Source organism: Ruegeria marisrubri (genome assembly GCF_001507595.1).
Classification (GTDB): domain Bacteria; phylum Pseudomonadota; class Alphaproteobacteria; order Rhodobacterales; family Rhodobacteraceae; genus Ruegeria; species Ruegeria marisrubri.
On sequence record NZ_LQBQ01000035.1, the window covers coordinates 110,633 to 168,303 of the forward strand.

General features: G+C 65.8%; 44 protein-coding genes (2 of these 44 running past the window's edge). 27 read left to right on the top strand and 17 right to left on the bottom strand.

The window, feature by feature from the left end; genetic code table 11:
- Window positions 1–489, bottom strand: partial view of a DUF1285 domain-containing protein gene (locus AVO45_RS14755; protein ID WP_068348299.1) — the 5' portion only. It extends 93 nt beyond the left edge of the window; the window shows 489 of its 582 coding nt (coding positions 1–489); it begins with the start codon at window positions 487–489; its stop codon lies off the left edge, out of view.
- 64 nt (window positions 490–553) lie between these two features.
- On the opposite strand from AVO45_RS14755, the gene AVO45_RS14760 reads away from it, so the two are divergent.
- Genes AVO45_RS14760 through AVO45_RS14775 form a run of 4 tightly spaced genes read left to right on the top strand, consistent with a single transcriptional unit; the run spans window position 554 to window position 7,231 of the window.
- Window positions 554–1,561: an AAA family ATPase gene (locus AVO45_RS14760; protein WP_068348301.1), complete on the top strand. Its 1,008-nt coding sequence runs from the start codon at window positions 554–556 to the stop codon at window positions 1,559–1,561.
- Window positions 1,558–2,433: a DUF58 domain-containing protein gene (locus tag AVO45_RS14765; protein ID WP_068348302.1), complete on the top strand. Its 876-nt coding sequence runs from the start codon at window positions 1,558–1,560 to the stop codon at window positions 2,431–2,433. Before AVO45_RS14760 ends, AVO45_RS14765 begins: the two co-directional genes overlap by 4 nt.
- Window positions 2,430–5,192, top strand: a complete 2,763-nt coding sequence (locus AVO45_RS14770; protein ID WP_068348304.1) for a DUF4159 domain-containing protein — start codon at window positions 2,430–2,432, stop codon at window positions 5,190–5,192. Before AVO45_RS14765 ends, AVO45_RS14770 begins: the two co-directional genes overlap by 4 nt.
- Complete coding sequence (locus AVO45_RS14775) at window positions 5,189–7,231, top strand: hypothetical protein (RefSeq protein WP_068348306.1); 2,043 nt, start codon at window positions 5,189–5,191, stop codon at window positions 7,229–7,231. Before AVO45_RS14770 ends, AVO45_RS14775 begins: the two co-directional genes overlap by 4 nt.
- Window positions 7,232–7,249: 18 nt before the next feature.
- On the opposite strand, the gene pbpC is transcribed toward AVO45_RS14775, so the two are convergent.
- The 3 genes from pbpC to AVO45_RS14790 are packed head-to-tail and all read right to left on the bottom strand — an operon-like array spanning window position 7,250 to window position 15,265.
- The gene (gene pbpC / locus AVO45_RS14780; protein ID WP_068348308.1) at window positions 7,250–9,286 is read right to left on the bottom strand and encodes a penicillin-binding protein 1C; all 2,037 of its coding nucleotides are present in this window, start codon (window positions 9,284–9,286) and stop codon (window positions 7,250–7,252) included.
- The gene (locus AVO45_RS14785) at window positions 9,279–9,842 is read right to left on the bottom strand and encodes a putative glycolipid-binding domain-containing protein (protein ID WP_068348310.1); all 564 of its coding nucleotides are present in this window, start codon (window positions 9,840–9,842) and stop codon (window positions 9,279–9,281) included. The genes pbpC and AVO45_RS14785 overlap by 8 nt, the downstream gene beginning before the upstream one ends.
- On the bottom strand, window positions 9,839–15,265 hold the full coding sequence (locus AVO45_RS14790) for an alpha-2-macroglobulin family protein (RefSeq protein ID WP_082688819.1): 5,427 nt from the start codon (window positions 15,263–15,265) through the stop codon (window positions 9,839–9,841). The genes AVO45_RS14785 and AVO45_RS14790 overlap by 4 nt, the downstream gene beginning before the upstream one ends.
- A 135-nt stretch (window positions 15,266–15,400) precedes the next feature.
- Between AVO45_RS14790 and AVO45_RS14795 the strand changes: the two genes are divergently transcribed.
- Window positions 15,401–17,683, top strand: coding sequence for a response regulator (locus tag AVO45_RS14795; RefSeq protein WP_082688820.1), 2,283 nt, complete (start codon window positions 15,401–15,403; stop codon window positions 17,681–17,683).
- On the opposite strand, the gene yaaA is transcribed toward AVO45_RS14795, so the two are convergent.
- The 4 genes from yaaA to AVO45_RS14815 form a co-directional block, all read right to left on the bottom strand.
- Entirely contained in the window at window positions 17,674–18,444 is a 771-nt protein-coding gene (yaaA, locus tag AVO45_RS14800; protein WP_068348312.1) for a peroxide stress protein YaaA, read from the bottom strand. The two genes, AVO45_RS14795 and yaaA, sit on opposite strands and share 10 nt — an antisense overlap.
- A 34-nt stretch (window positions 18,445–18,478) precedes the next feature.
- On the bottom strand, window positions 18,479–20,518 hold the full coding sequence (gene recQ, locus AVO45_RS14805; RefSeq protein WP_068348314.1) for a DNA helicase RecQ: 2,040 nt from the start codon (window positions 20,516–20,518) through the stop codon (window positions 18,479–18,481).
- Between the two features lie 76 nt (window positions 20,519–20,594).
- Window positions 20,595–20,882, bottom strand: coding sequence for a YggT family protein (locus AVO45_RS14810; protein WP_068348316.1), 288 nt, complete (start codon window positions 20,880–20,882; stop codon window positions 20,595–20,597).
- Between the two features lie 92 nt (window positions 20,883–20,974).
- Window positions 20,975–22,483 carry a pilus assembly protein TadG-related protein gene (locus AVO45_RS14815; RefSeq protein WP_068348318.1) on the bottom strand — a complete coding sequence of 503 codons (1,509 nt, stop codon included), beginning with the start codon at window positions 22,481–22,483 and terminating at the stop codon, window positions 20,975–20,977.
- A 374-nt stretch (window positions 22,484–22,857) separates the two neighbouring features.
- Here AVO45_RS14815 and AVO45_RS14825 point away from each other — a divergent pair, with 374 nt between their 5' ends.
- From AVO45_RS14825 to smpB, 11 genes are all read left to right on the top strand, one after another.
- A complete protein-coding gene (locus tag AVO45_RS14825; RefSeq protein ID WP_068348322.1) occupies window positions 22,858–24,222 on the top strand; it encodes an MFS transporter in 1,365 nt (454 codons plus the stop codon).
- On the top strand, window positions 24,222–25,085 hold the full coding sequence (gene mepA / locus AVO45_RS14830) for a penicillin-insensitive murein endopeptidase (RefSeq protein ID WP_068348324.1): 864 nt from the start codon (window positions 24,222–24,224) through the stop codon (window positions 25,083–25,085). Before AVO45_RS14825 ends, mepA begins: the two co-directional genes overlap by 1 nt.
- Window positions 25,058–25,942, top strand: coding sequence for an esterase-like activity of phytase family protein (locus AVO45_RS14835; RefSeq protein ID WP_068348327.1), 885 nt, complete (start codon window positions 25,058–25,060; stop codon window positions 25,940–25,942). The genes mepA and AVO45_RS14835 overlap by 28 nt, the downstream gene beginning before the upstream one ends.
- Before the next feature lie 61 nt (window positions 25,943–26,003).
- Window positions 26,004–26,654: a queuosine precursor transporter gene (locus AVO45_RS14840; protein WP_068348329.1), complete on the top strand. Its 651-nt coding sequence runs from the start codon at window positions 26,004–26,006 to the stop codon at window positions 26,652–26,654.
- Window positions 26,655–26,692: 38 nt separating this feature from the next.
- Complete coding sequence (gene arfB / locus AVO45_RS14845) at window positions 26,693–27,112, top strand: alternative ribosome rescue aminoacyl-tRNA hydrolase ArfB (protein ID WP_068348331.1); 420 nt, start codon at window positions 26,693–26,695, stop codon at window positions 27,110–27,112.
- 66 nt (window positions 27,113–27,178) lie between these two features.
- A complete protein-coding gene (locus AVO45_RS14850) occupies window positions 27,179–27,925 on the top strand; it encodes an SDR family oxidoreductase (protein WP_068348333.1) in 747 nt (248 codons plus the stop codon).
- Window positions 27,926–28,009: 84 nt separating this feature from the next.
- Window positions 28,010–29,029 carry a P1 family peptidase gene (locus AVO45_RS14855; RefSeq protein ID WP_068348335.1) on the top strand — a complete coding sequence of 340 codons (1,020 nt, stop codon included), beginning with the start codon at window positions 28,010–28,012 and terminating at the stop codon, window positions 29,027–29,029.
- Between the two features lie 115 nt (window positions 29,030–29,144).
- Window positions 29,145–29,558: a c-type cytochrome gene (locus AVO45_RS14860; protein ID WP_068348337.1), complete on the top strand. Its 414-nt coding sequence runs from the start codon at window positions 29,145–29,147 to the stop codon at window positions 29,556–29,558.
- A 221-nt stretch (window positions 29,559–29,779) separates the two neighbouring features.
- Window positions 29,780–30,322: an isopentenyl-diphosphate Delta-isomerase gene (gene idi, locus AVO45_RS14865; protein WP_068348339.1), complete on the top strand. Its 543-nt coding sequence runs from the start codon at window positions 29,780–29,782 to the stop codon at window positions 30,320–30,322.
- A gap of 58 nt (window positions 30,323–30,380) precedes the next feature.
- Window positions 30,381–31,640 (top strand): flavin-dependent oxidoreductase, encoded by a 1,260-nt coding sequence (locus AVO45_RS14870; RefSeq protein WP_068348341.1) that lies wholly within the window; start codon window positions 30,381–30,383, stop codon window positions 31,638–31,640.
- 57 nt (window positions 31,641–31,697) lie between these two features.
- Complete coding sequence (gene smpB / locus AVO45_RS14875; protein ID WP_068348343.1) at window positions 31,698–32,174, top strand: SsrA-binding protein SmpB; 477 nt, start codon at window positions 31,698–31,700, stop codon at window positions 32,172–32,174.
- 4 nt (window positions 32,175–32,178) lie between these two features.
- On the opposite strand, the gene AVO45_RS14880 is transcribed toward smpB, so the two are convergent.
- The 5 genes from AVO45_RS14880 to panB all read right to left on the bottom strand — a co-directional run bounded on the left by AVO45_RS14880 (window position 32,179) and on the right by panB (window position 38,458).
- A complete protein-coding gene (locus AVO45_RS14880; RefSeq protein ID WP_068348344.1) occupies window positions 32,179–33,843 on the bottom strand; it encodes a sulfatase-like hydrolase/transferase in 1,665 nt (554 codons plus the stop codon).
- A 13-nt stretch (window positions 33,844–33,856) separates the two neighbouring features.
- Entirely contained in the window at window positions 33,857–35,086 is a 1,230-nt protein-coding gene (locus AVO45_RS14885) for a DUF3179 domain-containing (seleno)protein (protein ID WP_068348345.1), read from the bottom strand.
- Window positions 35,087–35,223: 137 nt separating this feature from the next.
- Window positions 35,224–36,702: a glycerol kinase GlpK gene (gene glpK, locus AVO45_RS14890; protein ID WP_068348347.1), complete on the bottom strand. Its 1,479-nt coding sequence runs from the start codon at window positions 36,700–36,702 to the stop codon at window positions 35,224–35,226.
- A gap of 68 nt (window positions 36,703–36,770) precedes the next feature.
- Window positions 36,771–37,622, bottom strand: a complete 852-nt coding sequence (panC, locus tag AVO45_RS14895) for a pantoate--beta-alanine ligase (protein WP_068348349.1) — start codon at window positions 37,620–37,622, stop codon at window positions 36,771–36,773.
- The gene (gene panB / locus AVO45_RS14900) at window positions 37,619–38,458 is read right to left on the bottom strand and encodes a 3-methyl-2-oxobutanoate hydroxymethyltransferase (protein ID WP_068348707.1); all 840 of its coding nucleotides are present in this window, start codon (window positions 38,456–38,458) and stop codon (window positions 37,619–37,621) included. Before panB ends, panC begins: the two co-directional genes overlap by 4 nt.
- Window positions 38,459–38,630: 172 nt before the next feature.
- On the opposite strand from panB, the gene AVO45_RS14905 reads away from it, so the two are divergent.
- The 6 genes from AVO45_RS14905 to AVO45_RS14930 all read left to right on the top strand — a co-directional run bounded on the left by AVO45_RS14905 (window position 38,631) and on the right by AVO45_RS14930 (window position 46,185).
- Entirely contained in the window at window positions 38,631–40,118 is a 1,488-nt protein-coding gene (locus AVO45_RS14905) for an ABC transporter substrate-binding protein (protein WP_068348710.1), read from the top strand.
- A 61-nt stretch (window positions 40,119–40,179) separates the two neighbouring features.
- Window positions 40,180–41,262, top strand: a complete 1,083-nt coding sequence (locus AVO45_RS14910) for a ligand-gated ion channel (RefSeq protein ID WP_068348351.1) — start codon at window positions 40,180–40,182, stop codon at window positions 41,260–41,262.
- Window positions 41,263–41,302: 40 nt separating this feature from the next.
- On the top strand, window positions 41,303–42,250 hold the full coding sequence (locus tag AVO45_RS14915) for an ABC transporter permease (RefSeq protein WP_068348712.1): 948 nt from the start codon (window positions 41,303–41,305) through the stop codon (window positions 42,248–42,250).
- Complete coding sequence (locus tag AVO45_RS14920; protein WP_068348353.1) at window positions 42,247–43,062, top strand: ABC transporter permease; 816 nt, start codon at window positions 42,247–42,249, stop codon at window positions 43,060–43,062. The genes AVO45_RS14915 and AVO45_RS14920 overlap by 4 nt, the downstream gene beginning before the upstream one ends.
- Entirely contained in the window at window positions 43,059–44,657 is a 1,599-nt protein-coding gene (locus tag AVO45_RS14925; RefSeq protein WP_068348355.1) for an ABC transporter ATP-binding protein, read from the top strand. The genes AVO45_RS14920 and AVO45_RS14925 overlap by 4 nt, the downstream gene beginning before the upstream one ends.
- 76 nt (window positions 44,658–44,733) lie before the next feature.
- A complete protein-coding gene (locus tag AVO45_RS14930; RefSeq protein ID WP_068348358.1) occupies window positions 44,734–46,185 on the top strand; it encodes an aldehyde dehydrogenase family protein in 1,452 nt (483 codons plus the stop codon).
- A 35-nt stretch (window positions 46,186–46,220) separates the two neighbouring features.
- On the opposite strand, the gene pncB is transcribed toward AVO45_RS14930, so the two are convergent.
- Window positions 46,221–47,513, bottom strand: coding sequence for a nicotinate phosphoribosyltransferase (pncB, locus tag AVO45_RS14935; protein WP_068348361.1), 1,293 nt, complete (start codon window positions 47,511–47,513; stop codon window positions 46,221–46,223).
- A 237-nt stretch (window positions 47,514–47,750) separates the two neighbouring features.
- On the opposite strand from pncB, the gene AVO45_RS14940 reads away from it, so the two are divergent.
- Window positions 47,751–48,224 carry a hypothetical protein gene (locus AVO45_RS14940; protein WP_205627899.1) on the top strand — a complete coding sequence of 158 codons (474 nt, stop codon included), beginning with the start codon at window positions 47,751–47,753 and terminating at the stop codon, window positions 48,222–48,224.
- Window positions 48,225–48,244: 20 nt separating this feature from the next.
- On the opposite strand, the gene pncA is transcribed toward AVO45_RS14940, so the two are convergent.
- A complete protein-coding gene (gene pncA, locus AVO45_RS14945; protein ID WP_068348365.1) occupies window positions 48,245–48,838 on the bottom strand; it encodes a bifunctional nicotinamidase/pyrazinamidase in 594 nt (197 codons plus the stop codon).
- A 153-nt stretch (window positions 48,839–48,991) separates the two neighbouring features.
- On the opposite strand from pncA, the gene AVO45_RS14950 reads away from it, so the two are divergent.
- The 4 genes from AVO45_RS14950 (at window position 48,992) to AVO45_RS14965 (ending at window position 55,031) form a co-directional block, all read left to right on the top strand.
- On the top strand, window positions 48,992–49,492 hold the full coding sequence (locus tag AVO45_RS14950) for a potassium channel family protein (protein ID WP_068348368.1): 501 nt from the start codon (window positions 48,992–48,994) through the stop codon (window positions 49,490–49,492).
- Window positions 49,493–49,613: 121 nt separating this feature from the next.
- On the top strand, window positions 49,614–51,068 hold the full coding sequence (gene betB, locus AVO45_RS14955; protein WP_068348371.1) for a betaine-aldehyde dehydrogenase: 1,455 nt from the start codon (window positions 49,614–49,616) through the stop codon (window positions 51,066–51,068).
- 154 nt (window positions 51,069–51,222) lie between these two features.
- Window positions 51,223–53,640: a GcvT family protein gene (locus AVO45_RS14960; protein WP_068348373.1), complete on the top strand. Its 2,418-nt coding sequence runs from the start codon at window positions 51,223–51,225 to the stop codon at window positions 53,638–53,640.
- 20 nt (window positions 53,641–53,660) lie between these two features.
- The gene (locus AVO45_RS14965; RefSeq protein WP_068348375.1) at window positions 53,661–55,031 is read left to right on the top strand and encodes an MmgE/PrpD family protein; all 1,371 of its coding nucleotides are present in this window, start codon (window positions 53,661–53,663) and stop codon (window positions 55,029–55,031) included.
- On the opposite strand, the gene thpR is transcribed toward AVO45_RS14965, so the two are convergent.
- The gene (gene thpR / locus AVO45_RS14970; RefSeq protein ID WP_068348378.1) at window positions 54,992–55,528 is read right to left on the bottom strand and encodes an RNA 2',3'-cyclic phosphodiesterase; all 537 of its coding nucleotides are present in this window, start codon (window positions 55,526–55,528) and stop codon (window positions 54,992–54,994) included. The genes AVO45_RS14965 and thpR overlap by 40 nt on opposite strands.
- A 458-nt stretch (window positions 55,529–55,986) precedes the next feature.
- Window positions 55,987–57,671 carry the 3' portion of a hypothetical protein gene (locus AVO45_RS14975; protein ID WP_157770178.1) on the bottom strand. It continues 475 nt past the right edge of the window, so the window shows 1,685 of its 2,160 coding nt (coding positions 476–2,160); the start codon falls outside the window, past its right edge; it ends in the stop codon at window positions 55,987–55,989.

The window sequence follows — 57,671 nt, forward strand, 5'->3', positions numbered from 1 at the left end:
GAACAGCCGGTAAAAGCTTTTGCGGTCGATCAGAGCCTCCAGATTTGCGCGAACCAATACATACGGCGACGGCTCGTCTGTTTCCGGATCGCGAACAATTCGGATGGGGTGATCCGGTCCGGCCACCGCCGTGTCACCGACATGGGTGGTGAAGGTGATCACCTGATCCTTGCCTTCGCCGGACACCTCGAAATCGACGGCCACGAAGGGCGCGTCGTCGACCGTGATGCCGACCTTTTCGACCGGGGTGACGAGGTAATACTTGCCGTCCTCCTTCTTGAGGATCGACGAGAACAGCTTGACCAGTTGGAACCGGTTGATCGGGGTTCCCTGATAGAACCATGTCCCGTCGCGCGCGATGCGCATGTCCAGATCCCCGCAAAAGGGCGGGTTCCACAGGTGGACCGGCGGCAAGCCCTTGGTTTTGGCGGCTTTGACCGATGCTTCCAGCCCTTCGGCCGACGGTGTCACGGCTTTTTGTCCACTCATTGTTTTTGCCATTTCCTCTCAGCGCGATACACTCTGGAAATATACGCCCACGGAAAGGAAAGTCATGTCCGAACCCGCAGACCTCGTCGCCGAGATCGAAGCCCTCGAAGAAAAGCTGCAACGGGCCAAGGCCTCGATCACCCGCAGGTTCATCGGACAGGAGCGGGTCGTCGATCTGACGCTGACCGCGCTCTTGTGCGGGGGGCACGCGTTGCTGATCGGTCTGCCGGGGCTGGGCAAGACGCGGCTGGTGGAAACGCTCTCGACCGTGATGGGCCTGCATGGCAACCGGATCCAGTTCACGCCCGACCTGATGCCGGCCGACATTCTGGGCTCCGAGGTGCTGGACACCGCCGAGGATGGCAGCCGCCATTTCCGTTTCATTCCCGGGCCGGTCTTCTGCCAGCTTCTGATGGCGGACGAGATCAACCGCGCCAGCCCGCGCACCCAGTCGGCGTTGCTGCAGGCGATGCAGGAACGCACGGTGACCGTGGCGGGCGAGGACCGGCCGCTGGGCGTGCCATTTCACGTGCTGGCCACGCAGAACCCGATCGAACAGGAGGGCACTTATCCTTTGCCCGAGGCGCAGCTAGACCGCTTCCTCGTGCAGATCGACGTGGACTATCCCGACCGCGAGACCGAGCGGGACATCCTGCTGGCCACCACCGGCGTCGAAGAGGACACCTCTGACCAGGTCTTTACCAAGGACGAACTGCTCGAGGCGCAGGTCCTGCTGCGGCGGATGCCGGTCGGAGACTCCGTGGTCGAGCTGATCCTCGATCTGGTGCGCGCCTTCCGGCCCGAAGAGCCCGGCGTGTCCGAGCGGGTGGCCGAGACGGTTGCCTGGGGTCCCGGCCCCCGCGCCGCGCAGGCGTTGATGATGACGGTCCGGGCGCGCGCGCTGCTGCAGGGACGGCTGGCCCCGAATGCCGAGGATGTGCTGGACATGGCCCGCCCGGTGCTCAGCCACCGGATGGCGCTGAACTTTGCGGCCCGCGCGCGCGGTGACAGCCTGGCCGAGCTGATCGAAAGCACGGCTGACGGGTTGTCCCGCAGCGAGGCCGCGGCGTGAGCGTCGCGCCGACCTTACGCGAAAGATCCGAGGCCGAGGCGTCACGGCTGCCGCCCCTGCTGGCGCGCGCCGAGCACCTCGCGGGCACCGTCCTCCTAGGTGAGCATGGTCGGCGCAGGGCGGGGTTGGGTGATGATTTCTGGCAATACCGGCCGGCCCAGACCGGGGACAGCAAGCGGATGATCGACCACCGGCGCTCGGCCCGGGGCGACGTGCAATATGTGCGCGAACGCGAATGGCAGATCGCCCAGTCGGTGATGCTCTGGGTCGATCAGGGCGCCTCGATGCGGTTTTCCTCGGATCGGAACCTTCCGACCAAGGTGGATCGCGCACGGCTGCTGGGGCTGGCCACCGCGATCCTGCTGGTGCGCGGTGGCGAGCGCGTGGGCCTGACCGGCACGACCCTGCCGCCCCGGCGCGGCAACGAACAGATCCTGCGGCTGACGCAGGCCCTGTCGCAGGATACGGACGTGGACTATGCGCCGCCCGAGCACCGCGCGATGATCCCCCATGCGCGGGCCGTGTTCATTTCCGATTTTCTGGGCGACCTGTCCGAGGTCGAACTGGCCCTGACCAAGGCCGCCGATCGCGGGGTGCGGGGCGTTCTGCTGCAGGTGCTGGACCCCAGCGAAGAGAACTTCCCCTACCGGGGCCGCACGATCTTTGAAAGCGTCGCCGGATCGCTGCGCCATGAAACGCTCAAGGCGGGCGACCTTCGCGACCGCTACCTCGAGCGCTTGGCCCGGCGCAAGGATGACTTACATCAGTTGTGTCGCGCGACCGGCTGGCAGCTGGGGCTGCATCACACCGGCGACAGCGCGCAGGCTGCGCTGCTGTGGATCTACCGCGCGCTGGACGGAGGAACCAGATGACAGTGCTGGCTGGCATCGGCTTTACCGCGCCCTGGATTCTTCTGGGGCTGCTGGCCTTGCCAGTGCTCTGGCTGATCCTGCGCGCCGTGCCGCCCGCGCCGATCCGGCGCCTGTTCCCCGCTGTGACTCTGCTGCTGGGCCTCAAGGATGACGAGAGCGTGTCCGACCGCACCCCGTGGTGGCTGCTGTTGCTGCGGATGGCGGCGGCGGCGGCCATCATCATCGGGCTGGCGGGGCCGGTTCTGAACCCGTCGCGCGATGAGACGGGCACCGGCCCGCTGCTGCTGGTGCTGGATGCAAGCTGGGCCGGGGCCTCGCGCTGGCCCGCGACGCTCAACCAGATCGACGCCCAGCTGACCGATTCCGGGCGGGCAGGCCGACCGGTGGCGATCCTGCGGCTGAGTGAGCCGGAAGCGCCTGTGTTCCAGTCAGGCGAGGCGTGGCGCAGCCGTTTGCCGGGCCTTGCCCCGATGCCGTGGCAGCCCGGAGAACAGCAAGTTGCCGCCGCGATCGAAGCGATAAGCGCGATCGACGGGGGCTTTGATACCAACTGGTTTAGCGATGCGCTGGACTATGACGGCCGGGAGGCGATCCTTGCGGAACTGCAGTCGCGCGGGAACGTCACCGTCTACCGCGCGCCCACCGCGGTGATGGGCCTGTTGCCCTCGACCTTCGAGGATGGCGCGATCAAGCTGACGGCCACGCGATCCGAGCCCGGTCCGGCCCAGAGCGTGACCCTGCTGGCCCAAGGGCGGGATCCCGCCGGGACGATGCGCATTCTTCAGACCGCCACGGCCGAGTTCGCCGATGGCGCGACGCAGGCCGAGGTGTCTCTGGCGCTGCCGTCGGAGCTGCGGGCGCGGATCACGCGGTTCGAAATCCAGGGGCAGCGGTCGGCCGGCGCGGTGAGCCTGACCGACGACAGCCTGCGCCGGCGCGAGGTGGCGCTGATCGCGGGTCGCCGCAACCGCGAGGGGCTGGAGCTGCTGTCGCCCCTGCACTACCTGACGCACGTTTTGGTCCCGACGGCGGATTTCGTCGATGGCGCGCTGCTGGAGGTGCTGCCCGCCAATCCCGACGTGATCGTTCTGGCCGACGTGGCCACCCTGTCGGAAAAGGAAGAAGCGGACCTGGTGGAATGGATCGAAAAGGGCGGCCTGCTGCTGCGCTTTGCCGGTCCCAGAATGGCCGCAAGCGATCTGGGCCGTCATGAGGAAGAGGTTCTTCTGCCGGTTCGCCTGCGCGGCGGAGGCCGCACGGTGGGGGGCGCCATGAGCTGGGGCGAGGCCAAGGGGCTTGCGCCCTTCCCCGAGAACTCGCCGTTCTACGGGCTCTCCATTCCCGATGACGTCACCGTCAGCACGCAGGTCATGGCCCAGCCCGATCCCAACCTTGCCGACCGGGTCATCGCCTCGCTCAGCGACGGCACGCCGCTGGTCACCCGCAAGCCGCTGGGGCTGGGGCAGGTGGTTCTGTTCCATGTGACCGCCGACGCGGAATGGTCGACCCTGCCGCTTTCGGGGCTGTTCGTCGAGATGCTGGACCGCCTTGCCGTGGCCTCGGCCGCCAAGGCCCGCACCGAGGCGCAGCTGCAGGGCACCGCCTGGGCGCCGGCGCAGGTTCTGGACGGTTTCGGCGGCCTGTCGGATGCGGGCAACCTGGCCGGGGTGGACGGTATGGAGCTTGTCTCGGGACGGATCGGGCCCGACCTGCGCCCCGGACTCTATCAAAGCGGCAAGGAGCGTCTGGCGCTCAACGTCTTGCCCGAAAAGGCCGAATTGCAACCGGCCGTCTGGCCCGCGGACGTGCCCGTCAAGGGGCAGGAGGTGAACCGCGAAAAACCGCTGGGCGGGATGTTGCTGGCCCTTGCGCTGGTGCTGCTGACCGCCGACGTGGTGGCCTCGCTGGCCCTGTCCGGGCGGCTCGCCCTTGCCCGCGCGGCGATGTTCGTCATGGCAGCGATCCTCGCAGCCCCGCAGGCCCATGCGCAGGACCAGAGCGACACGGAATTCGCGATCAACGCCAGCAAGGAACTGGTGCTGGCCCATGTGCTGACCGGCGACCGCAAAGTGGATGAGATCGCGCGGGCCGGGCTGCGCGGCCTGTCCGACACCCTGTTCTACCGCACCTCGGTCGAGCCGGCCGAGCCGATCGGCGTCGATCTGGAACGCGACGAACTTGCCTTTTTCCCACTGCTCTACTGGCCAATCACGCCCGAGCAGCCAAAACCGTCGGCCGAGGCCTATGCCAGGCTCAACACCTATCTGCGGTCTGGCGGCATGATCCTGTTCGATACCCGCGACGCGGATATCGCCCGCTTTGGCTCGGCCAGTCCGAATGGCCGCAAGCTGCGGGAACTGGCCGCGCCGCTGGACATCCCTCCGCTGGAGCCGGTGCCGCGCGACCATGTTCTGACCCGGACCTTCTATCTGCTGCAGGATTTCCCCGGCAGGTATGCCGGTGCCGAGGTCTGGGTCGAGGCCGCGCCGGCGGATGCCGAGCAGATCGAGGGGATGCCGTTCCGCAACCTCAATGACGGCGTGACGCCGGTGGTGATCGGCGGAAACGACTGGGCCGGCGCCTGGGCCGTGGACCGGAACGGGCAGTCCCTGCTGCCGGTCGGGCGGGGCTATGCCGGTGAACGGCAGCGAGAGCTGGCGCACCGCTTTGGCGTCAACCTGGTGATGCATGTGCTGACCGGAAACTACAAATCGGATCAGGTCCATGTGCCTGCCTTGCTTGACAGGTTGGGACAATGACCGGAACCGTGATCTTCGACCCGCTGATCCCGTGGCCTGCGCTGGCCGCCGTCGCAGCCATCGCCCTGGTCGGCGTCATCCTGGCGCTGTGGCGCGGGCTGTCGGGCTGGGCCTTGCGGGGGCTCGCGGCCCTGATCGTGCTCGCCGCGCTGGCCGGCCCGGTCTACCAGATCGAGGATCGCGCGCCGCTGACCGACATCGTGCTGATGGTCGAGGATGAAAGCGCCAGCCAGAAGCTCTCGGACCGGGCCGAACAGACCAGCCGGGCCGCCGAGGAACTGGCCGCCATTCTCGAGGCGCGCGAGAACACCGAGCTGCGCCGCATCCGCGTCGGGGATGGCGAGGGCGACGAGGGCACGCAGCTCATGACCGCCCTGACCGAGGCGCTGGCCGAAGAGCCGCGGGCGCGTGTCGCCGGGATCATCGCGCTCTCGGACGGGTTGGTTCATGACGTCGAACAGGCGCCCGACCTGCCTGCGCCGATGCACCTGCTGTTGTCAGGACGGGCCGAGGACTGGGATCGCCGCATCCTCGTGCGCAATGCGCCGGCCTTCGCCATCATCGACGAACCCGTCACGTTGACGCTGCGGATCGAGGACAGCGGCGCGGTTCCCGCCACGCGGCGGATTGCAAAACTGGAAATCACCGTCAATGGCGGCACGCCCGAACGGTTCGACGTGCCGATCGGGCAGGACATCGAACTGCCGGTCACCCTGCCGCATGGCGGGCGCAACGTGATCCAGTTTTCGGTTCCGGTGGCCGAGGGCGAGCTGACCGACCGCAACAATACCGCGCTGATCCAGATGAACGGCGTGCGCGACAGGCTGCGGGTGTTGCTTGTTTCGGGCGAGCCCCATGCGGGCGGGCGCACATGGCGCAACCTGCTGAAATCCGACAGTTCCGTGGATCTGGTGCATTTCACCATCCTGCGCCCGCCGGAAAAGCAGGATGGCGTTCCGGTCGATGAGTTGTCGCTGATCGCCTTCCCGACGCGCGAGCTGTTCCTGGAAAAGATCGACGATTTCGACCTGATCATTTTCGATCGCTACAAGCGGCGGGGCATTCTGCCGGCGATCTACCTCGACAACGTGACGAGTTACGTCAATGCGGGCGGTGCGGTGCTGATCGCGGCGGGGCCGGATTTTGCCTCGGCCGACAGCATCTTCCGCTCGCCGCTGGCCCCGATCATTCCCGCCGAACCGACCGCCCGCGTGATCGAGGACCGCTTCGTTCCCACCGTCACCGATCTGGGGCACCGCCACCCGGTGACCGCCGAACTGGGCGACGCCGAGGACTGGGGCGCATGGCTGCGGCAGATCGAGGTCGAGCATCGCTCGGGCGAATTGCTGATGACCGGGCTCGACGACCGTCCACTGCTTGTGCTCGACCGGGTCGGCGACGGTCGGGTGGCGCTGCTGGCCTCGGACCATGCGTGGCTGTGGAGCCGTGGTTATGAGGGCGGGGGGCCGCAACTGGAACTGCTGCGGCGGCTGGCGCATTGGATGATGAAGGAACCGGAGCTCGAGGAAGAGGCGCTCTGGGCCGAGGCCACCGGACAGTCCATGCGCATCATCCGCAGAACGCTGGCCGACGAGGTCGGCCCCCTGACCATCACCCGCCCCAACGGCGAGTCGCTTGAGATGCCGCTGGAAGAGGTATCGCCCGGCCGGTTCGAGGCCCAGTATCTGGGGCCGGAAATCGGCCTCTACCGGCTGCAAGAGGGCGACCGCGAGGCGGTGATCGGTCTCGGCCCGGCGTCTCCGAAAGAGTTCGAACGCACCATCGCCACCGGAGAGGTTCTCGAGCCTGTTCTGGCCGGCCTGCGCGGCGGCGTCATGCGGCTGGAGGATGGGTTGCCCTCGATCCGTTCCGTGCGCGAAGGTCGCCCGGCCTCGGGGCGCGGCTGGATCGGCCTGACGCCGCGCGGGGCCTACGAGACGCGCGATGTCACCCAGGCGGGCCTGCTGCCGCCCTGGCTGGTGCTGCTGCTGGCGGGCGGGTTCCTGCTGGCCGGCTGGTTGCGTGAAGGCCGGCATTGAGGCTGCGCGCCGCTTGCCTCACTCGATCTGAACCGAAATCCGGTCCGAACGCCCCTTGGCGTCGATGACGACGAGCGAGGCGTAGCCCCGTCCGGGATTGGGGATCTCGAATTCACGCTGGCGGATGCCGGTCGCAAGGGGCCGGCCGTCGGCCAGCAGAGAGTATGGCCCCGCGCCGCCCCGCAGCTTGATGGTCAGCGCTGAACCGTCCATTGCCAGCAATGCGCCGTCAGGCGGAAAGAGCAATTGCGGCGCGCCCGGATCGCGCTGGAACGCGGCAGATCGCGGTCGGAAGCGTTGCAAGGGCGGCGGCAGATCGGCGGCCTCGACCGTCAGAGTTTCGGGCGGCGGCGGGGGCAGCGGGTCGAAGGCGGGCTTCAGCACCCCGAAAGCCTCGAACAGCAGGGGCGCGGCCAGGTCGGCGCCAAAAGCCCCCGGAACCGGCGTGCCGTCGGCGCGGCCCAGCCAGACGCCGATCACGTGACGCCCGTCATGGCCGATCGCCCAGGCGTCGCGGTGCCCGTAGGAGGTGCCGGTCTTGTAGGCCAGGACATGCGACGGTGCGCCGGGCGGCGGGGCCAGCCCGGACAGGATGTCGCTGACCTGCCACGCGGCGCTTCGGGACAGGACGCGCGCCGTGTTTTCGCCGCCCTCTGACAGGTCATGACGCAACACCGGCCCCTGCCCGCCGGCGGCGATCGCCGCATAAAGCTGCACAAGGTCGCGCAGGCTGATGCCGACGCCACCCAGCGAGATCGCCAGACCCGGGGCTCCGCCGGGCAGATGCGGTGTCACCCTGGCGCGGCGCAGCGCGGCGATGATCCTGCTTGGTCCCATCTCGTTGGTCAGGCGCACGACGGGGATGTTGAGCGACAGTTGCAATGCCTCGCGCACACGGACATCGCCCCGGAACATGCCGTCGAAGTTGCGCGGCGCGTAGCGGCCGAACATCACCGGGCCGTCGTGGATCAGGGTCTCGGGATGCGCCAGCCCCCGGTCGAAGGCCAGCCCGTAGATCAAGGGCTTCAGCGTCGATCCCGGCGAGCGCGGCGCGATCGTCATGTCCACGAAGCCCTGCCGCGCATCGCCATAGCCCGCAGAGCCCACCGAGGCGAGGATATCGCCCGTCGCGACATCCGCCACGACCACCGCACCCGAGATCCGCGGCCCGGCCTCGGCCGCCGTCCGGGCGACCAGCCGTTCCATCCGGGCCTGCAGGCCGGCTTCGACGGTCAGGTCATGAGCGGCGCGGTTCGGAGCCTCCGCCCGCGCCCGGTCGGCCAGATGCGCCGCCAGACGAGTCACCGGCCGCATCCGCGCGGGCAGAACATCCTGCATCGCGGCGCTTGCGTCACCGTCGGGCAGAACACCTTGCCGCGCGGCCCGCGCCAGAACGCGGTTCCGCGCTTGCTTGGCAGACAGGGGATGTCGATCAGGGCGCCGCGCTTCGGGCGATTGCGGCAGGGCGACCAGCAGGGCGGCCTCGGCCGGGGTCAGGCGCCGGGGTTCCTTGCCGAACCAGGCCAGCGTCGCGGCGCACACCCCTTCCAGATTACCGCCATAGGGGGCGTGGGTCAGGTAGAGCGACAGGATCTCGTCCTTGTCCAGCCGCCGCTCCAGCGCCAGCGCCACGCGGATCTGGCGCAGCTTGCCGCTCCACCTGCCGGTCGGGCCGTCCTCGAGCAGCCGCGCCACCTGCATGGTCAGGGTCGACCCGCCCGAAACCGTCCGCCCGTTCCACAGGGCCTGACCCGCGGCGCGCAGCAGCGCCAGCGGATCGACGCCGGCATGAGAGCGAAAACGCTTGTCCTCGTAGCGCAGCAGCATCGTGACAAAGGCAGGATCCACCGGACCGGGGCGCAGCCGCCAGAGCCCGTCCTCGACCGGGTAGGCGCGCAGCAGGGTGCCGTTGCGGTCCCGCACCTCGACCGAGGTTTCGGCCAGAACCGGCGGCAGTTCGGTCCGGTCGATCCAGTCGTCTGCGGCGTCGCGCGTCAGCCCGGCAAGGAACAGGCCCGCGGCAAGGCCCAGCAGCAGCCGGGCCGGGTCAGGCATCGACCCAGCCTTCCCAAAGCCCGGGGTAGCTGGTGACAAAGCCCGACTCGTGGAGTTCGAGCTCGGCCTCGAATTGCGCTGAACTGTAGCGGACCCTGTCCGGCGCGAGGCGGCTGTAGAGCTGCTCCAGCGGCTCGATGCGCTGGAAACCGGGCCGCAGCCACCCGGCGCAGACCTCGGCGCTTTGCCCCTCGGTCAGGGACAGGCGCCGCAAGGGCAGCAGATTGGTCGCCGGGGTAAAGCAGAGATCCAGATCAATGCAGTCGCGGGTGTTGTCCTGCAATTCGTCGTTGAGCAACCAGCCCTCGGCTGTCCGATGCAGCCGCAGGGCAAGTTCGCGGTCGCCGATGCGGCCGCCGACATCGGCCGAGAGGCTGACCCAATCGGGATCGCAGCGCACATCGTAGGTGAGGTTCGCATCCATGCCGTCCTCGTGCCATGTCGCCTGCCCCACCAGCATCCAGCCGTGGTCCAGACGCGACAGGGTGCAGCGGTCGGTGCCTTCCTTGTCCAGCCGGCGCCAGTGGCCGGTGGCTATGGCGGTGCGGCCGGTCATCTTACGCTGACCCTCCCGGTGTCGGTCCAGGCCCGGTAGCGCGGGCGATACATGTCCTCGACCGAGGCCGCCGGATGGTGGAAGGTTCCGGGCGTCACCGCGCGCGCGACATAGGCCAGGGTGACGCGGCTGGCATCCTCGGTGTCGACCGCGGCAAGGAAGCGGTCCGAGCGGAACTCGGCATGGGTTGCCTCGGACAGATCCAGCCAGTCCAGCGCCCGCACGTCTCCCGAGCGCAGCAGGCTGGGATTGTCGATCTCGAAACCGGCCGGCAGCGGGTCATTCACCATCAGCCGCGCCCCGCCGGTCTCGAAGGGATCGACCGTCAGGACGGTTACGAAACGCTCGCCCGTGGCAAAGTCGCCGCGCTCCAGACGCTCGCCCTCCAACGAGAAATACTGCCGGGTGAGCGCATAGCCGGTTCCGCCTGCGGCGGGGGCCGTTTCGGGAATGCCGGTCACGGTCAGCGTGATCTCGGTGGCCCGGTCATCGGCGGCGGTGACGTTCAGCGTCTCCGCTGCGTCACCTGCCAGCACCTGGACGAACGGCCCGGTGACCTCGGCCCCGTTCACCCGCAGGCCGGACTGCTCGGGCGTTGCCACCAGCGCCTGCGCGGCCAGCAGCGACCACGCGGCCTCCTGCGTTGACAGGGTGCCGCTCGCCATGCCGATCCGGGTCACCAGCGCGTCGCGATCCACCACGTTGCTGCCCGCCTCGGCCGCCAGCGCCAGCAGCCCCGCCGTATCCCGCAGCGCGGTGCCGTAATCGTCGCGCCACAGGGCGGGTTCGGGGCCGGTCTGACCGGCCGTCATGCGGGCCGCGCGGGCGAACATCGCGTCGGCCCGGGTCTGATCGCCGTAATACGCCAGTGCCGCGCCCAGTTGCGCCGCCGCCAGCGGGGTGTTGAATGCATCTGCTTTCACATCCGCATAATAGCGCAGATCGCCCATCGATGCAGCGCCCTCGCGGGCCAGCACCATCAGCGCATAGGCGATGTCCTCGCCGCCATCGTCGAAATCCGGGCTGTAGTTGACCTGGTTGCGCAGGTTGTCCATCGCCTGCGCAAAGGCCTGATCGGGCACCGCATACCCCTGCGCCCGCGCGCGGGACAGGAAATCGCTGACATAGGCATCCAGCCAGAAGTATCCGCCATCGGCCCGCCACGGGCCGAACGCGCCTTCCGAGGTCTGTCGGGTCAGAACGCTGCGGATCGCGGCATCGATCCGGTCGCCGATATCCGGCCCGCTGCCCAGCCCCGTGGCCTGGGCGACAGACGAGAGATAGAGCAGCGGCAACGCCTGGCTGGTGACCTGCTCGGTGCAGCCATAGGGGTAGCGATCCAGCATGTCCAAAAGGCCCGGCGCGTCGAGCCGGGCAAGCGGCCCGGCCGAGAGGATCGCCTTGGCCGTCTCCTTGCGGAAGCCGTCGAACACGTCGTCCGAGAACAGCAAACTGTCTCCGCCCGCCAGCGAAAAGCGCCGTGTCCGGGCCACGACCGGGTCATTGGCGCGCACCGGCAGGGTGAGGCTCTGCGAAAGGATCTGACCGTCTGGTGTGGTCACGGCCACCTCGATCCGCGGATCGCCGGGCGCCACGGCGCGCACGGGGATCTCGAACGCCGCCTTGCCGCCTGGTTGCAGAGAGAACGTCGCGGGGGCCGCGCCCAGTTCCAGCCCCGCCGAGGCGGTCACGGCCAAGGCCATCTCTCCGGCAGACCCGTCGGCATGCACCATCTCCAGCAGGATTCGCGCCGCGTCGCCGGGGGCGAGGAACCGCGGCAGGCTGGCGGTCACCACCACCGGGTCGCGGACGATCATCTCGGCCTCGGCCTGTCCGACCGCGCTGCGGGACCACGCGATCGCCATCAGGCGCACGGTGCCGTTGAAGGCGGGCAGGGGCAGGTCGATCACGGCCTCGCCGCTGGCGTCCAGTTTGACCGGGCCGCTGAAGACCGCCATCAGCTCCTGCGTCGGCGGCGGCGCCTGCATCCGCAACCCGGCACCGGCGTCGCCGCCCGAGCGGACGGTGCCCATGGCCCCGTTCATGCCGTCGATCAGGCGTCCGTAAACATCGCGCAGGTCGACACCCAGCCGCCGCTGTCCGAAATAGTGCCCCTTTGGGTCGGGGCTTTCAAAACCGGTCAGGTTAAGGATGCCCACGTCGACGGCGGCCAGCGTCAGCCAGACCTCCTCGCCCCGGGCCGCGTTTTCGACCCTGATGCGGGCTTTCTGGGTGCTGCGCGGCGTGGTCACCTGAGGAACGTCGATCGCGACCGACAGGTCCTTTCCGACCGGCTCGACCGAGGCATGGGCCACGCCGAGCGCACGGGCCGGGTTCTGACCGGCCGAGACATCCATGGGCCGGATCACCGTGGCGGTGACATAGGCGCCGCTGCCCCAATCCTCGGTTACCTCGATGGGGATGACGCTCTCGCCTTCGGGCACCTCGATCATGTGGCGCGCGATCAGCCGGTTCGACAGCACGTCGATCTGGGCTACACCCGCCATGCGCGGAACGATCCTGAGCTGCGCCGTCTCGCCGGGGCGATAGCTGTCGCGGTCGAGCGACATCTCCAGCCGGTCGGGCGTGGCCGAGACATCCGCCGCCTGATACCAACCCGCCTGGAAATCCACCGCCGCGGCGGCATAGGCGCCGTCGAGACGTTCGACCACCAGTTCGTATCGGCCCCAGTCGACGGGATGACTCAGCGCCAGCGGGTCCGTGCCCAGATCGGCCTCGCCCGTGGCGATCCGGCTGCGGCGGGTCGTGGGCTCCCAGTTCCAGTTGCCGTAGAGCTGATACCACTGATAGCGGGTCTCGATCCGGTTCAGCGTCCAGCGCACCCGCATGGGGCTGGGCGACAGGTCCGGCGACAGGCCGATGATGCGGAATTCGGCCTCGGCCCCTTCGGCTACCACGTCCTCGAACATCGGCCGGATGCCGATGACCGGGCCCTGTGGCTGAACCGGGGCGCTCAGGCGGCGCTCGACCGGGCGGGCCGAGCCGTCTGCCAGCCGTACGATGACGGTGGCCTCAAGCGGTTTGCCCTCGGCCTCGGACACGGGGATTTCAATCGGAACCGTGGCAACGCCCTGCACGTCGGTGCGGCTGCCGCCGAACTGGCTGCTGCGGGCGTTGGCCTCGTCATCGTAACGCCCAAAGCGGTAGCCTTCATAGGCTTCCAGCGTTTCCGTTGCCCGCAGGATCACTTGGCCGTCGATGGCCAGATCCGAGCCGGGCGCGCCAAACAGATACCGTGCCTCGATGCGCAGCGGCGGACTGTCTCCGGGGCGCAGGGCAGTGCCGGGCAGGGACAGGTCAAAGTCGATGCGCTCGGGCAGGAAATCCTCGACCAGAACCGATCGGCTGGCCAGCACCGGGCCTTCGGGGTCGGACTTGATCTCGACCCGCCATGTGCCGCGCGGGACATCCGCCGCGACCGGCAGGGCAAAGACATGGCCGCCCGCATGGCCGCCGCCCGACACGGCCCGCCGGTATTCGACGCCGTCGGGGCGGCTGAGAATGGCGGTCAGCGGCAGGCTTTCGACGGCGCGTGCTTCTCCGTCGCGGCTCAGCGCGGTGACATGGATGGTTTCGCCCGCGCGATAGGCGCCCCGGTCGGTGCTCAGGAACACGTCCACCGGCCCGGCGGGCGCACGCCCCGCGACACCGCGATCCGACAGATCGAAGGCCGGGTCGATCAGCGACAGAAAGCTGAAATCCGCATCACCCTCCGAGGCCATGATCAGTGCCGGCGCGGCGGCCCCCTTTCCGCGCGTCAGGCCGGGTTCGAACAGGGCCTGCCCCTGTTCGTCCGTTTCGGTCCTGGCGATCACGGCATTGGCCCGCGAGATCAGGGAAACCTCGATACCGGCCCGCGGTGCGGCATCGTTCAGGCCGCGCACGACCACATGCAGCCCGTCCGTGCCCGAGACCGAGCTGATGCCCAGATCGGACAGGACGAACCATTGCGTCGCGCCGGGATCGTCATAGGGATCGGCTCCGGGAATGCGGGCGGTCAGCGCATAGATCCCGGCGGGCTGGCCCGCGATGGCCTCTGCCATCGGCAGGCGCGAGGTCATGTCGCGATTGAGTTCCGATGGCACCTCGGCGGTGCCCGTCCAGACCTGTTGCGCGATCTCGTTCGAGAACACCCGGTCCTGCCACTGGCTGAGCGGGCGGCCAAAGAACCCGTCCTGCACCGCGCGCAGCAGGTTGCGGTCGCTGATCCGGCGCAGCGCCAGCTCCAGTTCCGTCAGGTTGACCGTCTCGACGGGCAGAGCCGCATCGGCCGATTTCGGCAGAACATAGCTGCGGCCGGGAAAGCGGACCGCGGGCGCGCGGTCGCGGACGTAATGCGTCAGGTCCACGTCCTTCAGCAGCACCTCGCCCGACGCCGCAGGCAGACCCTTGCGAAACGTGATCCGGTACCGGGTTCCGTGCGCGACACCATCGACGCAGAGCTGGCGACCCTCGGCCTGAACCACGAGGTCCGGTTCGGGCAGTTGCACGAAGGGCTCGTAATCCACGCCCGCCTTGACCAGCGGCTCGGAGAATTCGGCACAGATGCGCGGCAGGGCCGCGTCGCTTTCCACCGAACTGTCGATCATGCGAAAGCCGTATTTTCCGACGGCCTCTTCCAGGGCCGCCAGAATGTCCGCGCGCGGTTGCAGGCCTTCGGCCAGCCGCAGGGCCGATACCGTATCGCGGCCCCGATCGAGTTGTTCCAAAGCCCGGGACATGACCTCGAGCGCGTTGACCTGCGCGGCCGGGGTTTTAGCCCGCAGATAGCCGTTGATCGCAGCCGACAAGGCCCGTTCCACCCGGGCCTGGTGGCGGTTCCCGCTGTCGTCCGATGCGGCAAGCGACAGGTAGGCGTATTCGGTCCACAGATCGGCGCGGTCGGTGATCGAGACCGCCGCCCCGGTCCAGGCCAGCGCATCCGTCAGGTTTTCCGACGCCTCGGCGGCTTTCAGCACCGCCTCCAGATCCAGCCCGCCGCCGGGATGCCGCAGCCCCAGATCGCGGGCGAGAGAACGGGCGCGCCCGAAATCGTCATCGTCCAGAAATGTCAGGTCCCTCGCGCGCTCGACAGACAGTGCGAGGACATCCTGCCCCGTCGCCACCTTGCGGGCCGATATCGCGCCCTCGTAAGGCTCCTCCTGGCTTGCACCGCTTTTGGGGAAACAGGCGTTCGAGCGACTGTTGAACGTGAAGGCCGCGCAGTCCCGGTTTGCCGAACAGGCCCGCACGCAGGAGGGCAGATCGGTGTCGAACAGGGCATCCAGATCCGAGCCATGGAAGTCGGCGTCGCGCGTCGCGACATAGCGAAAGTCGGTGGTCGTGCCCTCGGCCATGAGGCTGGCCGCGAAGAAAATACACGAAACAAGAAAAGCGGTTGCAGAAAATGCAGTGGATCGCATCGGAGTCTCCTGATTTGCCGGAAGGGTCGCACGGGCCTTCGCGACTTTGCAACGGTGCGCAGGCGGAATTCGGCACTTAAGCACTTCTTCATCGAAGCGTGGGACCTTGCCGGAGCAAGACTAGGGGAACTGGTGATGAGCCTTGCCGAAAAACTCGCGCAGGAACGCCGCGCGCGGCTGGCCGCCGAGCGCCTGTTGCAGTTGAAGCAGGCCGAACTCTCGGCGGCGAACCGCAAGCTGGGCCAGCACGCGCTGGCCCTGACAAGGGAAATCGGTGAAACGCGGGCCGAGGTGGCCAATGTCAGGGTCGAAAACGAGAAGGTAAAGACCGATCTGACCGAAGCACATGCCAAGATCGAGATTGCCGAGCGCCGTTTGTGGCATTCGATTCAGACCATTCAGGACGGGTTTGCGGTTTTCGGCAGGGATGACCGGCTGATCTGCGCCAACACCGCCTATCTGAGCGTGTTTGACGGTCTCGACGAGGTCGCGCCGGGCATTTCCTACACGCGCATCCTCGAAATCCTGACCGAAGAGGGAATCGTCGATCTTGGTGAAACGCCTGCCGATGAATGGCGCGCCAGGATGCGGGACCGCTGGCTTTCGACCGATCCGGCACCCACTGTCATACAGCTCTGGAACGGTACCTGCATCAAGCTGATCGACCGGCGCGGTCCGGAAGGGGACGCGGTGAGCCTTGCTCTCGACATCACTGCGACGGTGCGGCACGAGGCGGAATTGCACGCTGCCCGCGAAAGGGCCGAGGCGGCGAACCGGGCGAAATCGGCCTTTCTTGCCAATATGAGCCACGAGATCCGGACACCGCTGAACGGCATCGTCGGCATGGCTGAGCTTTTGGCCGAAGGCACGTTGGACGAAGAGCAGCAGCTTTACGTCAACACGATCAGAAACTCGGGCGAGGCGCTTCTGGTCATCATCAACGACGTTCTGGATTATTCGAAGATCGAGGCCGACAAGCTGTCTCTGCACAGCGACGCCTTTGATCTCGAGCGTTGCATTCACGATGTCGCCATGCTCTTGCAGCCAGCCGTTCGGGGCAAGAGGTTGAATCTGCTGGTTGACTACGACCTGTTCCTGCCGACGCGCTTCATTGGTGACGCCGGGCGGATCCGGCAGGTGCTGACCAATCTGGTGGGCAACGCAGTCAAGTTCACCTCTCAGGGGCACGTTCTGGTCCGTGTGACCGGCGTTCCGGACCCCGACAGCGAAAGCTGTCTGGTGCATGTCGCGATCGAGGACACGGGGATCGGCATCGCACCGGAAAAGCTGGATCACATTTTCGGAGAATTCAACCAGGTCGCGGACGCCCGCAATCGCCAGTTCGAGGGCACCGGGCTGGGGCTTGCCATCACCCGGCGTCTGATCCAGTTGATGGGCGGCAGGGTCTGGGCCGACAGCGAAGAGGGCAGAGGGTCGTGCTTCGGCTTTCGCGTGACATTGCCGACCGCCGGGGGGGCACAGCCAATTCCACCCCGCATAGAAGGCAAGCTGCGCCACGTGCTGGTGGTGGATGAACTGGCGGTGAACCGCGGGATTCTGGAAAAGCAGTTGGGCTGTCTGGGCTCCCGGGTGACGTCCTGCCGATCCGGGGCCGAGGCGCTGGCCTTGATCGACGGCAGCGTCAAACTGGTGCTGTGTGATCATCAGCTGGCTGACATGGAAGGACTGGCGCTGGCCAAAGCCCTGCGCGACAGCGGTTGGAGAGACGTTCCGTTCATCCTTCTGTCCTCCAATCCGGGTGCGGTTCGGTCCGATCCTGCCCGTGGCCTGATCCAGGGGGTGATGCAAAAACCCATCCCCCGTGCCGAGTTGTTCTCGCGCCTGTCAACGCTCGGGGACGCGGTGCTGCATACGCCCCAGACCACCGATGCCAAGGCCGAAGGGTCAAGCACGCCGCCGGCGGTTCAGTCGGATCCGGGGCGGCGGGCGATGCGGCTGCTTGCGGCCGAGGACAACCGCACCAACCGGCTTGTGTTCGGCAAGATGGTCAAGGACCTCGACATTGAACTGCGCTTTGTCCGCAATGGGCGCGAAGCGGTGGCGGCCTATACCGAGTTTCGGCCCGATCTGATCTTCATGGATATCTCGATGCCGGAAATGGACGGCAAGCAGGCGACCAGGGAAATCCGGCGGATCGAGGCGGAAAGCGGCACGCATGTTCCCATCATCGCCCTGACCGCCCACGCCGTTTCCGGAGAGTTGGAGGGCATCCTGTCGGGGGGACTGGATCGTTGTCTGAGCAAACCGCTGCGCAAAGCGGAACTCCACGCCATGATCGAAGAATTCTGCCCAAGTTGTGCGCGGCCGGTTCACCGGAACAAGGAGGAGCACGCGCAAGACGGCAAGCGCGGCGAAACCACCGGCACGCAACCGGATCAGTCTACCGTTCAGGCCTGATAGGGGCGGACGAAGACCGGCTTTTCCGGCTCGGACAGGTCTGCGCGATAGACATAGCCTCCGGTGTCGAAATCGGTCAGAGAGGCGGGATCGGTCAGCCGGTGCTGGATGACATACCGCGCCATGGCGCCGCGCGCCTTCTTGGCAAAGAAGCTGACGATCTTGGGCGTGCCGCCCTTGTCCTCCATGAAGACCGGGGTAATGACCCGCAGCTTCAGGGCCTTGGGGTCGACGGCGCCGAAATATTCCTGGCTGGCGCAATTCACCAGCGTATCGGTGCCCAGTGCCTCGGCCTGCGCGTTCAGCGCCTTGCTCAGCCGGTCGCGCCAGTAGTCATACAGGTTCTTGCCGCGCCGGGTCTTCAGCCGGCTGCCCATTTCCAGCCGATAGGGTTGAATGGCGTCCAGCGGGCGCAGCAGCCCGTAAAGCCCCGACAGAATGCGCAGATGATCCTGCGCCCAGGCCAGTTCCTCGGCCTCCAGCGAGGCGGCTTCGAGCCCCTGGTAGGTGTCGCCGGCAAAGGCCAGCGCGGCCGGGCGGGTTGCCTCGGGCTGCGGCGCGTCGGCAAAGGCGCGGAACCGGTCGCGGTTCAGCCGGGCCAGATCGTCGCTGAGGCTCATCAGCTTTTTCAGATCCCCCAGCGTCAGGTTGCGCGCGGTTTTCGCCAGCCGGATCGCGTCGTCCTGAAAATCGGGCTGGGTCGGTGCCACGTCCCGCTCTGCCCAGTCCAGCCGCTTGGCCGGAGAGATCACCACCAGCATGTCTGCCCCCTTGTTCGTGCCTGCCCGTCGATACCTAGCCCGCTGCGCGCAGCACGTCCAGAAAGGCGGCCGCGAAACGTTCGGCGCGGCGGTCGCCCAGAATCTGCTCCAGCGCGCGTTCGTCTCCGGGGCGCATCTGCGCCACCTTGGCCAGTTGCGCGGCAGAGCAGCTCAGCGGTTTGTCGATCCCGTCCGGGCCTCGGGCCAGTTGTGCCTGCACCTCGAGCAGACGGTCGTAGATATCGCCCTGTTCGCGCCCGGCCAGCTTGCGGCGCGCCGGATGCAGCGCCTGCGCCTCGCCCGCGATCACCTCTAGGAAGGTGTCGCCGTATCGGTCCAGCTTTTTCGCGCCGACACCGCCGATCCGGGCCATCTCGTCCAGGGTCATGGGGCGTTTTTCCGCCATCTCGATCAGCGTGCGGTCGGGGAAGATGACATAGGCGGGCACCCGGGCGGCCTCGGCCAATGCCCGGCGCTTGGCCTTGAGCGCCGACAGCAGGGGCGCGTCCTCTTCCGAGACCATCATCTTGACCGCGGGCCGTCGGGTGGCCTTGCGCAGCGTGTCCTTGCGCAGGGTGATCTGCGCCTCGCCCTTCAGGATCGGCTTGGCGGCCTCGGTCATGCGCAGCGCGCCGTGGCGTTCGGGGTCGGGGCGCACCAGGTCGTGGCCCATCATCTGCCGGAAGATCGCCTGCCATTGCGGGCGCGACCAGTCCTTGCCGATGCCGTAGGTGGGCAATTCGTCATGCCGCCGGGCGCGGATCTTGTCGGTGTCATTGCCCAGCAGGATGTCGATCAGGTGGCCAGCGCCGAACCATTCCTCGGTGCGCAGGATCGCAGACAGGGCCATGCGCACCGGGGTGGTGCCGTCGAACAGCTCGGGCGGGCTGTCGCACAGGTCGCATTTGCCGCAGGGCTGGGCCTCTTCCCCGAAATAGCCCAGCAGGGTCTGCCGGCGGCAGTGCAGCGCCTCGGCCAGACCCAGCAGCGCGTTCAGGCGGGCATGGTCGGCGGCGCGGCGCTCGGGCGGGGCCAGACCCTCGTCGATCTGGCTGCGGCGCAGGCGGATGTCGTCGGGGCCGAACAGGGTCAGGGTCTCGGCCGGCCCGCCGTCGCGTCCGGCGCGGCCGATTTCCTGGTAATAGGCCTCGATCGATTTCGGCAGGTCCGCATGGGCGACCCAGCGGATGTCGGGCTTGTCGATGCCCATGCCAAAGGCCACGGTGGCCACCACGATCAGCCCGTCCTCGCGCGCGAAGCGGGTTTCGACGATGCGGCGGTCCTCGGCCTCCATCCCGCCGTGATAGTGGCAGGCGCTGTGGCCCTGTTCGCGCAGCGCCTGCGCCAGCACTTCGGTCTTGTTGCGGGTGCCGCAATAGACGATGCCCGACTGGCCGCGGCGGGCGTCGGCGAAATCCAGGATCTGCTTGCGCGGGCTGTCCTTGGCGGCAAAGGCCAGGTGGATGTTCGGCCGGTCGAAGCCACGCAGGAACTTGCGCGGGGCCATGCCGTCGAACAGTTTCTCGACGATCTCGTCCTGCGTTTCCGCATCCGCCGTGGCGGTAAAGGCGGCCAGCGGCACGCCCAAGGCGCGGCGCAGCTCGCCGATCCGCAGGTAGTCGGGGCGGAAATCATGGCCCCACTGGCTGACGCAATGGGCCTCGTCCACGGCGATCAGGCCGACATTGATCCGCCGCAGCATCCCCAGCGCCGACCCGGCCGCCAGCCGTTCGGGCGCCATGTAGAGCAGTTTCAGCCGCCCGGCCTCGAGCGCCTCCCACACGGCGTCGGTTTCCTCGGGCGTGTTGCCCGAGGTCAGCGCACCGGCTTCGACCCCGGCCTCCTGCAATGCGCGCACCTGGTCGCGCATCAGGGCGATCAGCGGCGAGATCACCACCGTGACTCCGTCGCGCAGCAGCGCGGGCAGTTGATAACACAGGGATTTGCCGCCCCCGGTGGGCATGATGGCCAGCACGTTCTCGCCGGCGGTCACGGCATCGACGATCTCTTCCTGCCCGGGGCGGAAGTCATCGAATCCAAAGACATCTCGCAGCAGAGGCGCGGCGTCGAACATGTGCGGGGGTGCCCTGTTTCAAGATTTGACTGCTCTTGAACGGACAATCACACAGTCGGAATCGGGGAACAAGAGGTCAGTAGAAATAGGCCATGTTGTTGATCAGGACGATCCGCAGCGCATAAACGGCGATCAGCAGCACCAGCGGCGCCAGGTCAATCCCGCCCATCGGTGGCAGGATGCGCCGGATCGGGCCGTATAGCGGCTCGAGGATGCGGTTCAGCCCATACCAGATCTGCGCCACGAACTGCTGATGCAGGTTCAGCACCTGGAAGTTGATCAGCCAGCTCATGATCACATGGGCCAGGATGAAGAACCAGACCACGTCAAGGACCAGCAACAGGATTTGGATCAGCGACAGCATGGGAACCTCGTTTTCCGCGTTGATCCGAGACCTAAGCAGAGCAGGCGGAAAGGGCAAGGGCCGATAGGCAAATGCGAAAGATCGCTGTCGCGTTACTGCGTCAACCGCAGTTTCTTGATCGACGAGGCGATCGAGGTAAAGGCCTTTTCGATGTCCAACCCTTCCACGTCGTACACATGGCTGGGAGAGCTGGCGCAATCGCTGATCAACTTGAAGCCGGACGCCGGTGCCTCGAAGGCAATCCCGTAGACGATGATGCCCTGCCGCTTGGCGGCCCGGCACACGTGTTTCGAGCGTTGGTCCTTGGCCTTCCAGTTGATCTTGGAAAAGGCGGCCTGATACCATCTGCCCCAGTTGTTCGGCAGGAATCTGTAGTTGTATTCCGCGTTCCAGGCGAGAGACGCGCGTGCGAACAGCTCGGGATATGTCAGGCGGACTGCGGTTCCCTTTTCGTTGTCGCCGTAGGGGTGGTTGGCCCACTCGCCCCGTCGGCCGGGACGGGGCCAGTAGTAATTCTTTTTGCCTTGCGAGTGATACACCGAATACCGCCCGGCCGTTTTGTTGTACCAGACATCCGACAGCCCCGAGCGCAGGGACGGGTTCAGCAGATACTGATCGGTGTTCTGGCCGTCGGTCATCACGATCACGACCTTGAGTACGTCCTCGTCGTAGTTGACCGGGCGATTGGCGAATTCAGCCGGAACGATGCCGTCGGCGCTGAGGTCGCCCACGATGTCGCGCATGCTTGGATCCAGCAGGGCGACGCCCCATTTCATGCCGATGTCGATGGACGTGTTGCCCTTGGCGGTCAGCGCGTCGATCTGCTTGTTCAGCACGGAAATGTTGTTGGTCAGCGGCGTGATGGCGCTGCCGTCGCGCACCGGGCAGACCGGTATGTCTATGACGCCTTCCGAATAGGTGAACGGGTCGAAATGCGCCGCGCGTTCAAGGCGGTCGCCCCGGTGCAGGTCGCTGTCGCTGAACTGTTCTGGGATGAAATTCACGCAGTGCGAATAGTCATGCTCTTGCGTGACATTGGTGAACTTGTCCAGCAGCGCCTCGCCCACGTTGACCTGCGAGGCATAGGGGATGATCGAAATCGATGTGTCGGTCTGGTCGGAGTTCTTCAGAATCTGCGCGACGAACTCCTTGGCCGCGGTCTTGAGGTGCGAGAGCTTGGTGCGACCGCTGCCACGCGCCGTTTCGCCCATCGAGCCGGAAATATCCAGAACCAGAGAGATCTCTACCGCCTGTACGGATTCCTCCGCGGTGCTGGCAGTGTTGGCCGTCAGCGAGTCGACACCGGACAGATGCATGAACTGGGTCGGGAAGCCGTATTGGGCGACGGCAGTCACCTTTCGGAACCCCAGCCCTTCCTTCACCTGCACGGATTTCAGGCTGTCCGGAAAGCCCGCCTTGTCCAGATAATCCTGAACGACCGATTTGGGCGACAATTCCTGATCGAGATCCGCGGCAGCCAGAACCGCCCGGTCCAGGGTCGTCTGCAAAAGCGCTCTCTCGCGCTCGAACCGCATCAGGTCGATGCCGATGCCGGCCGTCATCAGGATGATCAGGAAAATGAAGACCCCGAGAATCGTCATCGAGCCTTGTTCGCCTTGCAAGGCCCGCAGAAAATCCGGGTGGGGTTGCCGCCGATGGCATTTTTCGCCGCCGGCCCGTGTGCGGTGGAGTGGTCTCATATCGCAATGCACTGCAATCTATACGGAAAATCTCGGTGTTCCGATGAATTCGTTAGAAATGGAGTGTGACGAGAATTGGGCATTTGGGTTAAAGGCTACAACTTTAGATAGTTTATTACGCGAGGTAAGCCATCTATGGGTGTTGAAGCTGTCTGCGCAATTCGCGGCCGAATACTGCATGGACAACAAGGACGCAGGCCGGTTTCATACTCAGGAAAGGCTTGCCACTGCGCTAGGCCGCCGCCCATAAGTAAGAAAGAAACAACGAGGCGGGCATGGCAGTGATTTCAAAGCGCAAGCGCATCTGGGGCTGGTGGTTTTTCGACTGGGCCAGCCAACCCTATCACACCCTGCTGATCACCTTCGTGTTCGGTCCCTATTTCGCCGGGGTCGCGGCGGAATACTTCGCCAACACCGGGATGGATGCGCAGGCCGCCGCCGCGCAGGCACAGAGCGTCTGGGCGCGTTGTCTGACCATCACCGGCCTGATCATTGCATTCGGCGCGCCTCTGTTCGGGGCGCTGGCGGACGTGTCGGGGCGCAGGATACCGTGGATCTTTGGCTTTTCGGTCATGTATGCGGTTGGTTCGGCGGCACTCTGGTTCACGATGCCGGACGGGTCGAACATGTGGCTGATGCTGTCCGCCTTCGGCCTGGGCTTCGTGGGGGCCGAATACGCGCTGATCTTCATCAATTCGCAGCTGCCCGATCTGGGAGACGATCACGAGGTCGGCGAGATCTCGGGCTCGGGCTTTGCCTTCGGCTATTTCGGCGGCTTGCTGTCGTTGGCGATCATGCTGGCGCTGTTCGTCGAACAGCCCAACGGCAAGACACTGATCGGGCTGGACCCGCTTTTCGGCCTCGACGCCAGCCAGCGCGAGGGCACGCGTTTCGTCGGCCCCTTCACCGCGGGCTGGTTCGTTCTGTTCATGGTGCCCTATTTCCTCTGGGTCCGCGACGGTGAGCGCGCGTCAAAGCCGGGCAGTTTCGGGGATGCGCTGCGGCTTCTGGGGAAATCCGTGGCCAACCTGCGCCACCGCACCAGCCTCAGCGCCTACCTGGGATCGTCCATGTTCTACCGTGACGCATTGAACGGGCTGTACAGCTTTGGCGGCGTCTATGCCCGGCTGGTGCTGGAATGGGACCTGATCAAGATCGGCGTCTTCGGCATCATCAGCGTGCTGGCCTCGGCGGTGTTCGCCTGGATCGGCGGCAAGCTGGACCGCAAGTTCGGACCCAAGCCTGTCATTCTGGCGACGATCTGGATCCTGATCCTGGTCTGCAGCACGATCGTGTCGATGGACCGGACGCAGATCCTGGGCATCGCCCTGCCCGAAGGATCGAGCCTGCCCGACATGGTGTTTTTCGGCTGCGGCATCCTGATCGGCGGCATGGGCGGCATCCTGCAATCGGCCAGCCGGTCGATGATGGTGCGCCACACCGACCCGGCCGCCCCGGTCGAAAGCTTCGGTCTCTATGGCCTGTCGGGCCGCGCCACCGCCTTTGCCGCGCCTCTTTTGATCGACATTGCCACAGTGGCGACGGGCAATGCCCGGCTGGGGGTGTCGCCGATTGTTCTGTTGTTTATTCTGGGACTGTTTCTGATGCGCTGGGTCAGACCTGAAGGGGACCAGACCTGATGATTTTACTGCGAATTTTGACCATTTTAGGAACCTTGATTCTGGCCAGTTCGGTCGGCGCCGAACCCTTGGCCAAACAGCTGTTCGGAGCGCAGAAGGCGGCCTCTCGGCAAAAAAGCGCCGCTTACGGCAGCTATTCCAAGGGTTGCGGGGCGGGCCTGGTCCAGTTGCCCGAGACCGGGCCGACATGGCAGGCCATGCGCCTGTCGCGCAACCGCAACTGGGGGCATCCCGAGGCGATCGACTTCGTGCAGGACCTGAGCCGCTACGCGGCCAGCCTCAGGGGGTGGAGCGGCCTTTACATCGGCGACATCAGCCAGCCCCGCGGCGGCCCGATGTTGACGGGGCATCGCAGCCATCAGATCGGGCTGGACATCGACATCTGGATGCGCCCGGCCAACAACCTGCGCCTGTCGCGGCAGGCGCGCGAGAACATCTCGTCGATCTCTCTGCGCCGCGCGGGCGGGGCCTATGTCAACGACAACTGGACCGGAAAGCACCACGCGATCCTGCGCGCGGCGGCCAAGGACAGGCGTGTCGCCCGCATCTTCGTCTTTCCGGGCGCCAAGGTGCGGATGTGCCAGGATGAAACGGGCAACCGCGCCTACCTGCGCAAGATCCGCCCGTGGTGGGGGCATCACTATCACTTCCATGTGCGCCTGAAATGCCCGCGCGGCTCGCGCGGTTGCGTCGATCAAGCCGCGCCGCCCAAGGGGGACGGATGCGCCGAGGCGCAGCAATGGGTGAACAACATCCTCAACCCGCCGCCACCCGACCCGAATGCGCCGCCTCCGAAAAAGCGCCGGGAATACGTGCTGGCGGATCTGCCGAGCCAATGCGTCTCCGTTCTGCGATCCAACTGATCACGGCCCTTCTGATCGCCGGGTCCGCGCAGGCGCTCGATGTCAAGAAGGCGCAATGGATCGGCAGCTACACCCTGCGCCATGACGCGGCATGGTTCGGTGGTCTGTCGGCGCTGGAACTGTCCCAGGGCGGCCAGCGCGCCACCGTGCTCAGCGACCGGGCGACCATCGCCACCGCCCGGATCCATCGCGAGGGGGACAGCATCACCGCGGTCGAGATCGAACGGAACTGGCCCGTGCGCTCCAGCAAGGACCGTCCGTTGCTGGGTCCTGCAGGCGACTCCGAAGGGCTGGCGATCGCCGATGACGGCACCATCCATATCTCGTTCGAAGGCGTTCACCGCGTGGCCCGCTACACCGAGCTTGGCGGCCGCGCCCATGTCCTGCCCCGCCCTGCCGCATTTCGGGATCTGGCGGCCAACGGTTCATTCGAGGCGCTTGCGATCGACGGGCAGGGCAGGCTCTACACCATGCCCGAGACGAACCGGACCCGCGACAACCGCATTCCCGTCTACCGCTGGAACGGGCGTGACTGGTCGACCCCGTTCACCCTGCCGCCACGCGGAGGCTTTCTGCCGGTGGCCGCGGATTTCGGGCCGGACGGCCGGCTCTATGTCCTCGAACGCAAGCTGTCCCTGATCGGCTTCCGCGCGCGCCTTCGCAGATGGGAGATCGCCGACGGCCTGCCACGGGCCGAGGAAACGCTGTTCGAGACGAATGGCGGCACCCATGACAATCTCGAAGGCCTGTCGGTCTGGCGTGACGAGCATGGACGGCTCAGGGCCACGATGATCTCGGACGACAATTTCCTGCCTTTGCAACGCACCGAGCTGGTGGAATACATCCTGCCCGGGTGACTTGCGAGCCGTTGCCGGAATGGGTAGAAGGCCGCCTTTGTAAAAAACAGGGCATCGGAACATGAAGCGCGCGCATATTCCCGGCATTCTCGCCATGGCCACCATCGTGGTGGCCTCGAACATCCTGGTGCAGTTCCTGTTGCTCGACGGTCTGCTGACCTGGGGCGCGTTCACCTATCCCTTCGCCTTTCTCGTCACCGATGTCATGAACCGGGTCTATGGCGCGGGCCCGGCGCGCAAGGTGGTCCTTGCCGGGTTCGTCACGGGCGTCGTCTGTTCGCTGATCGGCAGCCAGATCATGCTGCAAGGCGACGGCTACACCTACGCCGCCGTTCCGCTGCGCGTCGCGGTGGCCTCGGGCACGGCGTTTCTTGCGGCGCAGCTGACCGACGTGGCCGTGTTCAACCGCTTCCGCGGCGGCCGCTGGTGGCGCGCACCGCTGGTCTCGACCCTGGTCGGCTCGGCGTTGGACACGGCGCTGTTCTTCACCATCGCCTTTTCCGCCTCGATCACGCTGTTCGGCCCCGCTGCCGATGCCGCGATCAGCTGGGCCTGGGAGGCTTCCCCCTTCATGCTCACCGGCCCCGAGGCGCCGCTCTGGGTGTCGCTGGCCTTTGCCGACTGGCTGGTCAAGCTGCTTTTGGCGCTGGTCGCGCTGGTCCCGTTCCGGGTCATCGTGCGCTGGCTGGACCCGTCATCGCGCCCCACCTGACCCTTCCCGACGCTGCGCGCCGCCTGTAAGGTCAGGCCATGTTGCGCGTGACCGACGATATCATCCTGCAGGACTGGGAACTGACCGAGAGCTTCATGCGCGCCTCGGGGCCCGGCGGGCAGAACGTCAACAAGGTGTCGACCGCCGTCGAACTGCGCTTCGAGGCGGCGCGGTCTCCCTCCCTGCCCGAGCCGGTCAAGTCACGGCTCAGGCGTCTGGCCGGGCGGCGCTGGACCAAGGACGGCGCCATCGTGATCCAGTGCGACGAAACCCGCTCGCAATCGCGCAACCGCGAGATCGCCCGCGAACGTCTCGCCGACCTGATCACCCGCGCCCTGGTCAAGCCCAAGCGGCGGATTGCCACGAAACCCACACGTGGTTCAGTCAAGCGACGGCTGGCTGCCAAGAAGGCGCGGGGCGAGGTCAAGGCGCTGCGCGGAAAAGTCTCCGAGGAATAGTCTGGCATCTTTCCGGCACGTTGCTACTCTTCGCCCGAGGTCCGAGAGAAGAGGGGAGGCAAGGCCATGAGGCTGGAGGGAAAAACCGCGATCGTCACCGGCGGGGCATCAGGGTTCGGGGCAGGCATCGCCGCCAAGTTCCTCGCCGAAGGCGCGCGGGTGATGATCGCCGACATCAACGTCGCCGCCGCGCAGGACAAGGCCGCGGAACTCGGGGCCGGCACGGTGGCGCAACAGGTGGACGTTGCCGACGGCGCATCCGTCGAGGCGATGGCGCAGGCGGCGCTCGACACTTTCGGCCACCTCGACATCCTCGTGAACAACGCGGGCGTCACGCACCTGCCGACCCCCCTGGAGGACGTCAGCGAAGAAGACTTCGACCGCGTGTTCAACGTGAACATGAAATCGGTCTACCTGACCGCCCGCGCCCTCGTGCCGCACATGAAAGGCCGCGGCACCGGTGCGATCCTGAACGTCGCCTCGACCGCCGGCCTTTCGCCGCGCCCCAAGCTCAACTGGTACAACGCCTCCAAGGGCTGGATGATCACCGCCACGCGCACCATGGCGGTGGAACTCGCCCCGGCAGGCGTGCGCGTCAATGCCATCTGCCCGGTGGCGGGCGAAACGCCCCTGCTCAAATCCTTCCTGGGCGAAGACACCCCCGAGATGCGGGCCAAGTTCCTTGCAACCATCCCGATCGGCCGCTTCTCGACCCCCGAGGACATGGGCAACGCGGCCTGTTTCCTCTGCTCGGACGAGGCCAGCATGGTGACCGGCGTCGCGCTCGAGGTGGACGGCGGCCGCTGCATCTGACCCGCGTCTTCATCTGGCCCCAAATACCCCCGCCGGAGGCAGCGCGCATCAGCGCGCTTTCCCGCAGAAAAGGACGAGACCCCCATGATCCCCGGACCGAAGAACCTGATCACCGATGTCCCCGGCCTGCTGGTCGGCAATGCGCAGGATGACCGGCTGAAATCCGGTGCCACCGTCCTGACCTCGGACCGGCCCTTCACCGCTTCGGTCCACGTCATGGGCGGCGCGCCCGGCACCCGCGAGACCGACCTTCTTGCCCCGGACAAGTCGGTGGCGCAGGTCGACGCCATCACCCTGTCGGGCGGTTCGGCCTTCGGGCTGGATGCCTGTTCCGGTGTCTCCGACGGGCTGCGGGCTAAGGGGCGCGGATTCCGGGTGGCCGACGCGATCATTCCCATCGTTCCGGGGGCGATCATCTTCGACCTGCTGAACGGCGGCGACAAGTACTGGGCCGAAAACCCCTATCGCGCCCTGGGCCGCGCCGCGCTCGACGCGGCATCCGACAGTTTCGCGCTGGGCACCGCGGGGGCGGGGACCGGCGCGCTGACGGCGATGCTCAAGGGCGGGCTGGGCTCAAGCTCGCTGGTGCTGGAAGACGGAACCACGGTCGGCGCGCTGGTGGCGGCCAACCCGATGGGCAGCGTCACGACACCCGGCGACCGGCATTTCTGGGCCGCCCCGTTCGAGATCGGGGACGAGTTCGGCGGGCTCGGCCCCGATCCTTCGGCCGGACTGGGGCGCAGGCTCGAAAGCCGCCGACTGGAACTGATGGAGGCGCAGGCATCGGAACGCGCCAACACGACCATCGCCATCGTCGCCACCGACGCTGACCTGACCAAGGCCCAGTGCCAGCGCATGGCGGTTGCCGCCCATGACGGGATCGGACGCGCCACGGTGCCCGCGCATTCCCCCAGCGACGGCGATCTGGTGTTCAGCGTCAGCACCGGGGAACGTCCGATGACCCTGCCCGAACGTGATCTCGCGCTCGTCGGCCACGCCGCCGCACTCTGCCTCGCACGTGCCATTGCGCGGGCCATCTATCTGGCAACCCCGGCCGACGGCGATCTTTTGCCGACCTGGTCGTCCATCTCTGGCAATCAATGACTGTTTTGGCCCGCGAAAGCTGCGACATGCTGCCCGAGCGCGGCAATCTGCCGGTTGACTGATCGTCGATCCGGCCTCTGTCTTGTGCAATCTGAGATTCAACGGAGATTGTGCCATGAACCGAATTGTTGCGTCCGCCATCATCGCCGTTCTGGCGGTGCCCGCCTTTGCCGAGGGGGATGCCGCGAAAGGTGAAAAGGCGTTCAAGAAGTGCAAGGCCTGCCACACCATCGAGAACGACGCGGGCGAGGCCATCGTCAAGGGCGGCAAGACCGGGCCGAACCTCTACGGGGTTGCCGGGCGGCCGGCTGGTTCGGTCGAAGGCTTCAAATACAGCGACAGCCTGGTCGCCGCAGGTGAAAAGGGTCTGGTCTGGGATGAAACCACCTTCGTGGAATACACCCGCAACCCGAAGGAATTCCTGCAGACCTATCTCGAGGATTCCGGCGCCAAGTCGAAAATGACCTTCAAGCTGAAAGAGGGCGGCGAAGACATCTTCGCATTCCTGCAAAGCGTCGCTTCCGAGTGACGTAACGCCTGAGTTTGATGCTCCGAAAGGTCGCAGCCCCTGCGGCCTTTCGTGCGCTTGATCGGGGCATGGATCGCCGCCAATTTGGTGTCCAAAGCAGGCCGGTTGCAGTGACGCCGGTCCGTCGATCAATCCGTTTTGACGCAATCGCAGGGTCGCCAGGCCATCCCGAAGTCCGTGCAAGACGCCCATCCGGCGCAGCGGCAGCAGGAGAAACCAGAATGGGAATCATGATCCCCGCATGGGTCGAAGGCGAACTGACCCCGGTGGACAAGCTGGAAGCGCACGAAAAGGGCCTCAAGCACAAGGCCGTGTCCGTCTTCGTCGTGCGCGGCACCGAGATCCTGATGCAGCGCCGGGCGTTGGGGAAATACCACACGCCGGGCCTGTGGGCGAATACCTGCTGCACCCATCCGGACTGGGATGAAACCTCGTCGATCTGCGCCGTGCGCCGCCTGCAGGAAGAGTTGGGAATCACCGGGCTCTACCCGGAATACCGGCACCGGCTGGAGTATCATGCCGATGTCGGCAACGGCATGGTCGAGAACGAGGTCGTGGACGTGTTCCTGGCCCATGCCCGTCGCCCGCTGAAGATCGAGCCCAATCCCGACGAGGTGATGGAGACCCGCTGGATCGACTACCACGACCTGCTGGCCGAGGTGAAACGCCACCCCGAACGCTTCACCCCGTGGCTCAAGATCTACCTGCACAACCATGCCGACACGATCTTTGGCCCGGACCTGATCATTTCCGCCAAATCCTGAGGCTTGAACCTTTCCCCTTGGCCTGCTTCTCTGCCCCGGAGGTTAGGGGAGTGAGGCCATGACCATCTTGATCGCGGGGGGCGGCATCGCCGGGCTCAGCCTGGGTCTGACATTGCACCAGATCGGGGTTCCGTTCCGCATCTACGAGGCGGTGCGCGAGATAAAGCCGCTGGGCGTGGGCATCAACCTGCAACCCAACGCCGTGCGCGAGTTGCTGGATCTGGGGCTTGGCGAGGAACTCGACGAGATCGGCGTCAAAACCCGGCAATACGGGTTCTATTCCAAGCTGGGCAAGACCATCTGGGAAGAGCCGCGCGGCACCTGGGCCGGCTATGCCTGGCCGCAATATTCCGTCCATCGCGGGCATTTCCAGATGATGCTCTATCGCGCGCTGCTCGACCGGGCCGGCCCCGACTGCGTGGTGACCGGCGCGCGCGCCACCGGCTTCGAGGACACCGGTGACGGCGCGACACTGCTGCTCGAGGATGGCCGCCGCATCGAGGGCAGCCTGCTGGTGGCGGCCGACGGCATCCACTCGGCGATCCGGGCGCAGATGTATCCCGACGAGGGCGAGCCGATCTGGAACGGCCGTGTCCTGTGGGATCCCACGACCCGGGCGCCGGCCTATTTCGGCGGGGCCGCGATGGTGATGATCGGGCATGACGACCTGCGGCTGGTGGCCTATCCGATCTCCGACCCCGACCCGGAGGGATACGCCACGATCAACTGGATCGCCGAGAAGCGCTTTCCGCTGGATGCCGCGTGGAAGAAAGAGGACTGGAACCGCGCCGCCGACATCAACGATTTCCTGCCCGATTTCGAAGACTGGCGTTTCGACTGGATCGACGTGCCCGCCCTGATCCGGGGCGCCGAAGTGGTCTATGAATACCCGATGGTGGACCGCGACCCGCTGCCGCGCTGGACGCATGGCGCGGTGACGTTGATGGGCGATGCCGCGCATCCGACCTATCCGGTGGGCTCGAACGGCGCCAGCCAGGCCATCATCGACGCCCGCGTGATCGGGGCGAAACTGCTGCAACGGGGGGTGGCTCCCGGCGCGCTGGCCGCCTACGAGGCCGATATCCGCCCCGTGACCACCGCCGTCGGGCGGGCCAACCGGGCCGGTGGCGGGCCCGATGGCGTGTTGCAGCAGGTCGAGGACCTGTGCGGAGGGGATTTCGAGGATATCGAGCAGGTGATCCCGCGCGCCGATCTGGCCGCGCACGCCGAGAAATACAAGGCCGTCGCGGGCTTTTCGATCGCGGAACTCAACGCCCGACCACGGACCATCCCCGAAGGCGCCCGGATCCGGGTCTGACGAATTGCGGCCGGCGTGGCTTGCAAGCGCCGCGCAGGCCGCCTAAATCAACGCGTCATGGCCAAGCAGAAAACAGACCCGAACTACAAGGTGATATCCGAGAACCGGCGCGCCCGCTTCGATTACGCGATCGAAGAGGATGTCGAGTGCGGCATCGTGCTGGAAGGGTCCGAGGTCAAGGCGCTGCGCGCGGGCGGGGCCAACATCGCCGACAGCTACGCAGCGGTCGAGGATGGCGAGCTGTGGCTGGTCAACAGCTATATCCCGCCCTACGAGCAGGCCAAGGTGTTCAAGCACGAAGAGCGCCGTCGCCGCAAGCTGCTGGTCTCGCGCAAGCAGTTGGCGGACCTGTGGAACGCGACCCAGCGCAAGGGCATGACGCTGGTGCCGCTGGTGCTGTATTTCAACCACAAGGGCCTGGCCAAGGTGAAGATCGGCATCGCCAAGGGCAAAAAGACCCATGACAAGCGCGAAACCCAGGCCAAGCGCGACTGGTCACGCCAGAAACAGCGATTGCTGAAAGAGCAGGGCTGACGCCCTACTGCTGGACCGACGCCCGCTTGATCTGAAAGGCTTCGACGGCACGGGCCGTTTCCGGTCGGATGTTCTCGACGCCTTCGTAGGGCACGCCATGGGCCGGCGGCGTATCGGGGTATTTTTCCTTGCGGGCCAGGTGCCGGCCCAGAATGCGGACGAATTCCTGGCCGCCCCACGCGCCCACTTCGGTCGAGACCGGGTATTTCTCGTGCGTGTCCCGGTAGAGGTCATAGAACTCGGCAAGGATCGGGCTTTCGCCGGGGGCGGGCAGGTTCAGGCGCAGCTTGTCCTTCACGATGGCCTTGGGCTTGTCCACGGAATAGATGATCACGCTGTCCCTGCGGCCTTTGCCCTCGTCCGCAAACAGGATCGAGGCGGACTGGTCCACGCCATCGACCAGCCTGTCGGTCGGAATGAACCCCGTCGCCCCGGCAAACCGCGACAGCGTCGTATACAGGTCCGAGACGTGGATGATGTTGTTGATCAGCGAATCCGCTTCGATCATTCCCGGCCAGCGAATGAAGGCGTCGACGCGCACGCCGCCCTCGGACGTATCCCCCTTGCCGCCCTTGTAGATCATGGGCGAAAACCCCGACTGCGGCGCATATTTTGTGAAATGGCCGTTGTCGCCCATCACGACGACGACGGTGTTGTCCGCCAGGCCCAACGCGTCGATTTCCGCGAACAGATCGCCCAGCCACTGGTCCAGCAACTGCATCTTGTCGACATAGAGCCCGCCGTTCGGGCTCTGCGGCCCATCCCGGCCCGCGCGGGTGTTGTCCAGGGGGATCATGGGCCAATACTGCAGAAAGAATGGCTTTTCCGCCGCGGCCAGCCGCTTCAGCTCATCCAGCGTCTTGTCCTGAAAGGCCTGGTTCATCTCGTCATACTTGGCCGCATTCCAGCGCTCGCCGGCCTCCATGCGGATTTCCCGGATGGGGCCCTCTGCCGTGCCTTCGATCACCGTCATCATGGCCGAGGCATCGGGGCGGAACAGGTCGTCCAGGGTGTAGATTGGGTCGAAATCGGCGATCCCGACCGAGACCTGCTCTCGGATCGCGTCGTCGTGAAAGATGGTCAACTGGCCCTGTTGATGGATGGCGTGCTGGGCATAGTCGAACCCTTGGTTCATCGCCCAGCTTTCGGCGATGTCACCCAGGTGCCATTTGCCCACATGGCTGGTGGAATAGCCCGCGCCCTTCAGGACTTCGGCCAGGGTGACTTCGTCTTCCGGCAGGCCGAAACCCGCGATGTCCACCGTCGTGTCGCCCATTCCCATCCGCACCGGCAGGCGCCCCGTCATCTGCGCCACGCGCGTCGGCGTGCAGGACGGCTCGGTATACATCCGGACCATGCGCATCGCCTCGTCCGAGAACGCGTTGATATTGGGGGTTTCATATCCGCGCACGGCATTCAGCTCGGGAATTCCCATTTCGCCAAAGCCAATGTCGTCGATCAGCACGCTGACGATGTTCGGAGGCTGGCCGCCGTTGCGCTCTCGGAACGCGGCCAGCGCGGCATCGACGGCCGCATCGTCCTGCACCCATTGTTCCGCGTGCTGCGCCTTGAGGATGTAATATTCCGCATCGTGGGCAAGTTCCGGGCCCTGAGCCCAGACGCAGGTCGCTGCCAGACTGGCGGCAAGTGCTGAAATCACGGTCTTCATGACAATCCCCTTTTCACGCGGCCCGCGCCATTTTGGACATGCGATTGATGTCGGTATGCGGGAAAAACTCGGCCCAGACGTGCCAGAACAGTCCCGGTTTCAATGTATCCACCCGCTGAAGCTTGCCCGCGGGTGTTTCTCCGAAGAAATCGATCTGCGTCACCGGGGCGCCGGTATCGTTGAACCAGGCGCCAAGGCTTTCATATCGGGGATGCCAGGCGATCACGACGGGGCGGCCGCCGACCTGGGCGTTGAAGATGTTGCCCTGCTCGATCACGAAATCGTCGGTCCAGCAGACGGCATCATCCCCTATGTCGATCCCCCAGACATAGGTCTTGTTCTCCAGCCGGTCATCGTGGCGGCTCATGTTGTCCATGATCGGCGCGGCCTCGCGGTGTTGCCTGCCGATCTCGGCCGAGAACAGTTTTTCCGTGAACGCGTCGAACAGGAACAGCAAAGGATTGCCGGACGGCTTGTTCAGAAACACCTGCCCGTCGGGATAGGCCTTGCGAAAGCCCCGGAACGTCATCCGGAACGTCGGCCAGGGTTTCATCGCCAAAGAAGGTTTCAGGGGGCAGGCGGCGCCGGACTCGGTCCGGGTGCCATCGGCCTCGCGGAACCCGTAGATCTGCTGTATGGGCTCGCCGGTTCTGTTGTCACGCAGGATCAGGTTGTTGCCGTGCTGGGCCATCACTTCGAGATCGAGGGCCTGCCCCTCGACCTCGGGCGTGTATCCGATGCCGAGGTTGGCCATCGCGCAATAGGTCATGATCACGTTGTGGCCATCCAGCCCTTCGTCATTGCCGGCCAGGTGCGGACGCATGATCTGTGCGTCCGGAAAGGCCCGCGCCTGGCCGCCGCTTTCGATGACCAGAACCGGGCTGGTCGGGCTGACGAATTCCCTGGCTTCGTCGATGCTGTAGAATTGCGCGTTCGATTTCTGGTTCCGCAGGCCGACATGGACCCACACGTAGGGGAAGGCGATCAGGAACAGCCCCAGTGCCAGTGCCGTCCAGCACAGCCAGCCGGGCCCGGCATCGAACGCGAGGTGGACGAATACCATCACCGCCAATGCCGCCAGAGCCGTTCCGATCAGTTTGTATTCGTGGCGAATGAAACGCAGCATGTTGTCGCGTTTCACCTTCACGACCATCTGGCTGACGTCGCCGAGGTCGCGGAAATACAGAACTCCAATCCCAAGCGAAATGATGAGAGACAGATAAAAAACAATGTTGGAAATCATTGGGCAAACTCCCGATTCCCTGACCATGTTATGCCAAAGAAGGTCTGCAGTGATAGTCTGCAGGCCTCGGGCAGGTCCCGGCCGGGCCGTGTCGGGAGGCCGGGGGCGGCCTTGTGGCCACCCCGTTCCGGTTTTGCCTAGAACGCCATTGCGGCCTGCACCGCGCGCTGCCAGCGGGCATAGGCCGCGTCACGCGCGTCGGCGGGCATGGCCGGCTCGAACCGGCGATCCAGCGCCCAGGTTTCCGCGAATCCCGCCTGATCGGGATAGACGCCCGCCCGCATCCCGGCCAGCCACGCGGCACCAAGCGCCGTCGTCTCCTGCATCACCGGGCGATCGACCGGCGCGCCCAGCAGATCGGCCAGCCCCTGCATCGCCCAGTCCGAGGCGCTCATGCCGCCATCGACACGCAGGATCACGTGCGCATCGGAACCCCAGTCGCCCTGCATGGCCTGCCACAGGTCGCGGGTCTGGTAGGCGATGCTCTCCAGCGCGGCGCGGGCGATCTCGGGACGGCCGGAATTGCGGGTCAGCCCGAAAATCGCGCCCCGGCAGTCGGGCTGCCAATAAGGCGCGCCGAGGCCGGTGAAGGCCGGCACCAGAACGACCTTTTGTGTCGGGTCCGCCTGCGCCGCCAACTCGCCGCTTTGGGCGGCATTCTCGATGATTCCCAGCCCGTCGCGCAGCCACTGCACCGCCGCGCCGGCGATGAAGATCGAACCTTCCAGCGCATAGCTCCGCTGGCCGTCCAACTGGTAGGCGACCGTGGTCAGCAGGCGGTTTTGCGACTCGACCGGCGTCGTGCCGGTATTGAGCAGCGCGAAACAGCCGGTGCCATAGGTGGATTTCATCATGCCCGGACGGAAACAGGCCTGCCCCATCGTCGCCGCCTGCTGGTCGCCCGCGACCCCGAGGATCGGGATTTCCCCGCCCAGCAGCGTCGTGTGCCCGAAATCAGCCGCGCAGTCGCGCACCTCGGGCAGCATTTCCATCGGAACGTCCAGCAGGTCGCAGATCTCTGCGCTCCAGGTGCCGTCATGGATGTCGAACAGCAGGGTGCGTGCGGCATTGGTGGCGTCCGTCGCATGCACCCGGCCTTCGGTCAGGCGCCAGATCAGGAAAGAGTCGATGGTGCCGAACAGCAATTCGCCCGCCTCGGCCCGGTCGCGCGCGCCGGGGAGGGTGTCGAGCAGCCATTTGACCTTGGTGCCCGAGAAATACGGATCCAGCAGCAGGCCGGTCTGGGCGGTGACGTCATCTTCGCAGCCGGCACTGCGGAACCGCTCGCAGATCCCGGCGGTGCGTCGGTCCTGCCAGACGATGGCGTTGTGCACGGGCCTGCCGGTGGCGCGGTCCCAGACCACGGTGGTCTCGCGCTGGTTGGTGATGCCGATCCCGGCGATCTGCGAGGCCGACACGCCCTGCGCCGCCATCACGTCGCGGCAGACCTTGAGGGTGCTTTCCCAGATCTCCTCGGGGTCGTGCTCGACCCAGCCTTCCTGCGGGAAATGCTGGGTGAATTCCATCTGCGCCGTGCCCACGGCCCGCATCTGCGCGTCAAACAGAATGGCCCGAGTCGACGTCGTGCCCTGGTCGATGGCCAGAATATGGGTCATGCCCGCCCTCTCCCTGTCGTTTTGCCGGGAGACTAGCGCGAAGCGGCCCGATCCGGCCAGCCCTCAGTTCAGGCGGGCGGCACCTCGATATTGTCGATCAGACGCACGCCGTCGACCCAGGCGGCGGCGAACAAGCGCGCCGGGCGGGTCGCGCCGGTAAGCGGTTCCAGCGTTTCGGCGCAGCGCAGGTCGAGATATTCGACCTCGGAAAATCCCGCCAGCCGCAGATCGTCCATCGCCTTGCGCGCCAGCGCCTCGAACGCCGCGCCCCGGCCAAGCGCCTCGGCCACGTCGCGCATGACGGCGTTCATCCGCGCCCCGACCTGCAACCCCTCGGGCGACAGGCGCAGGTTGCGCGAGGACATCGCCAGCCCCGAGGGCTCGCGCACGGTGGGGCAGCCGATCACCTCGATCGGGATGTCCAGGTCTCGGGCCATGCGGCGCACGACCATCAACTGCTGATAGTCCTTTTCCCCGAAATAGGCCCGGTCCGCGCTGGTCTGCAAAAACAGCTTGGCGACCACGGTGGCGACCCCGTCGAAATGGCCGGGCCGGAACTCGCCCTCCATCACGTCGGTCAGCCCGGCGACCGATACGGTCGAGGCAAAGCCCGCGGGATAGACTTCCTCGGGTTCCGGCACATAGATCACGTCAACGCCATAGGGGGCGAGCTTGATCGCGTCCTCGGCCTCGGTGCGGGGGTATTTCTCCAGATCCTCGGGATTGTTGAACTGCTTGGGGTTCACGAAGATCGTGACGATCACCCGGTCGCAGTCCGCCCGCGCCGTCTCGGCCAGCGACAGGTGCCCCTGATGCAGCGCGCCCATGGTGGGCACGACGCCGATCACCTCGCCCGCGCGGCGCCATTGCGATGTTTTCGCGCGCAGATCGGCCAGCCGGCGCAGGATGGGGGCAGTCATTTCCTTGATCCTTTCGCAGGGGCCTGATCGGCAAAGACATGTTCGGCGGCCGGGAAGGTGCGGGCGCGCACCTCGGCGGCGTATTCGGCGATGGCGGCCTCGGCCAGCGGGCCGAGCTCGGCATAGCGTTTGACGAATTTCGGTTTGAAGGCGGTGAAAAAGCCCAGCATGTCGTCGACCACCAGGATCTGCCCGTCACAGCCCGCCGAGGCGCCGATGCCGATGGTGGGGATCGGAATTTCGGCAGTGATCCGGTCGGCCAGCCCTTGCGGAACCTTCTCGAGCACGACGGAAAACGCCCCGGCCTCGGCCACGGCGCGGGCGTCGGCCAGCACCGCCTCGGCCTGGTCGTCGCGGCCCTGCACCTTGTAGCCGCCCAGCGTGTTGATCGATTGCGGCGTCAGCCCGATATGCGCCATCACCGGGATGCCGCGCCTGACCAGAAAGCGGATCGTCTCGGCCATCTCGACCCCACCTTCCAGCTTGACCGCGCCCGCGCCGGTCTCGGCCATCAGCCGCGCGGCGTTGCGGAAGGCCTGTGCCGGGCCTTCCTCGTAGCTGGCAAAGGGCATGTCGATGACCATCATCGCCTTCTCCAGCCCGCGCGCGACGGCCTGGCCGTGCAGGATCATCATCTCCATCGTCACGCCCAGGGTCGAGGTCAGCCCATGCAGCACCATGCCGACGCTGTCGCCCACCAGGACGAAATCGCAATGGGCATCCATCAGCCGCGCCATCGGTGTCGTATAGGCGGTCAGGCTGACCAGTGGCTCGCCGCCCTTTCTTGCTCGGATATCCTCGGCGTTCGGGGCTTTCTTGCGGGCTGTCGCGCTCATTTCGGGTCCTGTGGACAAGTCATGTTGCAGCGCGGCATAGCAGAGCGCGCCCCCATTTTCAAAGACCGGTTGCGCCAACAATTCCTTGATTGACCTGAGGTTTGGGGGAACAGTGATTGCAGGCGGCCACGAAAAACCGGGCTGCGACGGAACCAAAGGGGAGGGAATTTTCATGACGAAATCAAGGTATCGCACCTTTGCGTCCGCCTTGGCGGTGGGCGCCAGCCTGTTTGCGACCCAGGGCTGGGCGCAGTCGGACATCACCATCGCAATGCAGCTCGAGCCGCCGCATCTGGACCCGACCAGCGCCGCCGCGCAGGCCATCGACTCGGTGGTCTATGCGAACGTGTTCCAGGGGCTGACCCGCTTCATGGGGGATGGCTCGATCGTGCCGTCGCTGGCCGCAAGCTGGGACATTTCCGAGGACGGCAAGACGTATACGTTCAAGCTGCATGACGGCGTGACCTTCCATGACGGCACCACGATGGATGCCGAGGACGTCAAGTTCAGCCTCGACCGCGCCCGCGCCGAGGACAGCGCGAACGCCCAGAAGGCCCTGTTCGCAGGGATCGAGACCGTCGAGGCCGTGGACCCGCTGACCGTCAGGATCACCCTGAAGGAGCCGAACGGCAATTTCCTGTTCAACCTGGCCTGGGGCGACGCGGTGATCGTGGCGCCGGAAAGCATCGAGAACATCAAGACCAGCCCGGTCGGCACCGGCCCCTACACCTTTGCCGAATGGGTGCAAGGTGATCGGGTGGTGCTGCAGCGCAACCCCGATTACTGGGGCGAACAGCCGGCGCTGGAAAAAGCGACCTTCAAGTTCATCTCGGACCCGACCGCGGCCTTTGCCGCCGTGATGGCCGAGGACGTGGACGTGTTCACCGGCTTCCCCGCGCCCGAGAACCTGCCGCAATTCGAGGCCGATCCGCGGTTCCAGGTGCTGGTCGGCTCGACCGAGGGTGAAACGATCCTGTCCACCAACAACAAGCAACCTCCGTTCGACGATGTCCGGGTGCGCAAGGCGATGGCCCATGCCATCGACCGGCAGGCCATCATCGACGGGGCGATGTTCGGCTACGGCACCCCGATCGGCACCCATTTCGCGCCGCACCACCCGGCCTATGTCGATCTGACCGGCAATTCGGCCTATGACCCGGAACAGGCAAAGGCCCTGCTGGCCGAGGCGGGCTTCCCGGACGGGTTCGAAACCACCCTGCACCTGCCGCCGCCCTCCTACGCGCGGCGCGGGGGCGAGATCATCGCCGCGCAGCTGGCCGAGGTCGGCATCAAGGCCGAGATCATCAACGTCGAGTGGGCGCAATGGCTGGAAACCGTGTTCAAGGGCAAGGATTACGGCCTGACCATCGTCAGCCATACCGAGCCGATGGATATCGGCATCTACGCCCGGCCGGATTACTACTTCCAGTATGACAACCCCGAGTTCCAGAAACTGATGGAAACGCTGAACGCCACGACCGACGAGGCCAAGCGGACCGAGTTGCTGCAGCAGGCCCAGCGGATCATCGCCGAGGATTACGTCAACGGCTACCTGTTCCAGCTGGCGGCGCTGAGCGTGGCCAAGGCCGGTGTCCAGGGCCTGTGGGTCAACGCGCCGACGGCGGCGACCGACCTTGCCGCGATTTCCTGGTCCGAGTGACCGCAAAGGCAGGAGGCCCGGACGCCCGGGCCTCCGCATTCACCCCAAGTTTCTGATCCACATGTATTTCCTGCGCCTTTCGCGTCTTCTGATCTTCAACTTTGCCCTGCTGCTTGCCGGGCTGTTCCATTCGCCCGGTCCGGCCGGCGCCCAGGACATGTTGTCCGAAGGCTTTGCCACGAGGGTGGAAATCCCCGACGAACCCTTGCAAGTCGGCATCGGGATCCAGATCGACCAGATCACCGGCGTCGATCAGAAGGCCGAAAACTATGGCGCCGTTGTGGTCATTCGTGGCGAATGGAAAGACCCGGAGCTGGCCTTCGACCCGGAAGAAAGAGGGCGAGAGGTTCTGGTGGTCGATCCCAAGAAGCTTGCCGATTACGCGGCCTCCATCGGAGCGGTCATTCCCGTCTTCGTCATCCAGAACCAGCAGTCAAACCGCTGGATCCACGAATCCGTGGCCGCGGTCCATAGCGACGGCCATGTCGTCTATGTCGAGAAATCGTCCCTGACGTTGCAGGCACCCCATTTCAACTTCCTGCAATACCCGTTCGACACCCAGGAGTTCCATTTCAAGGTGGACTCGATCCTGCCGTCCGAATTCGTGTCCTTCGTGCCGCTGCACGAATTCTCGGGGCTGGGCGATCAGCTGGGGGAAGAAGAGTGGATTCTCGACAACGACAGAATGGAGAAGAACCACATCATCGGCGTGTCGGGGCGGATCAGCGACCAGGTGGATCTGGTTTTCGAGGGCAGGCGCCACCTGACCTATTACATCATCCGGGTCTTTCTGCCGATGCTGGTTCTGGTCACCGTCAGCTGGGCCCTGTTCTTTCTGGACGAATACCGCAAGCGGATCGAGATTTCCGGGGCCAACCTGCTGGTTTTCGTCGCCTTCAACTGGGCGATCTCGGCTGACCTGCCCAAGCTGGGGTATCTCACTTTCGTCGACTTCATCCTGCAGTGGATGTTCCTGGTGACCGGCGCGATCATCGTCTTCAACGTGGTGCTGCGAAAGATCAAGGTTTCGGGGCGCGGCGACCTGGCCCGCAAGCTCGACAACTACGTCATCAAGTGGATCTATCCGCTGGGCTATGCCGCCATCGTCGGCTGGGCTGTTTATGCCTATCTGCTAGCGCCTTAGGCGCTGGACCCGGGGCGAAACCGCGCCTAACGTGGCGCTGATGCTTCGCTATGCGCTCAAACGCCTGATCTCGCTGGTTCTCAGCCTCGCGGTCGCCTCGGTGGTCATCTTCGCGGTGATCGAGGTGGCCCCCGGCGATCCGGCGTCCTTCATGCTGGGGGTGAACGCGCAGCCCGACACCCTGGCGGCCTTGCGCGCCGAGCTTGGCCTGGATGTGCCCAGGCTCGAGCGGTATTTCACCTGGGTCGGCGGGATGCTGACCGGCGATTTTGGCACCTCCTACACCTACCGCACGCCCGTTTCGACCATGATCGCGGACCGGATGTGGGTGTCTCTGCCGCTGGCGCTCTATGCGCTCACGCTGTCGACGGCCATAGCCTTTCCGGCGGGCATCTATGCGGCCTCGCGGCGCGGCCGCCCCGGAGACATCGCGGTGATGGGCGCCACCCAGCTGGGCATCGCGGTGCCGAATTTCTGGTTCGCGATGATGCTGGTGCTGATCTTTGCGATCAATCTGCGCCTGTTCAACGCCGGAGGCTTTGCCGGGTGGGAAAACGGTATCTGGGCCGGCCTGCACTCGCTGACCCTGCCCGCCATCGCGCTGGCGCTACCGCAGGCGGCGATCCTGGCGCGGGTGATGCGCTCGGCGCTCTTGGACATACTGGGCGAGGACTTCATGCGCACCGCCCGCGCCAAGGGCCTCAGCAGCCGTCAGGCGCTGTGGCGGCACGGGGTGCGCAACGCGCTGATCCCGGTGCTGACGATCATCGGGCTGCAGTTCTCGTTCCTGCTGGCCGGTGCGATCATCATCGAGCAGGTCTTCTACCTGCCCGGGCTCGGGCGGCTGGTATTCCAGGCGATCTCGTCGCGCGACCTGATCGTGGTCGAGTCGGTGGTGATGCTGCTGGTCTTTGCGGTCATCACCGTCAATTTCCTCGTCGATCTGGCCTATGCCGCCGTCGATCCCCGGCTGAGGAGCCGCACATGAGCCGCAACCTCATCCTCGGCGCCTGCCTGTCGTCTCTGGTGGTTCTCGCGGCGCTCGTGTCCTTTGTCTGGACGCCCTATGACCACGCGGCACTGAACATTCCCGACAAGCTGCAACCGCCCAACGCGCGGCACTGGTTCGGCACCGACCATTTCGGGCGCGACATGTTCTCGATGATCATGGTGGGCGCGCGCACCTCGATCGCGGTGGCGCTGGTGGCGGTGGGCATCGGTGTGGGCTTTGGCGTGCCGGTGGGACTGACGGCGGCGGCGCGCAAGGGGTCGTGGCTGGATGAGCTGATCATGCGCGGCAACGATCTGGTCTTTGCCTTCCCCTCGCTGGTCATCGCCATCCTGATCACCGCCGTCTTCGGCGCCGGCGCGATCAACGCGATCATCGCCATCGGCATCTTCAACATCCCCGTCTTCGCCCGCATCACCCGCGGCGCGGCGCTGTCCCTGTGGGAGCGCGAGTTCATCCTGGCCGCCCGCGTGGCGGGCAAGGGCGCGGCGCGGATCTCGGCCGAGCACATCCTGCCCAACGTGGCCAACCTGCTGATCGTGCAGGGCACCATCCAGTTCAGCTTGGGCATTCTGGCCGAGGCGGGTTTGTCCTATGTCGGTCTGGGCGCGCAACCGCCCACGCCCAGCTGGGGCCGGATGCTGGCGGATGCGCAGACGATGGTCAGTTTTGCCCCGCATCTGGCTCTGATTCCGGGGCTGGCGATCATCGTCACGGTGCTGGGACTGAACCTGATGGGTGACGGGCTGCGCGACTGGCTCGACCCCCGCATCCGGGTGGCGCGTGCATGAGCCTGCTCGAGATCCATAACCTGTCGCTGTCGATCCACTCGGTCGGGATCCTCAAGAATGTGAGCCTGTCCGTCGAGCCCGGGCAGATCGTGGCCGTCACCGGCGAGAGCGGCTCGGGCAAGTCGATGACGGCGCTGGCGGTGATGCAGCTCTTGCCCAACGGGGCGCGGACATCGGGGGCGCTGCGACTGGACGGGCAGGACCTGCTGGGCCTGCCCGAGGCCGAGATGTGCGCCCTGCGCGGCGCGGCGATCGGCATGGTGTTCCAGGAACCGATGACGGCGCTCAACCCGGTCCAGACCATCGGCGCGCAGGTGATGGAAACCATCCTGATCCACAAGGCGATGCCGCCCGATCAGGCCGAGGCCCGCGCCCGCGAGGTTCTGACCCGCGTCGGCCTGCCGCCCGAGAAGTTCCCGCTGGACCGCTATCCGCACGAACTGTCGGGCGGGCAGCGGCAGCGGGTGGTGATCGCCATGGCCATCGCGCTGCGCCCCCGGCTGCTGATCGCGGACGAGCCGACGACCGCGCTGGACGTGACCACGCAGGCGCAGATCCTCGACCTCCTCAAGGGGCTGGTCACGGAATATGGCATGGGCCTGCTGATGATCACCCACGATCTGGCGGTGGTGGCGGGCATGGCCGACCGGATCGTGGTGATGCGCAATGGCGAGGTGGTCGAGGCCGGGCCGACGGGCCACCTGCTGACCAACATGCGGCACCCCTATACGCGGATGCTGTTCGAGGCCTCGAACCATCAGGTCGAACTGCCCGCAACGGTGGCCCCCGCGCCGCTGCTTTCCGTCTCGGATGTGGTGCGAGACTATCGCCTGCCGCGCACACGGCTGTTCGAAAAGCCCGGCCATCACCGGGCCGTGGACCATGTCAGTTTCACGCTGAACCGGGGCGAACGCCTTGGACTTGTGGGCGAGTCCGGCTGCGGAAAATCGACCCTAACACGGGCCATCTTGGGGCTGGAGGAGGTTCAGGGCGGGCAGATCCTGCTGGACGGCCAGCCGGTATTCACCGGGCACAAACCCAATCTGGCCGTGCGCCGCAAGATGCAGGTGGTGTTCCAGGATCCGTTCGGCAGCTTCAACCCCCGCCACCGTGTCGCCCGCCTGATCACCGAGCCCTTTCACCTGCTGGAAACGCCGCCCACAGGCACCGAACGGCAGGATCGCATCGCCGAGATGCTGACCGCCGTGGGGCTCTCGCCGGACGATGCAGGGAAATACATCCACGAATTCTCGGGCGGGCAGCGCCAGCGCATCGCCATCGCCCGCGCCCTGATCATCCGGCCCGAGCTGATCCTGTTCGACGAGGCCGTCTCGGCGCTGGACGTGTCCGTGCGGGCGCAGATCCTCGACCTGCTGGCCGAGCTCTGCGCGGTCTATGACCTGACCTACCTGTTCATCAGCCATGACCTGAGTGTGGTGCGCACGATCACCGACCGAGTGATGGTGATGCAGGCAGGAAAAATCGTCGAACAGGGTGAAACCGAGGCCGTCTTTGCCGATCCGAAACACCCCTACACACGGGCGCTTCTGGCGGCGGCTCCGCGCCTGCCGGAGATCGGACAGGGGGCGGCTTGATGAGACACACCCGCAAGACCTGCAAAAATTCCCTGTTTAGAGCCTATTTTCTCCTTCCTGCCGAAAGGAACCTCTCATGACAGACCCGATCTGGTTCGACCCGACCCTCTGCCTCATTGGCGGCAAGTGGCAGCCCGCAGCCCAAGGCGAGACCCTGCCGCTGATCAACCCGTCCGACGGAACCGAGATCTGCCGGATCGCGCGCGGGGGGGCGGCCGACATCGACGCGGCCGTGGCGGCGGCGCAAGAGGCAAGGGACGGTGACTGGGGCCGCATGACCGCCGTCGAGCGGGGCCGCATCCTGACCCGTCTGGGGCAGCTGGTGCTGGCGCGCACCGACACCCTGGCGGCGCTCGAGGCGATGGACGTGGGCAAACCCCTCAGCCAGGCCCGCGCCGATGCGCTGGCGCTGGCGCGCTATTGCGAGTTCTACGGCGGCGCGGCGGACAAGGTGATGGGCCAGACCATCCCCTATCTCGACGGCTACACCGTCTATACCCTGCGCGAGCCGCATGGCGTGACCGGCCATATCGTGCCTTGGAACTATCCGATGCAGATCATCGGCCGCTCGGTGGGGGCGGCGCTGGCGATGGGCAATGCCTGCGTTCTGAAACCGGCCGAAGAGGCCTGTTTGACCGCGCTGGCCTTTGCCCATCTGGCGGTCGAGGCGGGGCTGCCCGCCGGTGCGCTGAACGTGGTGCCGGGGCTCGGCGCCGAGGCCGGGGCGGCGCTGTCGGGCCATCCGGGCGTGCATCACATTTCGTTCACCGGCTCGGTCGCCACGGGCGCGCTGGTGCAGCAGGCGGCAGGGCGCAACGTGGTGCCGGTGACGCTGGAGCTGGGCGGGAAATCCCCGCAACTGGTGTTTGACGACGCCGATCTCGACGCGGCTCTGCCCTTCCTCGTCAACGCGGGCATCCAGAACGCGGGCCAGACCTGTTCGGCCTCGTCCCGCATCCTCGTGCAGCGCGGTGTCTATGACGCGGTGCGGGCGCGGATGGCCGAGGCCTATGCGCAGCTCACCGTCGGACCCGCCGCCGAGGATCTGCGGGTCGGGCCGCTGATTTCCGAGCGCCAGAAGCAGATCGTCGCCGGGTTTCTCGACAAGGGCCGGGATCTGACCATCGCGGCGCAGGGCAGGATCGTCGATCACGCGCCGGAAACGGGCGCCTATGTGCAGCCGACCCTGTTCGCCGACGTGCCGCCCGATCACCTGCTGGCGCGCGACGAGATTTTCGGACCGGTGCAGGTGCTGATCCCCTTCGACACCGAGGACGAGGCCGTCGCGATCGCCAACGGAACCGATTACGGGCTGGTGGCCAGCATCTGGAGCCGCGACGGCGCGCGGCAGATGCGGCTGGCCAGGCGGCTGCGCTCGGGGCAGGTGTTCATCAACAACTATGGCGCCGGTGGGGGCGTGGAACTGCCCTTCGGCGGCGTCGGCAAGTCCGGTCATGGCCGCGAAAAGGGGTTCGAGGCGCTATACGGCTTTTCGCAGTTGAAAACCGTGGCCGCCTATCACGGTTAGGATCGGCGGGTTTGCCAGCTTGCCGGCGGTGACCGTCAGACCTCGACCTTGATCGCCTTCTGCTTGCCGACGTGAAAGACGCGCTTGTAGCGTTCGATCTCGTCCTTGGGCCCCATCGCCTTTTCCGGGTTGTCCGACAGCTTGACCGTCGGCCTGCCATTCGCCGAGGCCGCCTTGCAGACCAGCGAGAAGGGCGCCAGCCGGTCTCCGGGCACGAGGCCGCGGAAATCGTTGGTCAGCAGGGTGCCCCAGCCGAAGGACACCTTGGTGCGGCCGGAAAACTGCTTGTGCAGCTCGATGATCTTGTCCACGTCCAGCGCATCGGAAAAGATGATCCGCTTCTGGGTCGGATCCTCGCCGCGCGATTTCCACCAGTTGATCGCGATCTCGGCGCCTTCCGCCGGGTCTCCGCTGTCGACCCTGACGCCGGTCCACCCGGCCAGCCAGTCGGGCGCGTTCTCGAGGAAACCCTTCGTTCCGTAGGTGTCCGGCAGGATGATCCGCAGGTTGCCTTCGTGCTCTTCGTGCCAGTCGCTCAGAACCTCGTAGGGTGCCCTGGCCAGTTCCTCGTCATTCTCGGCCAGTGCGCAATAGACCATCGGCAACTCATGGGCGTTGGTGCCGATCGCCTCGACCTCGCGCCGCATGGCGATCAGGCAGTTCGAGGTGCCGGTAAAGGCATCACCCAGGCCCTCGATCATCGCCTGAACGCACCAGTCCTGCCAGAGGAAGGAATGCCGCCGCCGCGTGCCGAAATCGGCGATGGAGAGGCCTTCGAGCTTCTGCAGTTTCTCGATCTTTTCCCAGACGCGGGTCATGGCGCGTGCGTAAAGCACCTGCAGCTCGAACCGGCGCATCTCGTTCAATACCGCGCGCGAGCGCAGCTCCATGATCACGGCCAGCGCCGGGATCTCCCACAGCATGACCTCGTGCCATTTGCCCTCGAAGGTCAGCTCATACTGGTCGCCCTTGCGCTCCAGGTGGTAGGGCGGCAGGCGCAGGTTCTCGAACCACTCCATGAAATCCGGCCGGAACATCTGGCGCTTGCCGTAGAACATGTTGCCGCGCAGCCAGGTGCTTTCGCCCCGGCTGAGGCTGAGCGAGCGGATGTGATCGAGCTGTTCGCGCAGTTCGCCCTCGTCGACCAGCTTGGCCAGAGGAACGTGATTCGAGCGGTTTATCAGCGAAAACACCACGTTCGTTTGGGGCTTGTTTCGAAACACTGACTGGCACATCAGAAGTTTGTAGAAGTCAGTATCAATCAAAGATCGAACAATAGGGTCGATCTTCCACTTGTGGTTGTAAACCCGTGTTGCAATATCAACCATTTCGGACCCCCGCTATTTCTCTTGTTAGACCAATCGGCGTGATGCTTGGCAAGAGTGTGCGGATTGGTGACAATGCCGTGGACCAGTCACATTCTCGGCTAAAATGGCTTGATTGCATCGCCGATACTGGGGCCGGGAGTGTCAGTGTTGAGTTTGTTTTCTATGGGTCTCAGGTACGATTTCGACATTTTTACGATTTTGCCGGACGAAGTCTTCGAGAATGAGAAACTTCTGGAGATGCTTCGGGAAAGCGGCATTCAGCAGGGCACCACGAAAAACAAGGTCGCCCTGTTTCGGGACGTGAAAACCGCAGATGCCTTGCGCAGGGCATCGCCCGGAATCCGGCGCCTGTTCGTGAATTCCGGTTTCGGGTTGAACACCTATGACAGCGGGGTGCCGGACGGGTTCTACCCGGCCGAAGACGAGGCCGTGAGAAACCGGATCATCAGGCAGTTCATCAAGAACATGAAAGAGACGCCGCTGACGGGGGAATATTGCGGCGAATTCGATATTTCGGAATTCCTCAGCTACATACTTGCCGCCAGGCCCTTTCCGGCAACCGACAGCCGGAGGCGCAGTCGAGAACCCGTGGACACCGGAGCAGACCCTGCGCACCCGGCGCGCAGGGTCGCGCTCTACCGCATCGGATTTGCCGTCGGACTGGCCGTGCTGGCCTTTGCCGCGATCAAGCTGGTGGAAGCGATGTTCTGACGGCCTGTGCCGACAGCGCGTCACACGAGCCTGACACCCGCCTCCCGCATGGCCTCTTCCGCCGCGGCGAGCGATCCGTCCAGGTCGATGGCCCGGCAGGCATCCATCCTGACCGTCACGTCGAATCCCAGCGTCGCCGCATCCACAGCGGAATAGTGAACGCAGAAATCGGTAGCGAGCCCGACGAGGGTCAGCATTTCGATCCCCCGCGTGCGCAGATAACCCTCCAGCCCGGTCGGCGTGGTGCGGTCGTTCTCGAAAAAGGCCGAGTAGCTGTCGATCGCCGGGCGGAAGCCCTTGCGCAGGATCAGGTCGGCATCGGTGCGCAGATCCTTGTGAAACTCCGCGCCTTCGGTTCCCTGCACGCAATGATCCGGCCACAGCACCTGCGGGCCGTATGGCATGTCGATCAGGTCAAAGGGCGACTTGCCCGGGTGCGTGCTGGCAAATGACGAATGTCCCGCCGGGTGCCAGTCCTGGGTCAGGATGACCGCGTCGAACTGGTCCATCATGGCTTTGATCGGCGCGACCACCTCGTCGCCGCCCGGCACGGCCAGCGCGCCACCGGGGCAGAAATCGTTTTGAACGTCGATCACGAGCAGGGCATGGGTCATGGCAGCCTCCTTGGATACCCTATCGGTAGGGCGCGGGATTGTGCAGGTCAATCCGGTGACTGTACGGCCGCGTGGGGCCTTGGACAGTTCGAGGTTGCGGAATGGGCGTGCGCGCCAGATGATCGGACCGATGCATATCATCGCGAGGCGCTCATGTCCCAGGATCCGAATTCGCTGGAAGAATGGAAGACGACGCTGCTGGCCGCCGCAGGCCTGATCGTCGTCAGTTTCATCGCCTATTACATTCTGTCGCGTCTCGGCGATGACAGGGCAGGGGACAGGGTCGGATCAATCGCCACGGTGGGTCTGATAGTGTGGCTCGTCTCGCAGACCTGGTACTACATGACCCAGGTTCACTCGCCCCGGCGTCAGTTGCTGCTGATGGGCATTTCCTTCATCCAGGTCGTGCCTTTCCTGTTTGCGGCGGTCTATGGCTCGTTCGGGTACTACGATCTGTGCGTGGTCGGGGCCAAGACATCGACCGACGTGCTCTATTTCTCTTATGTGACCTTCACCACGCTCGGGTTTGGCGACCTGCGCCCCGTGGGCATGTGCCGCGCCATTGCCGTCGCCGAGGCGATCTCGGGCTATGTCCTGTTGGGGCTCTTTGTTGCGGCGGCCGTGGGCATCTACAGCCGCAACAGGACCTCCTAGCAACCAGTCCCGTATCCTGTTCAGTTTTGATTGACTGGCCAGTCAATAATGACTACCCGCGTTGGAAGAGGTTCCACCGCACGTCTCGTGCCCGAGGCCGTGCCAACGCAAAGGACGCAGCATGAAGTTTCAGCCCGAGGCCAGCCATTTCATCGATGGCGCCTATGTCGAAGACACCGCAGGCACCCCGATCGACGTGATCTACCCGGCGACCGGCGAGGTCATCGCCCGCCTGCATTCGGCCACGCCGCAGATCGTCGAACAGGCTCTGACCAGTGCCAAACGCGCGCAAAAGGCCTGGGCGGCGATGACCGGGACCGAGCGCGGCCGCATCCTGCGCCGCGCCGCCGACATCATGCGCGACCGCAACCGCGAGCTGTCGATCCTCGAAACCCATGACACCGGCAAGCCGCTGCAGGAAACGCTGGTGGCGGATGCGACCTCGGGCGCGGATGCGCTGGAATATTTCGGCGGGCTGGGCGGGTCGCTGACCGGCGAGCACATCCCGCTGGGTGGCGGCGATTTCGTCTATACCATCCGCGAGGCGTTGGGCGTCTGCGTCGGCATCGGCGCGTGGAACTACCCGACCCAGATCGCCTGCTGGAAGGGCGCCCCGGCGCTGGCCTGCGGCAATGCGATGGTGTTCAAACCCTCGGAAACGACGCCCCTGTCGGCGCTGAAAGTGGCCGAGATCCTGATCGAGGCCGGCGCCCCCAAGGGTATCTACAACGTGGTTCAGGGCTATGGCGATGTGGGCGCCGCGCTGGTGACCGACCCGCGCGTGGCCAAGGTGTCGCTGACGGGCTCGGTGCCCACGGGCCGCAAGGTCTATGCCGCCGCAGCCGAGGGCATGAAACACGTCACGATGGAGCTGGGCGGCAAGTCGCCCCTGATCGTGTTCGACGACGCCGATATCGAAAACGCCGTCTCGGGCGCGATCCTGGGCAATTTCTACTCCTCCGGTCAGGTCTGTTCCAACGGCACGCGGGTTTTCGTGCAGAAAGGCATCAAAGAGGCCTTCCTGACTCGGCTGACCGAACGCCTTGCCAATGTGAAAATCGGCGACCCGATGGATGAGGCCGTGAATTTCGGCCCGATGGTCAGCGAGGCCCAGATGAACATCGTTCTGGGCTATGTCGAGAAGGGCAAGGCCGAGGGCGCACGGCTGGTCCATGGCGGCGCGCGGCTGGATCGCGCGGGCTTCTACCTACAGCCCACCGTCTTTGCCGATGTGACCGACGACATGACCATCGCCCGCGAGGAGATCTTCGGCCCCGTCATGTCGGTGCTGGATTTCGAGACCGAGGACGAGGTGATGACCCGCGCCAACGCCACCGAGTTCGGCCTGGCCGCCGGCGTGTTCACCAACGACCTGACCCGCGCCCACCGCGTGGTGGCCGGGTTCGAGGCGGGCACCTGCTACATCAACACCTACAACCTCGCCCCGGTCGAGGCGCCGTTCGGCGGGTCGAAAATGTCTGGCGTCGGGCGCGAGAATTCGAAACTGGCGATCAATCATTTCTCGGAAATGAAAACCGTCTATGTCTCGATGAACGATGTCGAGGCACCATACTGATCCGGCGGCGCGATTGAAAACCGGCCGATCATGCTCTGTTCCCGACATTTCGCGTCGGGAACAGAGCATACGCAGGGTAAACCCTGTGGCTCACTCCTGACAAACGGCGTCGGCACTTGGGCCGCGCCACGCATTGTCCGGGAGTATCGACGACATGAAGAGCCATGCCCAGGCGGTCGTGATCGGGGGCGGCCTTGCCGGCTGCTCGATCCTGTATCACCTTGCCAAACTCGGTTGGACCGACGTGATCCTGCTCGAGCGGGACGAGCTGACCAGCGGCTCCACCTGGCATGCGGCGGCCAACATCCACGGGCTGCACGACAACAACAACGTCACCCGCATCCAGCACTACACGATGAACCTCTACAAAGAGCTGGAAAAGGAAACCGGGCAGGGCTGCGGGGTTTTTCAGCCGGGCTCGCTGTATCTGGCCCAGACCGAAGCGCGCGAGCACCAGCTGCGCCTGCAAGAGGCCAAGGCGCGGTTCTACGGCCTGAACTTCCATGAGATCAGCCGCGAACAGGCGATGGAGCTGCACCCGCTGGCGCAGTTCGATGATGTCCGTTGCATCATGTATGAACCCGACGGCGGCAACGTAGACCCCTCGGGCGTGACCCATGCCTATGCCGCCGGCGCGCGCGCGCTGGGGGCCGAGATTCGGCGGTTTTGCCCCGTAATAGGGACTGAAGCGCAGCCCGACGGCTCGTGGATCGTGCGCACGAAAAAGGGCGACATCCACACGCAATGGGTGGTCAACGCAGCCGGCCTGTGGGGCCGCGAAGTGGCAGCGCTGGCCGGGCTGGAACTGCCGCTGCAACCAACCGAACACCAGTATTTCGTGACCGAGGCGATTGACGAGGTCGCAGCACTCGGCCGTCGCCTGCCTTCGATCGCCGACCGCGATGGAGAGTATTACTTCCGGCAGGAAGGCAACGGGTTGCTGATCGGCGCCTATGAGAAAGACATGCGGTTCTGGGCCGAGGACGGCACGCCGCTGGATTTCGCGCATGACCTCTTCCCCGACGATCTGGACCGGATCATGGAAAACGTGATCCGCGCGACCGAGCGTGTGCCGGTGGCCGCGACCGCAGGCGTAAAGCGGGTGATCAACGGCCCGATGATCTGGTCTCCGGATTCCAACGCCATCTGGGGGCCGGTGCCCGAGCTGCGCAACTATTTCTGCTGCACCGGCATCATCCCCGGCTTCTCGCAGTCCGGCGGGCTGGGCCTGCTGGCCGCGCAATGGATGATCGAAGGCGAGCCGCAATACGACATGTTCGCCTGGGATCTGGCGCGGTTCGGCGACTGGGCCGACAAGAAATTCACCAAGGCGCGGGTCGCCGACCAATATTCCCACCGCTTCGCCATCCATTTCCCGAACGAGGAACGCAGCGCCGGCCGCCCTGCTCGTGTGCGCCCTGCTTACGAGATGCAAAAGCAGATGGGCGCGGTCTTTGGCCTGAACTGTGGCTGGGAACACCCGCTGTGGTTTGCCGATCAGCCCGGAACGTTCGAAACCATCGGCTTCACCCGCCAGAACTGGTTCGAACCGGTGGGGCAGGAGGCCCGGATGCTGCGCGAGAGCGTGGGTGTGATCGACATCTCGAACTTTGCCAACTACGTCATCAAGGGGCCGGGCGCGCATGACTGGCTGGATCGGCTGGTGGCCAACCGGGTGCCCACGCAGGTGGGCCGCTCGTGCCTGACGCCGCTGATTTCCGTGCGCGGCGGCGTGGCGGGTGATTTCACCATCACCAAGACGGCCCAAGACGAATATATGATGATCGGCTCGGGCATGGCCGAACGCTATCATCAGCGGTTCTTCAACATGGTGGAGCTGCCCGAGGGCACCACCTTCGAGGTCGCCACCAACCGCATCGCCGGCTTCAACGTCGCCGGCCCGAAATCCCGCGAGATGCTGCAACGGCTGACCAACATGGACCTGTCGAACGCGGCGTTCCGTTTCATGCGTTCGGCTACGATCGAGGTTGCCGGGGTCACCTGCCTGGCCATCCGCGTCAGCTTCACCGGCGATCTGGGATGGGAGCTGCACTGCGCCGAAGAGGACCAGACCCGGCTCTATGCCGGGCTCTTGGACGCCGCGCGCAAGTTCAACGGCGGTCCCGTGGGCAGCCGTGCGCTGGGGGCGCTGCGCATCGAAAAGGGCTATGGCTCCTGGGGCCGCGAATACAGCCAGGAATACTGGCCGCAAGAGGTCGGGCTGACCGGCCTCATCAAGCTCGACAAGGATTTTCTGCACAAGGACGCCTACCTGTCCGTCCGCGACAATACCCCGCGCGAAGCGCTGTCGATCTTCGAGGTCGAGGCCATCCACGACGCGGACGCCAGCGGAGGCGAGCCGATCTTTGCCCCTGACGGCACGCCGGTCGGTCGGGTGACCTCGGGCGCCTATGGCTATTCGGTCGGCAAGTCGCTGGCGCTGGGCTTCCGCAACCCGCAGGTCGCCCGGCCGGGTGACGAGGTCGAGGTTTTCATTCTCGGGAAACCGCACAAGGCAAGGGTTCTGGAACAGCCGCCATTTGACCCCCAGGGCGCCCGCCTGCGCGGGTGAGCGCGGAAAGCGAGGACCGCATGACCGACACCTTCCACCGCGTCGCCGATTTTGCCCTGAACCGAGGGCCCGAGGACATGCCCGCCAGCGCCCGCGACGCGGCCGCGCTGATGGTGCTGGACACGATGGGCATTCTCATCGCATCCGCCCCGATGGAGGCCGGTGTGATCGCGCGGGACACCGCGGCGCTGCTTTACGCCTCGACCGATCCGCGCTTCTCGGCGCGGATGCTGTTCGACGGGCGTCAGGTCAGCCTGGCGGGTGCGGCCTACGCGGCGGCGACGCAGACCGACAATCTCGACGGTCACGACGGCTACAACCCGACCAAGGGGCATATCGGCGTGGTCGTCGTTCCCGCCCTGGCGGTTCTGGCCCAGCACTGCCCGGACCTGACAGGCCCCGAGGCGCTAGCGGCGGTGATCGTCGGATACGAGATCGCGGGCCGCGCCGGCATCGCGCTGCACGCCACCGTCAGCGACTATCACACCTCGGGCGCCTGGAACGCGCTGGGCGTCGCCGCGATGGCGGCGCGCCTGCGCGGGCATTCGCCGGACCAGTTGCGGCAGGCGCTGGGCATCGCCGAATACCACGGCCCCCGCAGCCAGATGATGCGCGAGATCGCCAACCCGACCATGCTGCATGACGGCTCGGGCTGGGGCGTGATGGTGGGCATGTCGGCGGCGGTTCTGGCCGAGCGCGGCTTTACCGGCGCCCCCGCCATCACCATCGAGGAGGACCGCGCCGCGCCCTTCTGGCAGGATCTGGGCCGCTTCTGGCAGATGGAACATCAATACGTGAAACCCTATCCGATCTGCCGCTGGGCCCATGCCGCCATCGACGCCACCCGCGCGTTGATGCAGGCGCATGACCTGACCCACCGCCAGATCCGGCACCTTCAGGTAAACAGCTTTCACGAAGCCGCCTGCCTGTATCCCGGCATCCCCGCCACCACCTCGCAGGCGCAGTATTCGCTGGCCTTCGCCGTGGCGGTTCAGGCCGTGCACGGGCGGATCGGGGTCGAGCACATCTCAGGCGGCGGGTTGAGTGATCCGACGGTTGCGGGGTTCCTGCAGCGCATCGCGATCAGCGAATCCCCCCGGCACAGCGCGCGGTTTCCGGACGGGCGCTGGGCGGACGTGCAGATCACCACGACCGATGGCCGGGTTCTGGATTCGGGTGACACCCATGCCCGCGGCGGGCCCGAGGCCCCGATGAGCCGGCAGGACGTGATCGGCAAGTACCTGGATTTCGCCGCCCCGGCCATCGGCGAGGCCCGCGCCGCCGCGATCCGCGACGCCATTCTGGGGCTGACCGATCCGGACAGCCGGTTTTCCGACCTGGCCGGGCTGCTTTACGATCCGGCGAAGTCCCGAGACGCGGTGAGCGGGTAGTCCATTAGGCATTCGTACCGGGCACCTTCGGGGTGCAGGGTCGAGGCGAACAGCGCAAAGTGATCGACAGGCATGTTTTCGTAGCGAAACCCGGCAACCTCTCCGCGCAGCCGCCGCAGCCTCGTTCCGGATTTCAGGCGGATGATGGTGACGTGCGGGCGGAAACGGCGGCGGGGCAGGGAGATGCCCGCGCGGTTGACGGCCCGGTTTATACGGTCGTGCAGGTCGGTCAGGGGCGGCGTTTCGGGCACGGCCAGATGAACCGCGCGGCCGTGTTGGCCAAGCCCTGACAGGGAAATGGCAAACGGCTCACAGTGGATCCGAAGAAGCTCTTCGTGCAGGGTTCCCAGGGTTTCCTCGGGTTGATCGCCCAGAAACGCCAGGGTCAGGTGCAGGTTGTCCCGCGGCACGCGGCGCCCGACGTCCAGGCGCCGCTGCACTGCCGCCAGCGCCCTAGCGGCGTCATCGGTCAAGGGAATCGCTACAAAGCTGCGCATGAAAACGATAATAGGCGATTGAACGGGTGGCCGGGAAACCCTTCCGGACGCAGCGGGGGCGGCGCATCGGGCGGAACGCCGCGGCCGAGGATGAAACCACCAGGATGGTCCGTCAGGCCACGCGCGGCGCTCCCGATGGGCGGTTCGCGCGGCCCGGGAATGCCCGGTTCCCATCCGACGGAGGCGGCGTCGCGCCGGTCATCGCCGGGCGGTCGCTGCCCGGTCGACCGCGGCATCGGCCCTGGCAGAGGGATCCCGGCCCCTGCCCGCGCCTCCAGACCGTCCTCGAGGGCATGGAGCAGCGCGGTTCATCTCGGCAGCGAAGTCGGCAAGATCGCCACTCGCCGGAGTGAAACGGCATTGCCCGGCCCGGGCGGTATCTGTCCCGTTCTCCTTGCCGTGGCGCATGCGCGGCCCGTTCCTGCAACGGGGCTTTGGCAAACCCTTGGGCTCGACGATCAGGAACCCTCCGCGCCTTGCTCGAGTGCATGCAGCATCTCGGCGATCGAGTCACGCGTGCGGCTGCTGTTCTCCAGCAGGTATTCGGCGTGGGCCAACGGTGTCGTCGGCGGGCGTTCCAGATCCGCCGACAGGTCGCGGCTGAGGCGGGCGATCGCACCGTATCTGGTGTTCACCGTCTTCGCCGCCTCTTCCCAGGCCCCGGCCAGCCAAAGGTTTCGTGCAGCCGAGTGCGGATCGTCTATCTGCAACAGGTGCTCCGCCGCGGCCCGAAACTCTCCGATCTCGGATGCCGCCTGCGCGCGCAGACGCAAGGCCTCTTCGGTGTCCATCGTTGCCAGTTCGAGCTCGGTCTGACGCGGCCGCCCCGAGGCAAGCGCGGCCCGGGCACGGGCCAGTTTTCCCGCGGGTGGCAGATGCCGGTTCCCGGGGCGCGCCGTGAATGTCAGGGCGAGGGAGGGAAATCCCAGAGACGTCAACCGGTCGGAAATGGCAATCGCCGTTGGCGCGGACAGCGCCGCTGTGATTTCCGGGCCGGGTTGCGTCACGTGGGCCAGAAAGGTGATGTCGTCCGCCCTTTCGGCCAGCAGGACCGCAACACGATCCGCGGTCCGGGTCCACTCCGGGGCGCGCCCTGTTTCGGCAAGCAGGGCAAGCCTGTCGCTCGCCCTGTCGAATTCCTGACCCAGCGCCAGGGCCAGCGCATGCGCCAGCGCCATTTCCTGCCCGATTTCCGACTGGCGATACTCCTGCGCAAAGGATTCGGCCAGTTCCAGCTCGCTCTCCGATATCGCGCCCCTTTCGGACCAGCGTTTTTCGACCAGCCGGGCCAGCGCAAGAGGAGCTTCGGCCGGAGCCGCCTGCGCCGTGACCACCTCGGTCAGCCGGTGCTCTTCCGTTTCCGTATCGCCTGAGGCAGCGGCCAGTTCTGCCTCGGCAAGGGCCACCTCCGAGCGCCTGTCAGAGCCGCTCCGCGCGACCGATCGCAGGATCCGCCTGGCCGCTTCCGAATGGCCCGCCCTTGTCATGATCCGGGACAAGTCGGGGCCGAAATGCCCCTTCAAGTGATCGGGGAGCCGTGCAAAGGCCTGTTCGACCGGGCCGGGCGAAACACGGCCTTCAATCTCTCCCGTGGTCAGAACTGCCCAAAGGGAGGCGTTGCCTTCGCAATGCTGCATGCCCGAAAATGGATTGTCGGCAATTTGAGCCCGGCCCTCTATGGCGGCCGCTATCGCCCAGATCTGCCTCGCGCCCTCGGCAGGGGGATCCATCAGGGACAGAACGCGGATCGCCTCGGAGCCGAATCCAAAATAGGCGTAGGTCCTTGCCAGTTGCAAAGCCGCGGCACGATCGAGCCGGTCGAACTCCTGGAACAACGCCCGGCGCGCGGTCGAAACCTGTTCGGAAAAGGATGACCCGTCGGACCAGTTCGCAAAGTCCAACTCCTGATCGCTGATACAGGCCCGCCGCCGTTCCTGCAAAGGTTTACGTGCCGCAGCCCCGCCCCGCGCCTCATCCAGAACCGACCCGACGGCGATGTTTCGCAAGTCCGGCAGGGGCGGACGCATCGCGGAATTTCCAAGGACAAGGGACCGTCTCGGACCGACTTCCGCGATATCCAGGTCGACAACCTCGCGATCCGCGTTTTTGACAATCTGCGACAGCAATTGCTGTTCGATCGCCG

What these genes read in the sequence shown, in the direction of transcription:
- AVO45_RS14760 (WP_068348301.1), top strand. Translation starts at nt 554, where the DNA reads ATGTCCGAACCCGCAGACCTCGTCGCCGAGATCGAAGCCCTCGAAGAA.
- AVO45_RS14770 (WP_068348304.1), top strand. Translation starts at nt 2,430, where the DNA reads ATGACAGTGCTGGCTGGCATCGGCTTTACCGCGCCCTGGATTCTTCTG.
- AVO45_RS14775 (WP_068348306.1), top strand. Translation starts at nt 5,189, where the DNA reads ATGACCGGAACCGTGATCTTCGACCCGCTGATCCCGTGGCCTGCGCTG.
- pbpC (WP_068348308.1), bottom strand. Translation starts at nt 9,286, where the DNA reads ATGCCTGACCCGGCCCGGCTGCTGCTGGGCCTTGCCGCGGGCCTGTTC.
- AVO45_RS14785 (WP_068348310.1), bottom strand. Translation starts at nt 9,842, where the DNA reads ATGACCGGCCGCACCGCCATAGCCACCGGCCACTGGCGCCGGCTGGAC.
- AVO45_RS14790 (WP_082688819.1), bottom strand. Translation starts at nt 15,265, where the DNA reads ATGCGATCCACTGCATTTTCTGCAACCGCTTTTCTTGTTTCGTGTATT.
- AVO45_RS14795 (WP_082688820.1), top strand. Translation starts at nt 15,401, where the DNA reads ATGAGCCTTGCCGAAAAACTCGCGCAGGAACGCCGCGCGCGGCTGGCC.
- yaaA (WP_068348312.1), bottom strand. Translation starts at nt 18,444, where the DNA reads ATGCTGGTGGTGATCTCTCCGGCCAAGCGGCTGGACTGGGCAGAGCGG.
- recQ (WP_068348314.1), bottom strand. Translation starts at nt 20,518, where the DNA reads ATGTTCGACGCCGCGCCTCTGCTGCGAGATGTCTTTGGATTCGATGAC.
- AVO45_RS14810 (WP_068348316.1), bottom strand. Translation starts at nt 20,882, where the DNA reads ATGCTGTCGCTGATCCAAATCCTGTTGCTGGTCCTTGACGTGGTCTGG.
- AVO45_RS14815 (WP_068348318.1), bottom strand. Translation starts at nt 22,483, where the DNA reads ATGACGATTCTCGGGGTCTTCATTTTCCTGATCATCCTGATGACGGCC.
- AVO45_RS14825 (WP_068348322.1), top strand. Translation starts at nt 22,858, where the DNA reads ATGGCAGTGATTTCAAAGCGCAAGCGCATCTGGGGCTGGTGGTTTTTC.
- mepA (WP_068348324.1), top strand. Translation starts at nt 24,222, where the DNA reads ATGATTTTACTGCGAATTTTGACCATTTTAGGAACCTTGATTCTGGCC.
- AVO45_RS14835 (WP_068348327.1), top strand. Translation starts at nt 25,058, where the DNA reads ATGCGTCTCCGTTCTGCGATCCAACTGATCACGGCCCTTCTGATCGCC.
- AVO45_RS14840 (WP_068348329.1), top strand. Translation starts at nt 26,004, where the DNA reads ATGAAGCGCGCGCATATTCCCGGCATTCTCGCCATGGCCACCATCGTG.
- arfB (WP_068348331.1), top strand. Translation starts at nt 26,693, where the DNA reads ATGTTGCGCGTGACCGACGATATCATCCTGCAGGACTGGGAACTGACC.
- AVO45_RS14850 (WP_068348333.1), top strand. Translation starts at nt 27,179, where the DNA reads ATGAGGCTGGAGGGAAAAACCGCGATCGTCACCGGCGGGGCATCAGGG.
- AVO45_RS14855 (WP_068348335.1), top strand. Translation starts at nt 28,010, where the DNA reads ATGATCCCCGGACCGAAGAACCTGATCACCGATGTCCCCGGCCTGCTG.
- AVO45_RS14860 (WP_068348337.1), top strand. Translation starts at nt 29,145, where the DNA reads ATGAACCGAATTGTTGCGTCCGCCATCATCGCCGTTCTGGCGGTGCCC.
- idi (WP_068348339.1), top strand. Translation starts at nt 29,780, where the DNA reads ATGGGAATCATGATCCCCGCATGGGTCGAAGGCGAACTGACCCCGGTG.
- AVO45_RS14870 (WP_068348341.1), top strand. Translation starts at nt 30,381, where the DNA reads ATGACCATCTTGATCGCGGGGGGCGGCATCGCCGGGCTCAGCCTGGGT.
- smpB (WP_068348343.1), top strand. Translation starts at nt 31,698, where the DNA reads ATGGCCAAGCAGAAAACAGACCCGAACTACAAGGTGATATCCGAGAAC.
- AVO45_RS14880 (WP_068348344.1), bottom strand. Translation starts at nt 33,843, where the DNA reads ATGAAGACCGTGATTTCAGCACTTGCCGCCAGTCTGGCAGCGACCTGC.
- AVO45_RS14885 (WP_068348345.1), bottom strand. Translation starts at nt 35,086, where the DNA reads ATGATTTCCAACATTGTTTTTTATCTGTCTCTCATCATTTCGCTTGGG.
- glpK (WP_068348347.1), bottom strand. Translation starts at nt 36,702, where the DNA reads ATGACCCATATTCTGGCCATCGACCAGGGCACGACGTCGACTCGGGCC.
- panC (WP_068348349.1), bottom strand. Translation starts at nt 37,622, where the DNA reads ATGACTGCCCCCATCCTGCGCCGGCTGGCCGATCTGCGCGCGAAAACA.
- panB (WP_068348707.1), bottom strand. Translation starts at nt 38,458, where the DNA reads ATGAGCGCGACAGCCCGCAAGAAAGCCCCGAACGCCGAGGATATCCGA.
- AVO45_RS14905 (WP_068348710.1), top strand. Translation starts at nt 38,631, where the DNA reads ATGACGAAATCAAGGTATCGCACCTTTGCGTCCGCCTTGGCGGTGGGC.
- AVO45_RS14910 (WP_068348351.1), top strand. Translation starts at nt 40,180, where the DNA reads ATGTATTTCCTGCGCCTTTCGCGTCTTCTGATCTTCAACTTTGCCCTG.
- AVO45_RS14915 (WP_068348712.1), top strand. Translation starts at nt 41,303, where the DNA reads ATGCTTCGCTATGCGCTCAAACGCCTGATCTCGCTGGTTCTCAGCCTC.
- AVO45_RS14920 (WP_068348353.1), top strand. Translation starts at nt 42,247, where the DNA reads ATGAGCCGCAACCTCATCCTCGGCGCCTGCCTGTCGTCTCTGGTGGTT.
- AVO45_RS14925 (WP_068348355.1), top strand. Translation starts at nt 43,059, where the DNA reads ATGAGCCTGCTCGAGATCCATAACCTGTCGCTGTCGATCCACTCGGTC.
- AVO45_RS14930 (WP_068348358.1), top strand. Translation starts at nt 44,734, where the DNA reads ATGACAGACCCGATCTGGTTCGACCCGACCCTCTGCCTCATTGGCGGC.
- pncB (WP_068348361.1), bottom strand. Translation starts at nt 47,513, where the DNA reads ATGGTTGATATTGCAACACGGGTTTACAACCACAAGTGGAAGATCGAC.
- AVO45_RS14940 (WP_205627899.1), top strand. Translation starts at nt 47,751, where the DNA reads ATGCTTCGGGAAAGCGGCATTCAGCAGGGCACCACGAAAAACAAGGTC.
- pncA (WP_068348365.1), bottom strand. Translation starts at nt 48,838, where the DNA reads ATGACCCATGCCCTGCTCGTGATCGACGTTCAAAACGATTTCTGCCCC.
- AVO45_RS14950 (WP_068348368.1), top strand. Translation starts at nt 48,992, where the DNA reads ATGTCCCAGGATCCGAATTCGCTGGAAGAATGGAAGACGACGCTGCTG.
- betB (WP_068348371.1), top strand. Translation starts at nt 49,614, where the DNA reads ATGAAGTTTCAGCCCGAGGCCAGCCATTTCATCGATGGCGCCTATGTC.
- AVO45_RS14960 (WP_068348373.1), top strand. Translation starts at nt 51,223, where the DNA reads ATGAAGAGCCATGCCCAGGCGGTCGTGATCGGGGGCGGCCTTGCCGGC.
- AVO45_RS14965 (WP_068348375.1), top strand. Translation starts at nt 53,661, where the DNA reads ATGACCGACACCTTCCACCGCGTCGCCGATTTTGCCCTGAACCGAGGG.
- thpR (WP_068348378.1), bottom strand. Translation starts at nt 55,528, where the DNA reads ATGCGCAGCTTTGTAGCGATTCCCTTGACCGATGACGCCGCTAGGGCG.